This window comes from Streptomyces sp. NPDC003042 (genome assembly GCF_053591315.1).
The window spans coordinates 1-56410 of the sequence record NZ_JBSFTP010000012.1; the positions used below are offsets into that span (position 1 = coordinate 1).

General features: G+C 72.1%; 53 protein-coding genes, 1 tRNA gene and 1 pseudogene (1 of these 55 cut by a window edge). 11 read left to right on the forward strand and 44 right to left on the reverse strand.

Features of this window, described 5'->3' with window-relative positions:
- Nucleotides 1-47 precede the first annotated feature (47 nt).
- Nucleotides 48-410, reverse strand: coding sequence for a VOC family protein (locus ACWDYJ_RS09395; RefSeq protein ID WP_451564900.1), 363 nt, complete (start codon nucleotides 408-410; stop codon nucleotides 48-50).
- 2 nt (nucleotides 411-412) lie between these two features.
- The gene (locus tag ACWDYJ_RS09400; protein ID WP_451564901.1) at nucleotides 413-1279 is read right to left on the reverse strand and encodes a trans-aconitate 2-methyltransferase; all 867 of its coding nucleotides are present in this window, start codon (nucleotides 1277-1279) and stop codon (nucleotides 413-415) included.
- 146 nt (nucleotides 1280-1425) lie between these two features.
- On the opposite strand from ACWDYJ_RS09400, the gene ACWDYJ_RS09405 reads away from it, so the two are divergent.
- A complete protein-coding gene (locus ACWDYJ_RS09405; protein WP_451564902.1) occupies nucleotides 1426-1923 on the forward strand; it encodes a MarR family winged helix-turn-helix transcriptional regulator in 498 nt (165 codons plus the stop codon).
- Here the strand turns inward: ACWDYJ_RS09405 and ACWDYJ_RS09410 are convergent.
- From ACWDYJ_RS09410 to rsmI, 15 genes are all read right to left on the reverse strand, one after another.
- Nucleotides 1882-2646, reverse strand: a complete 765-nt coding sequence (locus ACWDYJ_RS09410; protein ID WP_451564903.1) for a LuxR C-terminal-related transcriptional regulator — start codon at nucleotides 2644-2646, stop codon at nucleotides 1882-1884. The two genes, ACWDYJ_RS09405 and ACWDYJ_RS09410, sit on opposite strands and share 42 nt — an antisense overlap.
- Nucleotides 2647-3116: 470 nt before the next feature.
- A complete protein-coding gene (gene galE / locus ACWDYJ_RS09415; RefSeq protein ID WP_451564904.1) occupies nucleotides 3117-4091 on the reverse strand; it encodes a UDP-glucose 4-epimerase GalE in 975 nt (324 codons plus the stop codon).
- A 96-nt stretch (nucleotides 4092-4187) separates the two neighbouring features.
- Nucleotides 4188-4862: a response regulator transcription factor gene (locus ACWDYJ_RS09420; RefSeq protein ID WP_451564905.1), complete on the reverse strand. Its 675-nt coding sequence runs from the start codon at nucleotides 4860-4862 to the stop codon at nucleotides 4188-4190.
- Nucleotides 4863-4995: 133 nt separating this feature from the next.
- The gene (locus ACWDYJ_RS09425) at nucleotides 4996-6675 is read right to left on the reverse strand and encodes an outer membrane protein assembly factor BamB family protein (RefSeq protein WP_451564906.1); all 1680 of its coding nucleotides are present in this window, start codon (nucleotides 6673-6675) and stop codon (nucleotides 4996-4998) included.
- Between the two features lie 59 nt (nucleotides 6676-6734).
- Nucleotides 6735-8378 carry an outer membrane protein assembly factor BamB family protein gene (locus ACWDYJ_RS09430; protein WP_451564907.1) on the reverse strand — a complete coding sequence of 548 codons (1644 nt, stop codon included), beginning with the start codon at nucleotides 8376-8378 and terminating at the stop codon, nucleotides 6735-6737.
- Nucleotides 8379-8544: 166 nt separating this feature from the next.
- A complete protein-coding gene (locus ACWDYJ_RS09435; RefSeq protein ID WP_451564908.1) occupies nucleotides 8545-10347 on the reverse strand; it encodes an ABC-F family ATP-binding cassette domain-containing protein in 1803 nt (600 codons plus the stop codon).
- A 27-nt stretch (nucleotides 10348-10374) separates the two neighbouring features.
- On the reverse strand, nucleotides 10375-11712 hold the full coding sequence (locus ACWDYJ_RS09440) for an acyltransferase family protein (RefSeq protein WP_451564909.1): 1338 nt from the start codon (nucleotides 11710-11712) through the stop codon (nucleotides 10375-10377).
- 130 nt (nucleotides 11713-11842) lie between these two features.
- Nucleotides 11843-12043, reverse strand: coding sequence for a hypothetical protein (locus ACWDYJ_RS09445; RefSeq protein ID WP_451564910.1), 201 nt, complete (start codon nucleotides 12041-12043; stop codon nucleotides 11843-11845).
- Nucleotides 12040-12390 (reverse strand): hypothetical protein, encoded by a 351-nt coding sequence (locus ACWDYJ_RS09450; protein WP_451564911.1) that lies wholly within the window; start codon nucleotides 12388-12390, stop codon nucleotides 12040-12042. The genes ACWDYJ_RS09445 and ACWDYJ_RS09450 overlap by 4 nt, the downstream gene beginning before the upstream one ends.
- A gap of 70 nt (nucleotides 12391-12460) precedes the next feature.
- Nucleotides 12461-13369 carry a 4-(cytidine 5'-diphospho)-2-C-methyl-D-erythritol kinase gene (locus ACWDYJ_RS09455; protein ID WP_451564912.1) on the reverse strand — a complete coding sequence of 303 codons (909 nt, stop codon included), beginning with the start codon at nucleotides 13367-13369 and terminating at the stop codon, nucleotides 12461-12463.
- A complete protein-coding gene (rsmA, locus tag ACWDYJ_RS09460; protein WP_451564913.1) occupies nucleotides 13366-14268 on the reverse strand; it encodes a 16S rRNA (adenine(1518)-N(6)/adenine(1519)-N(6))-dimethyltransferase RsmA in 903 nt (300 codons plus the stop codon). The genes ACWDYJ_RS09455 and rsmA overlap by 4 nt, the downstream gene beginning before the upstream one ends.
- Nucleotides 14265-15782, reverse strand: coding sequence for a ubiquitin-like domain-containing protein (locus ACWDYJ_RS09465; RefSeq protein WP_451565010.1), 1518 nt, complete (start codon nucleotides 15780-15782; stop codon nucleotides 14265-14267). The genes rsmA and ACWDYJ_RS09465 overlap by 4 nt, the downstream gene beginning before the upstream one ends.
- Nucleotides 15783-16066: 284 nt before the next feature.
- Nucleotides 16067-16957: a TatD family hydrolase gene (locus tag ACWDYJ_RS09470; RefSeq protein WP_451564914.1), complete on the reverse strand. Its 891-nt coding sequence runs from the start codon at nucleotides 16955-16957 to the stop codon at nucleotides 16067-16069.
- A 10-nt stretch (nucleotides 16958-16967) separates the two neighbouring features.
- Nucleotides 16968-17516: a hypothetical protein gene (locus ACWDYJ_RS09475; RefSeq protein ID WP_451564915.1), complete on the reverse strand. Its 549-nt coding sequence runs from the start codon at nucleotides 17514-17516 to the stop codon at nucleotides 16968-16970.
- 160 nt (nucleotides 17517-17676) lie between these two features.
- Nucleotides 17677-18585, reverse strand: a complete 909-nt coding sequence (gene rsmI / locus ACWDYJ_RS09480) for a 16S rRNA (cytidine(1402)-2'-O)-methyltransferase (RefSeq protein ID WP_451564916.1) — start codon at nucleotides 18583-18585, stop codon at nucleotides 17677-17679.
- Nucleotides 18586-18672: 87 nt separating this feature from the next.
- Between rsmI and ACWDYJ_RS09485 the strand changes: the two genes are divergently transcribed.
- Together ACWDYJ_RS09485 and ACWDYJ_RS09490 are read left to right on the forward strand one after the other, a co-directional pair.
- Nucleotides 18673-20451 (forward strand): dolichyl-phosphate-mannose--protein mannosyltransferase, encoded by a 1779-nt coding sequence (locus ACWDYJ_RS09485; protein ID WP_451564917.1) that lies wholly within the window; start codon nucleotides 18673-18675, stop codon nucleotides 20449-20451.
- 80 nt (nucleotides 20452-20531) lie between these two features.
- A complete protein-coding gene (locus ACWDYJ_RS09490; RefSeq protein WP_451564918.1) occupies nucleotides 20532-22169 on the forward strand; it encodes a penicillin-binding transpeptidase domain-containing protein in 1638 nt (545 codons plus the stop codon).
- A gap of 218 nt (nucleotides 22170-22387) precedes the next feature.
- On the opposite strand, the gene ACWDYJ_RS09495 is transcribed toward ACWDYJ_RS09490, so the two are convergent.
- From ACWDYJ_RS09495 to ACWDYJ_RS09535, 9 genes are all read right to left on the reverse strand, one after another.
- A complete protein-coding gene (locus ACWDYJ_RS09495) occupies nucleotides 22388-23587 on the reverse strand; it encodes an ATP-grasp peptide maturase system methyltransferase (RefSeq protein ID WP_451564919.1) in 1200 nt (399 codons plus the stop codon).
- Complete coding sequence (gene tgmB / locus ACWDYJ_RS09500) at nucleotides 23580-24524, reverse strand: ATP-grasp ribosomal peptide maturase (protein WP_451564920.1); 945 nt, start codon at nucleotides 24522-24524, stop codon at nucleotides 23580-23582. Before tgmB ends, ACWDYJ_RS09495 begins: the two co-directional genes overlap by 8 nt.
- 9 nt (nucleotides 24525-24533) lie before the next feature.
- Nucleotides 24534-24749, reverse strand: a complete 216-nt coding sequence (gene tgmA / locus ACWDYJ_RS09505; protein WP_451564921.1) for a putative ATP-grasp-modified RiPP — start codon at nucleotides 24747-24749, stop codon at nucleotides 24534-24536.
- Between the two features lie 202 nt (nucleotides 24750-24951).
- A complete protein-coding gene (locus ACWDYJ_RS09510; protein WP_451564922.1) occupies nucleotides 24952-25173 on the reverse strand; it encodes a hypothetical protein in 222 nt (73 codons plus the stop codon).
- Entirely contained in the window at nucleotides 25170-25589 is a 420-nt protein-coding gene (locus ACWDYJ_RS09515; RefSeq protein ID WP_451564923.1) for a hypothetical protein, read from the reverse strand. The genes ACWDYJ_RS09510 and ACWDYJ_RS09515 overlap by 4 nt, the downstream gene beginning before the upstream one ends.
- 58 nt (nucleotides 25590-25647) lie before the next feature.
- Nucleotides 25648-26883, reverse strand: a complete 1236-nt coding sequence (locus ACWDYJ_RS09520) for a helix-turn-helix domain-containing protein (RefSeq protein ID WP_451564924.1) — start codon at nucleotides 26881-26883, stop codon at nucleotides 25648-25650.
- Nucleotides 26884-27050: 167 nt separating this feature from the next.
- A complete protein-coding gene (locus ACWDYJ_RS09525) occupies nucleotides 27051-27668 on the reverse strand; it encodes a DUF4328 domain-containing protein (RefSeq protein WP_451564925.1) in 618 nt (205 codons plus the stop codon).
- Nucleotides 27669-27973: 305 nt separating this feature from the next.
- Nucleotides 27974-28432: a hypothetical protein gene (locus ACWDYJ_RS09530; protein ID WP_451564926.1), complete on the reverse strand. Its 459-nt coding sequence runs from the start codon at nucleotides 28430-28432 to the stop codon at nucleotides 27974-27976.
- Nucleotides 28433-28523: 91 nt separating this feature from the next.
- Nucleotides 28524-28736, reverse strand: coding sequence for a hypothetical protein (locus ACWDYJ_RS09535; RefSeq protein ID WP_451564927.1), 213 nt, complete (start codon nucleotides 28734-28736; stop codon nucleotides 28524-28526).
- Between the two features lie 340 nt (nucleotides 28737-29076).
- Here ACWDYJ_RS09535 and ACWDYJ_RS09540 point away from each other — a divergent pair.
- A pseudogene (locus ACWDYJ_RS09540) lies at nucleotides 29077-29232 on the forward strand (YbaK/EbsC family protein); the annotation flags it as partial.
- 296 nt (nucleotides 29233-29528) lie between these two features.
- On the opposite strand, the gene ACWDYJ_RS09545 reads toward ACWDYJ_RS09540, so the two are convergent.
- The 4 genes from ACWDYJ_RS09545 to ACWDYJ_RS09560 form a co-directional block, all read right to left on the reverse strand.
- Nucleotides 29529-30704: a serine hydrolase domain-containing protein gene (locus ACWDYJ_RS09545; protein ID WP_451565011.1), complete on the reverse strand. Its 1176-nt coding sequence runs from the start codon at nucleotides 30702-30704 to the stop codon at nucleotides 29529-29531.
- Nucleotides 30705-30914: 210 nt separating this feature from the next.
- Nucleotides 30915-31730: an energy-coupling factor ABC transporter ATP-binding protein gene (locus ACWDYJ_RS09550; protein ID WP_451564928.1), complete on the reverse strand. Its 816-nt coding sequence runs from the start codon at nucleotides 31728-31730 to the stop codon at nucleotides 30915-30917.
- The gene (cbiQ, locus tag ACWDYJ_RS09555; RefSeq protein ID WP_451564929.1) at nucleotides 31718-32479 is read right to left on the reverse strand and encodes a cobalt ECF transporter T component CbiQ; all 762 of its coding nucleotides are present in this window, start codon (nucleotides 32477-32479) and stop codon (nucleotides 31718-31720) included. Before cbiQ ends, ACWDYJ_RS09550 begins: the two co-directional genes overlap by 13 nt.
- Nucleotide 32480: 1 nt before the next feature.
- Nucleotides 32481-33548 (reverse strand): energy-coupling factor ABC transporter permease, encoded by a 1068-nt coding sequence (locus ACWDYJ_RS09560; protein WP_451564930.1) that lies wholly within the window; start codon nucleotides 33546-33548, stop codon nucleotides 32481-32483.
- Between the two features lie 168 nt (nucleotides 33549-33716).
- Between ACWDYJ_RS09560 and ACWDYJ_RS09565 the strand changes: the two genes are divergently transcribed.
- Entirely contained in the window at nucleotides 33717-34109 is a 393-nt protein-coding gene (locus ACWDYJ_RS09565; protein ID WP_451564931.1) for an SsgA family sporulation/cell division regulator, read from the forward strand.
- A gap of 95 nt (nucleotides 34110-34204) precedes the next feature.
- Here ACWDYJ_RS09565 and ACWDYJ_RS09570 read toward each other — a convergent pair whose 3' ends face one another.
- Together ACWDYJ_RS09570 and ACWDYJ_RS09575 are read right to left on the reverse strand one after the other, a co-directional pair.
- Entirely contained in the window at nucleotides 34205-36415 is a 2211-nt protein-coding gene (locus tag ACWDYJ_RS09570; protein WP_451564932.1) for an MMPL family transporter, read from the reverse strand.
- 115 nt (nucleotides 36416-36530) lie between these two features.
- Complete coding sequence (locus tag ACWDYJ_RS09575; protein ID WP_451564933.1) at nucleotides 36531-37121, reverse strand: TetR/AcrR family transcriptional regulator; 591 nt, start codon at nucleotides 37119-37121, stop codon at nucleotides 36531-36533.
- 209 nt (nucleotides 37122-37330) lie between these two features.
- On the opposite strand from ACWDYJ_RS09575, the gene ACWDYJ_RS09580 reads away from it, so the two are divergent.
- Complete coding sequence (locus tag ACWDYJ_RS09580) at nucleotides 37331-40663, forward strand: S41 family peptidase (RefSeq protein ID WP_451564934.1); 3333 nt, start codon at nucleotides 37331-37333, stop codon at nucleotides 40661-40663.
- Nucleotides 40664-40732: 69 nt separating this feature from the next.
- Here the strand turns inward: ACWDYJ_RS09580 and ACWDYJ_RS09585 are convergent, their stop codons facing one another.
- From ACWDYJ_RS09585 to ACWDYJ_RS09600, 4 genes are all read right to left on the reverse strand, one after another.
- Nucleotides 40733-40888 carry a hypothetical protein gene (locus ACWDYJ_RS09585; RefSeq protein ID WP_451564935.1) on the reverse strand — a complete coding sequence of 52 codons (156 nt, stop codon included), beginning with the start codon at nucleotides 40886-40888 and terminating at the stop codon, nucleotides 40733-40735.
- Nucleotides 40889-40963: 75 nt separating this feature from the next.
- The gene (locus ACWDYJ_RS09590; RefSeq protein ID WP_451564936.1) at nucleotides 40964-41848 is read right to left on the reverse strand and encodes an SDR family oxidoreductase; all 885 of its coding nucleotides are present in this window, start codon (nucleotides 41846-41848) and stop codon (nucleotides 40964-40966) included.
- Nucleotides 41845-42780, reverse strand: coding sequence for an alpha/beta fold hydrolase (locus ACWDYJ_RS09595; RefSeq protein ID WP_451564937.1), 936 nt, complete (start codon nucleotides 42778-42780; stop codon nucleotides 41845-41847). The genes ACWDYJ_RS09590 and ACWDYJ_RS09595 overlap by 4 nt, the downstream gene beginning before the upstream one ends.
- Nucleotides 42777-44363, reverse strand: a complete 1587-nt coding sequence (locus ACWDYJ_RS09600; RefSeq protein ID WP_451564938.1) for a flavin-containing monooxygenase — start codon at nucleotides 44361-44363, stop codon at nucleotides 42777-42779. The genes ACWDYJ_RS09595 and ACWDYJ_RS09600 overlap by 4 nt, the downstream gene beginning before the upstream one ends.
- 175 nt (nucleotides 44364-44538) lie before the next feature.
- Here ACWDYJ_RS09600 and ACWDYJ_RS09605 point away from each other — a divergent pair, with 175 nt between their 5' ends.
- The gene (locus tag ACWDYJ_RS09605; RefSeq protein ID WP_451564939.1) at nucleotides 44539-45252 is read left to right on the forward strand and encodes a MerR family transcriptional regulator; all 714 of its coding nucleotides are present in this window, start codon (nucleotides 44539-44541) and stop codon (nucleotides 45250-45252) included.
- Here ACWDYJ_RS09605 and ACWDYJ_RS09610 read toward each other — a convergent pair.
- Nucleotides 45234-46037, reverse strand: coding sequence for an exodeoxyribonuclease III (locus tag ACWDYJ_RS09610; protein ID WP_451564940.1), 804 nt, complete (start codon nucleotides 46035-46037; stop codon nucleotides 45234-45236). The genes ACWDYJ_RS09605 and ACWDYJ_RS09610 overlap by 19 nt on opposite strands.
- Nucleotides 46038-46075: 38 nt before the next feature.
- Here ACWDYJ_RS09610 and ACWDYJ_RS09615 point away from each other — a divergent pair, with 38 nt between their 5' ends.
- A complete protein-coding gene (locus ACWDYJ_RS09615; RefSeq protein WP_451564941.1) occupies nucleotides 46076-46567 on the forward strand; it encodes a GNAT family N-acetyltransferase in 492 nt (163 codons plus the stop codon).
- 439 nt (nucleotides 46568-47006) lie between these two features.
- Here the strand turns inward: ACWDYJ_RS09615 and ACWDYJ_RS09620 are convergent, their stop codons facing one another.
- On the reverse strand, nucleotides 47007-48350 hold the full coding sequence (locus ACWDYJ_RS09620) for a CoA transferase (protein WP_451564942.1): 1344 nt from the start codon (nucleotides 48348-48350) through the stop codon (nucleotides 47007-47009).
- A gap of 166 nt (nucleotides 48351-48516) precedes the next feature.
- Between ACWDYJ_RS09620 and ACWDYJ_RS09625 the strand changes: the two genes are divergently transcribed.
- From ACWDYJ_RS09625 to ACWDYJ_RS09635, 3 genes are all read left to right on the forward strand, one after another.
- Entirely contained in the window at nucleotides 48517-49917 is a 1401-nt protein-coding gene (locus ACWDYJ_RS09625) for a hypothetical protein (RefSeq protein WP_451564943.1), read from the forward strand.
- Nucleotides 49918-49983: 66 nt separating this feature from the next.
- A complete protein-coding gene (locus tag ACWDYJ_RS09630) occupies nucleotides 49984-51225 on the forward strand; it encodes an AAA family ATPase (RefSeq protein WP_451564944.1) in 1242 nt (413 codons plus the stop codon).
- Nucleotides 51222-52487, forward strand: coding sequence for a vWA domain-containing protein (locus ACWDYJ_RS09635; protein ID WP_451564945.1), 1266 nt, complete (start codon nucleotides 51222-51224; stop codon nucleotides 52485-52487). The genes ACWDYJ_RS09630 and ACWDYJ_RS09635 overlap by 4 nt, the downstream gene beginning before the upstream one ends.
- Before the next feature lie 86 nt (nucleotides 52488-52573).
- On the opposite strand, the gene ACWDYJ_RS09640 is transcribed toward ACWDYJ_RS09635, so the two are convergent.
- The 6 genes from ACWDYJ_RS09640 to glp all read right to left on the reverse strand — a co-directional run.
- Nucleotides 52574-52647: transfer RNA gene (locus ACWDYJ_RS09640), tRNA-Ala, on the reverse strand.
- 76 nt (nucleotides 52648-52723) lie between these two features.
- Nucleotides 52724-53737, reverse strand: coding sequence for a divisome protein SepX/GlpR (gene sepX / locus ACWDYJ_RS09645; protein ID WP_451564946.1), 1014 nt, complete (start codon nucleotides 53735-53737; stop codon nucleotides 52724-52726).
- A gap of 145 nt (nucleotides 53738-53882) precedes the next feature.
- Nucleotides 53883-54500, reverse strand: coding sequence for a GNAT family N-acetyltransferase (locus ACWDYJ_RS09650; RefSeq protein WP_451564947.1), 618 nt, complete (start codon nucleotides 54498-54500; stop codon nucleotides 53883-53885).
- Nucleotides 54501-54517: 17 nt separating this feature from the next.
- Complete coding sequence (locus ACWDYJ_RS09655; protein ID WP_451565012.1) at nucleotides 54518-55042, reverse strand: MogA/MoaB family molybdenum cofactor biosynthesis protein; 525 nt, start codon at nucleotides 55040-55042, stop codon at nucleotides 54518-54520.
- Between the two features lie 68 nt (nucleotides 55043-55110).
- On the reverse strand, nucleotides 55111-55590 hold the full coding sequence (gene moaC, locus ACWDYJ_RS09660) for a cyclic pyranopterin monophosphate synthase MoaC (RefSeq protein ID WP_451564948.1): 480 nt from the start codon (nucleotides 55588-55590) through the stop codon (nucleotides 55111-55113).
- A gap of 74 nt (nucleotides 55591-55664) precedes the next feature.
- Nucleotides 55665-56410, reverse strand: partial view of a molybdotransferase-like divisome protein Glp gene (glp, locus tag ACWDYJ_RS09665; RefSeq protein WP_451564949.1) — the 3' portion only. 607 nt of this gene lie beyond the right edge of the window; 746 of the gene's 1353 nt are visible here — the last part of the coding sequence; its start codon lies off the right edge, out of view; its stop codon occupies nucleotides 55665-55667.

Here is a 56410-nt window from a genome sequence, read left to right on the forward strand (position 1 = left end):
GTCACCGAAGGATTCGGTGACGCGGCGCCGTCGCGACGCTCCGCAGGTCAGACCGAAGGTTCCAGGAATTCCAGCCTGTTGCCGACGGGGTCCTCGGAGTAGAACCTCCGGTGGCCCGGCAGGTTGTCGTCCCGGACGACCCGCGCCCCCAGCTGTTGAAGTCTGCGCGCGTACGCCTCGATGCCGGTCACCCTCAGGCCCGGATGCGCCTTGCGGGCCGGGCGGAAGTCCTCCTCCACCCCCAGGTGCGGCTGGACCGGTCCGGCGGCGAACCAGCAGCCGCCGCGGGCAGCGAGGACGGGTGGTTTGGGGATCTCCGTCATGCCCAGGACGTCCCGGTAGTACGCGCGCAGCTTGTCCTCCGATTCCGGCGGCGCGGCGAGTTGGACGTGATCCACGGCGCTCAGCACTGTCAGGCCTCCTTGCGGGCGATGGCGAAGATGCGGCGGAAGGGGAAGACGGTGCCGCGCGGTCCGGTCGGGTAGGCCCCGCGCAGGGTCTCGCGGTATTCGGTGAGGAAGCGGTCGACGGCGTCCTGGTCGTCCCCCAGGGCGGTGAGCACGGGCCGCAGGGCGGTGCCCTTGACCCAGTCGAAAACGGGGTCGGGGCCTTGCAGCAGCTGGTGGTAGGTGGTCTCCCAGACGTCGACGGCGCAGCCCAGTTCGGTGAACCGGGTGTGGTATTCGCCGGCTTCGAGGTGGTGGACGTAGCGCGCGCCGTGTCCGGCGAGCCGGGCGCGCCAGCGCGGGGTGTCGCACTGTTCGGCGAGCAGCCGGTGGCTGGGGGCGGTGAAGTTGCCGGGGATCTGGAGGGCGAAGGTGCCGCCGGGCCGCAGTCCGTTGATCCAGGCGGCGAAGGAGCCGGGATGGCTCGGCACCCATTGCAGGGCCGCGTTGGAGACGATCAGGTCATAGGTCTCCTCGGGCAGCCAGTCCGCCAGGTCGGCGCGGCGGAAGTCGAGGTGGCCGCCGCCGGCGGTGGGTCCCGCGTATTCCGCGGCGGCGCGCTGGAGCATCTCGGGCGACAGGTCGTATCCGGTGATCCGGGCATCCGGCCAGCGGTCGGTGAGCCGCAGGGTGACATTGCCGGGGCCGCAGCCGAGGTCGGCGATCCGCGGGGGGCTGGTGGGGAGTTCGGGTATGCGGGTCAGCAGGTCGAGGAAGGGCCGCGTGCGGTGTCCCGCGTGCCGGAGGTACTGCTGGGGATCCCAGGTAGGTGCGGACGGGGCCGTGTCGTCCAGCGTCGGAGGGCGGACGGCGGGCGCGATATCGGAATGCATGTTCGAGCCTCCCTACTTGGTGGGGCGGTTGGAAGCGGAAGCCCTTCCGGCCACCTCCATGCCCCGTACTGCCCGGAATATATGTCGTAATCAAGATTCTCGATATCAAGAGACTTCATGTCGACAGACCCCTTACACTGATCCGCATGGAGGACGAGGTCGACCGACTGGTCGCGGCATGGCGGCGAGAGCGCCCTGACCTCGACGTGGAACCGCTCGAGGTGCTCAGCCGTGTCAGCAGGCTCGCGCGCCACCTCGACCGCGCCCGCAGGCTCGCCTTCTCCGAGCACGGCCTGGAGCCGTGGGAGTTCGACGTCCTGACGTCGCTGCGGCGTGCCGGGGCTCCTTACCAGCTGTCTCCCGGCCAATTGCTGACCCAGACGCTCGTCACCTCCGGCACCATGACCAACCGCATCGACCGGCTGGCCAAAAAAGGCCTCGTCGAGCGGCTGCCCGACCCCAGCGACCGGCGCGGGGTCCTGGTGCGGCTCACCCCTGAGGGGCGTGACCGGGCCGACCAGTCCCTGGCCGGACTGCTGGCCCAGGAACGGGCGATCCTGGCCCAGCTCTCCACGGCGCAGCGCGGCGATCTCGCCGGGCTGCTACGCCAGTTGACCGCTCCGTTCGACAACGTCCCCGGATAGCTCCGCGGGCCGTACGCCGGCCCGCCGGGCCAGTGCCACCGCCGCCAGCGTGGAGTGCACGCCGAGCTTGCCCAGCACGTTCTGCATGTGGGTGCGGACGGTGTGCGGGGACAGGAACAGCCGCGCCGCCACGTCCTTGCGGCCCAGCCCGGCCACCATGCAGCGGAGCACCTCGTGCTCGCGCGGGGTGAGGGATTCGACGAGCCGTTCGCTGTCCGTACGGTGCTTGCGGGCGGCGGTCAGTTCACGGAGCACCCCGGTCAGCAGCGCGGGCGGCAGATGGGTCTCCTCGCGCAGCACTCCCCGGATGACGGCCAGCAGCCGCGACAGGGAGCAGTCCTTCGCCACCCAGCCGGAAGCCCCCGCCTGCAGGGCGAGCGCCGCCCGGCGGGGATCGTCGCGCTCGGCGAGGACCACGGTGCGGAGCCCGGGATGGGCCACGCGCACCCCGGCGACGAGCGCGATGCCGTCCGGTCCGGACGGCGGCCCCGATCCCGGCTCGCGCTGGGCGGGCAGGGACCCGGCGGCGGCGCCGAGGTCGGCGTCGACGAGCAGGACGTCGAAACGGCGGCCTTCCGCCACCGCGCGTTCGAGGCAGCGGGACGCGGCGGGGCCGCTGCCGGCCGCGGACACGTCCACGTCCGGCTCGGCCGCGAGCGCGGCTGCGAGGGACTCGGCGAAGATGCGGTGGTCGTCGACCACCAGAACCCGGATACGAACCACAAAACCCCCAAGGGTCGGGGAACGGACAACTACGGGTGCGACGCCCGGACCAGGCGGCCCACAGGGCGTCGCGGCCGCCGCCGCGACATCTGTGCACTACCCCGGACCGGACGCCGCACCCGGCGTGTCTCGACCCCTGAATCAACACCGGCCCCCACCGGTGTCACGCATCAGCGTAGGGCCGCCCGGGTCCAGCGGTTGGCCGAATAGCAGAAGTTTTTCGAGCGATTTTCCGGGTGCACCGGACTCGAACGGCCTTTGCGGTGGCTTGTTTTCGGCTGTCCCGAAGGTCTGGGCGGCCGTTTGCGGTCCTGCGCGTGCCACGGGCAGTTGCACGGGGCCCATTTCACCCGGCGTACGCACGCCGGGCGCCCGCGCGGAGCGCCCGGCCACCGCGCGCACCGCACACACGCGCGCCCCCCGTACCGAGGGGCACGGGGGGCGCGAGGAACGTGCGGTGGCGCGAGGGGTCAGAGCTGCTGCCTGCGGGCGAAGTTCCAGGCGTCCGTCACGATGGTGGTGAGGTCCGAGCGGGTCGGGGTCCAACCGAGGCGCTCGTGCGCCGTGCGCGCTGAGGCGACCAGCACCGCCGGGTCGCCGGGGCGGCGCGGGGCGACGATCTCCGCAATCTCCCGGCCGGTGACCTTGCGGACGGCCTCGATGACCTCGCGGACCGAGAAGCCGCTGCCGTTGCCGAGGTTGCAGATCAGGTGCTCGCCCGGCGCCGCGACGTCCAGCGCGGACAGGTGGGCCCGCGCCAGGTCCGCGACGTGGACGTAGTCGCGTACGCAGGTGCCGTCCGGGGTCGGGTAGTCCTCGCCGAACACCGAGATCGACGCGCGCTGTCCCAGGGCGACCTGGAGGATCAGCGGGATCAGGTGCGTCTCGGGGTCGTGCCGCTCACCGAACTCGCGGTAGGCGCCCGCCACGTTGAAGTAGCGCAGCGAGACGGCCGCGAGGCCGTGCGCCGCGCACTCCCCCGCGATCATGTGGTCGACGGCCAGCTTGGAGGCGCCGTACGGGTTGGTCGGCGCGGTCGCCGAGGCCTCGGTCAGCGGGCCGTCGACGGGCTCCCCGTAGGTCGCGGCGGTGGAGGAGAAGATGAGCTTGCCCACTCCCGCCCCGCGCATCGCGCTCAGCAGGGCGAGGGTGCCGCCGACGTTGTTGTCCCAGTACTTGCCGGGATTGGCGACGGACTCGCCGACCTGCGAGGAGGCCGCGAAGTGCAGCACCGCGTCGTAGGAGGGGTCCAGGTGCTCGGCGGCGTCCTGGATCCGTCCGTCGATCAGGGTGGCGCCGGCGGGGACGCCCTCGCCGAAGCCGGTGGAGAAGTTGTCGAGGACGGTGACCTCGTGGCCGGCTTCCAGGAGATGCGCTGCCACGACGCCGCCCACATAGCCGGCGCCTCCGGTGACCAGGTATTTCTGAAACGACGCCTTACTCACTGCCACTCCTACTTCTCGCGGACGCACGCGGACACACGTGCTGATGACCGGCTTACCGGATTGCGCGGCTCCGGGGAAATCGTCAGGACGTGCGGCTCACCGCGCGGGCAGCGCCGCCCGGTCCAGCAGGCCCGTACGGGCGGCCAGCGCGGCCGCCTCCAGCCGTGAGCCCACGCCCAGCTTCATCAGTACCCGCTGCACGTGCGTACGGGCCGTGCTCGGCGCGATGGCCATGCCCGCGGCGATGAGCCGGGTGTCCTCGCCCTCGGCGACCCGGACCAGGACCTCCACCTCGCGCGGGGTGAGCAGCCGCAGCAGCCGGCTGCCCTCGTCGTCGGGCGTCGCGGCGGGGTTGAGCAGCTCCGCGAAGGCCCCCTGGAGCAGTTGCGGGGCGATGGCGACCTCCCCCGCCCGCGCCTTGGCCAGGGCCCGCTCGACCCCTTCTATGCGCTCGTCCTGGCGTACGTAGCCCGAGGCGCCGGCGGCGAAGGCCCCGGCGATCCCGCGCGGGCTCGGCACCGGGCCGAGGACCACGACGGCGATCTGCGGGCGCTCCCGCTTGATCCGGACGATGGGCTCGAAGACCCCGGGCTCGGCGGGGGTGGCGGTGCCGAACAGGCAGACCTCCGGGGCGCGGCTGATGACGAGTTCGGCGGCCCCGGCCGCCGGAGCGGCCGCCGCGAGCACCCGGTGCCCGCGCAGTTTCAGGGCCGAGGCGAGCGCCTCGGCCAGCAGCCGGTGCTCGTCGACCACCATGACCCGTACGCCCATTCAAGGCTCCCACCCCAGATCCTTCTGACCCGGCAAGCTACACGCTTGTTCGACGGTGCGCGGCGGATACCGCGCAGAAGCCCCCGATCGGTAGGGATCGTTCGGGGGCTTCGGGTGGCGCGGTGCGGGCCGGTCAGCTCGCGGTGAAGGAGACGAACAGGTACTCCGGGTCGGCCTTCTCCGAGTACGGCTTGCGGACCGTCGTACGGGCGATGAACAACTTGCCGTTGTGGTAGCGGAATTCCGAGTGGTCCATCGAGAAGCCGGTCTCGGCGCGCTGGCTCGCCTTGTCCGACGGGTTCTCCATGAGGACGGTCTGCTTCATCGTCGTGCTGTCGATGCTGACGATCTGGCCGCCCTTGTCGTACGGGGGGTTCTTGTACGCGATGATGTTCGACCCGTCCATGCGCAGCGGGTAGATGGTGTAGCGCTCACCGGCGTCGGCGCGGTCGGTGGTGGGCTTGCCGGTCGCCAGGTCGAAGGAGACGATCTCGTTGGTGCGGCCGCTGGAGGCCGAGCCCTGGTGCTCATAGGTGGGCAGGTAGACCTTGCCGTTGGCGACGACCATCTTCGAGCACTGCTCGACCTCGGTGGCCGGGCACTCGGGCGCGTAGTTGCCGGAGGAGAGCGAGATGCGGCTCTTGAGCTGGCCCGCGTCGTCGATGACGAAGAGGTCGCTGACGCCGGTGGCGTTCTTGGCGGTCCTGCCGACGTCGGCGGCGACGATCAGCGGCTTGGTGGAGATGATGCCGGCCCACTCGATGCCCGGGGACAGCTTGTACGAGGACTTCGGCGCGCCGGTGGCCGCGTCCAGGACCTGCGCGAACAGGGTCTGGTTCGGGTGGCGGCCGCACTTGCGGAGCGCGGCGAGGGCCTCGCCGCCCGCGTAGCCGAGGTCGTAGCAGCCTTCGCCGTCGACCTTGGGCGTCCACAGGGACTTGCCGTCGGCGAGGTTCCAGGCGGCGCCGCCGCCGAGACCGCCCGCGGCGACGGTCTGGCCGCTGATGGTCACCTCGGTGAAGGCGACGGGCTTGTCACCGCCGGTGGAGGACTTGGCGGTGGCGGACCACAGGAGCTTGCCGGCGTTCAGGTCGATGACGCCGACCTGGTTGCACTGGGGGTACTTCTTGGCGTCGCTCGGCATGGCCTCCTGGAAGAGGATCGCCGACTTGTTGTCGCTGACGTGCTTGGTGGCGCCGCAGACGTGGGCGGGGAGCGGCACTTCCCACTTCTTGCCGCCGTCGACCAGGTTGTAGCCGACGACCTTCGCCACGTCGGACTTGACGTAGGTGCTGTCGGTGAGCCAGGAGCCGTCGACGGAGACGACGTCGGCCGGCTGCGGGGCCTGGACGTTGACCAGCGTCTTCGACTTGGGGTTCGCCGGGGGCTTCTCACTGCCGCCCGGCGCGGCCGGGGGCTTGTCGCCGTCGGGCGAGCCGCTGGCACCGCCGTCGGCGGTGGGCTGGGTGCCGCCGTTGCCGTCACCGGAGACGTACCAGAAGCCTCCGCCGATGATGAGGACCATGGCCAGCAGCGCGGCGCCGACGATCATCAGCTGGGTGCGCTTGTCGCCGCCGCCCCCGCCGCCCGCGGGGGCGGCGTACGGCGGCTGCGCCGGGGCCTGGACCGTGCTCGGCTGCTGCGGGTAGCCGTAGCCGGGCTGCTGCTGCGGGTATCCGTAGCCCTGCTGGGGCTGCGGGACGGTCGGCGGCTGGGCGGGCGGCTGCGGAGGGCCCGGCGGGACGGGCGGGACCGGCGGCGGCGCGCCGAAGCCTCCGGACGGGGGCTGGCTGGGGGGCGGCGGGGTGCTCATGCTGTTGCTACTGCCTCTCGGTGGGCGGCTCGGTGGACTCGTTCACTGGCCGGACGCCTTCACTTGCCGAAGACCATCAGGAGCTTCTCGTCCTTGCCCTGGGCCGCGAGCCGGCTGACGGACATGAAGAAGCGGCCGTCCGCGTAGTCCATCTCGCCGGAGGACATGAAGGAGCCTTCGATCTTCGCGGCCGGGCCCGACGGATTGCGCAGGAGCACGGTGGGACTGCCGCCGGCGGCCGGGATCGAGATGATCTCGCCGGGCTGGTCCAGCTGGCCGGTGCGGTAGGCGATCAGCTGTCCGTTCGCGGCCCGGAGCGGGGTGATGATCCTCTTGTCACCCGCCGGGGTGCGCCACTTGGCCTTGCCGGTGGTGAGGTCGAAGGCGACGACCTCGTTGTTGTAGCCGCCCTCCTTCACCGTCATCAGGTAGAGGGTGTTGGCGTCGACGGCGGAGCTGCCGCAGCCCTGGAGCCCCTCGCCGGTGGAATTGCCGCAGTTGACCTGGAACTGGCCCTCGGCCGCCATGCTGGAGCGCTTCTTGCCGTCGGGTCCCAGGGTGATGACGGCGCGTTCCTTGGTGTCCCGGTTTCCGATGTCGAGGACGATCGGGTCGACGGAGTAGACGCTGGTGACCCGCCAGCCCTTGGGCAGCTTGTAGGACCAGGTCGTCTTGCCGGTGGCCGGGTCGGCGTCCTGGACCTCCTGGGTGAGGTCCGCGTCGTGGCAGGTGGCGACGGCGATCATCTTGCCGTTGCCGCCGACGTAGGTGCTCGGCTGGCATCCCTCGGGGCCGCTGCCGGAGAAGAGCTTGTCGCCGGTGCTGATCCGGTAGGCGGTGCTCTTGGTCATCCGGTTGATGGCGACGGTGTCCCCGGTGATCGACGGCGAGACGTCGATCGAGCTGTCGAAGAGGCCCTCCTTGGCCACCTCCTTCGTCCAGCCCGCCGTGCCCGCCTTGAGGTCGATCAGTTTCATCTGGTTGCACTCGGAGCCCGAGGCGTCCTGGACGACGATGACCGTCTTGCCGTCGGCGGTGGTCTGATGGGTGTGCCCGCAGAGCTCGGCGCCGAGGTCGAGCTTCCACTTCTCCTTGCCGTCGGTGACGGCATAGCCGACGAGGGTCTTGTCGATCGTCTTGACGACGGTGTCACCCACGACCCACTGGCCCTTGGTGACGATGCCCGCGCCGGGGCCCTCCATCTTGGCCGTCTTGAGCCAAAGGGCCTTGTCCTCGCCCTGCTTACGGCCGGCGTTGAGGTCGGTCTGCTCGGCGCCGCCGTTGCCGCTGCCGTCGCCCTTGTCCACGGACGGAGAGCTGTCGGGCTTGGGATCCGCGGGGGGCGTGGAGGCCTGCGCGACGGGCGGCTTCGGGTCGCCGCCGCCGTCGCCGAAGGCGAAGTACGCGCCGGCGCCGAGGACGAGCACGCCCGCCACCGAGGCGGCGACGGCGATGAGCGCCTTGCGCCGGCCCGGGGCGCCGGGGGCCCCGGGTGCGCCCGGCGGCGGGCCCGGGGGCATGCCGGGCGGCGGGAACCCGTAACCGTGCTGGGCCAACGGCTGGGGGACGGTCGGCGGCTGCTGGGCGTACGGGTTGGCGCCGCCCTGCGGCGGATATCCGTAACCCTGCTGCGGGGGTCCGGGCAGGTGGCCGTAACCGGAGGGGGTCGGCGGCTGGTTCGGCGGCTGGGGCGGCTCGGTCATCAGCGCATACCTTCGGCTTCAGGCGGTCAGGAGAACGACCCTTTCTATCACTCGTGGCCGACATGCGACGGGCCGGTCCTTCCCCTGTTCCCAAGGGAGGACCGGCCCGTGACGCGGCCGTTATCGCTCCAGTTGGCGCCCGGCGCCGCCTGTTACCCGCCCGAACTCATGCGTCCTCGGCCAGTTCCAGCCAGCGCATCTCCAATTCGTCCCGGTCGGAGATGAGTTCGCGCAGCTCCGTGTCGAGCCGGGCGACCTTGTCGTAGTCGGTGGAGTGCTCGGCGATCTGCGCGTGCAGGTTCGCCTCGCGGTCCGACATCTTGTTGAGCTGCCGCTCGATCTTCTGCAGTTCCTTCTTCGCGGCGCGGGCATCGCCGGAAGCGGTGGACCTCCCGGTGGTGGTGGCCGGGGCGGGCGCCGGGGAGGCCGCCTCGATCATCCGCCGCCGGCGCTCCAGGTACTCGTCGAGACCGCGCGGAAGCATCCGCAGGGTCGCGTCGCCCAGCAGCGCCATCACCGTGTCCGTGGTGCGCTCGATGAAGAACCGGTCGTGGGAGATCACGATCAGCGAGCCGGGCCAGCCGTCGAGCAGGTCCTCCAGCTGGGTCAGCGTCTCGATGTCGAGGTCGTTGGTGGGCTCGTCGAGGAAGAGGACGTTGGGCTCGTCCATCAGCAGGCGCAGGATCTGCAGGCGGCGGCGCTCACCGCCGGAGAGGTCGCCGACCGGCGTCCACTGCTTCTCCTTGGTGAAGCCGAACTGCTCGCACAGCTGCCCCGCCGTCATCTCGCGGCCCTTGCCGAGGTCGACGCGGTCGCGCACGCGCTGGACGGCCTCCAGGACGCGCAGCGACGGGTCGAGCTCGCCGACCTCCTGCGAGAGGTAGGCCAGCTTGACGGTCTTGCCCACGGTGACCTTGCCCTCGGCGGGCTGGACGTCGCCCTGGCTGCGGGCGGCCTCGGCGAGGGCGCGCAGCAGCGAGGTCTTGCCCGCGCCGTTGACGCCGACGAGACCGATGCGGTCGCCGGGGCCCAGGTGCCAGGTCAGGTGCTTGAGCAGGGTCTTCTGCCCGGCCTGGACGGTGACGTCCTCCAGCTCGAAGACCGTCTTGCCCAGGCGGGCGTTGGCGAACTTCATCAGTTCCGAGCGGTCGCGCGGCGGCGGCACGTCGGCGATCAGCTCGTTGGCGGCCTCGATGCGGTAGCGCGGCTTGGACGTCCGGGCGGGAGCGCCGCGGCGCAGCCAGGCCAGCTCCTTGCGCATCAGGTTCTGCCGCTTGGACTCCTCGGTGGCGGCGATGCGGTCGCGCTCGGCGCGGGCGAAGACGTAGTCGCTGTAGCCGCCCTCGTACTCGTGGACCTCGCCGCTCTGCACGTCCCACATGCGGGTGCAGACCTGGTCGAGGAACCAGCGGTCGTGGGTGACGCAGACGAGCGCGGAGCGGCGCTCCTGGAGGTGCTTGGCCAGCCAGGAGATGCCCTCGACGTCGAGGTGGTTGGTGGGCTCGTCGAGTACGAGGAGGTCCTGGTCGGCGATGAGCAGCTTGGCCAGGGCGATACGGCGGCGCTCACCACCGGAGAGCGGGCCGATGACCGTGTCCAGGCCCTGGCCGAAGCCGGGCAGGTCCAGGCCGCCGAAGAGTCCGGTGAGCACGTCGCGGATCTTGGCGTTGCCCGCCCACTCGTGGTCGGCCATGTCGCGGATGATCTCGTGCCGGACGGTGGCCGTGGGGTCGAGGGAGTCGTGCTGGGTGAGGACGCCCATGCGCAGACCGCTGTTCTGGGTGACCCGGCCGGCATCGGGTTCCTCCAGCTTGGCGAGCATCCGGATGAGGGTGGTCTTTCCGTCGCCGTTACGACCGACGACACCGATCCGGTCCCCCTCGGATACGCCGAGGGAGATGCCGTCGAGCAGGGTACGAGTGCCGTACACCTTGCTGACTGCCTCGACATTGACCAGATTGACGGCCATCAGACGCGCTCCAGGGAAGGGGTGGGCTCAGCCCCTCAGCCTAACCCTCCGGGCCGACACCGACCGTTCCACCAGGAGCCGGCCCACCACGGCCATGCCGATGGCGGCGGGGGCGGTCAGCGGGAGGGCGATCAGGGTGGCGCTGTGGCCCTCCAGGATTCCGCCGAGGCCGGTCATGGAGAGGCCGAGGATTCCCAGCAGGCACAGGGTGATGCCGACGGCGGCGCAGGGCCCGCCGGTGCCGGTGCCCGTCACCTCGGCGGGCCGGGCGGGGCGGGCGGGGGCCTCGAAGCGGCGGAACAGGGCGACGAACAGCCCCGTCAGCGCGGTCGCGGCCAGGATCCGCACCGGCACCTGCGCCCACCAGGCGGCGGTCGCCGGCTCGGGGAGCGCGAGGCCGATCGCGAGCTGGGCGGCGTACACGCCGAGCATGGCCGTGAGGTGCCAGAGGAAGGCCGTCATGGCGATGCCGTTGGCGGCGACGACACCGCGCCACACGCGGGGCCGGGCGAGCCAGGCCGTGGCGGGCCGGGCCAGGAGCTGGACGGCGCCCACGAGCCACAGGCCGTGGCACAGCAGGGCGAGGGTGGGCGGGGCCATGTTGGACACCTTCTCGCCGGGCATCCCGACCATGGACAGCGGGTACGGGCCGACCGTGACGAGGAACACGGCCCCGGCGAGCCCGGCTGCGGCGAGGACGGCGGGCCGGGTGATCCGCCCGTCGGCGCGCAGGAAGCCGAGCTGGTGCACGGCGAGCCAGACGAGGGCGAAGTTCAGGAACTCCACGTACGGGACGCCGAGCGCGAAGCGCAGTACGTCGACCAGCGCGGCCGCACCGGCCAGCGCGGCGAAGGCCGCCCAGCCGTGGCGCTCGTGCAGCCCCAGCAGGGGCGGGGTGAAGGCGACCATGGCGAGGTAGATCCCGATGAACCACAGCGGCTGCGTCACGAGCCGCAGCGCGGCCCCGGTCAGCCGCCCGTCGCCGGCCCCGGCGAGCTGGAGGACGAGCGCGGCGGCGGTCCAGACGAGGACGAAGACGAGGGTCGGCCGCAGCAGCCGCTGGAGGCGGGCCCGCAGGAAGTCGGCGTAGAGGGGCCCGTCGCTCGCGCGGCGCAGGGAGCGGTACGAGAGCGCGTGCGAGAACCCGCCGACGAAGAAGAACACCGGCATGATCTGGAGCCCCCAGGTGAGCACCTGGAGTGGGGGCACGAGGGCGAGCAGATTCCCTATGCCGTCACCGCTGACGGCGGCCATCAGCCAGTGCCCGAGCAGCACGGTACCGAGCGAGGCCACCCGCAGCAGATCGACGTACCGGTCCCGCGTGCCGGGTGTGGCTGCGGCCATTTCCTTGATGGTCTGTCCCATGGCCCCACGGTCGCGCGGCGCGCAGGGCTCGAACAGGGCGCGCGTACTCACCTGTGCCTGAGTACCTGTCAGCCGAACCGGACCACGCGGACGACGGAGATCTCCTGGAACCGCTCCGGTGCGAGGAACATCAGGAAGCCCGCCCTCCGAAGATGTCCAGCGTTCGCAGTCCCCCACCCTCCAGCGGCCCACGCCCCACCTCGCGGGCGTCACGGCCAAGGATGGCGAGCTGCTCGGCAAGGCGCTCCACCTCCGCCACGACCTCGGTGGGCAGACCGCCGATCACATGCTCGGCATCCGGGTTGTCATGCCACGCCCAGGCGTCGCTCACGCGGCGGCCTCGCGGCGCGCGGCTTCGAGAATGTCCTGGATCTCGGCTACCGCCGTATCGAGGGCTTCACGGTCATGGGCCGTCGCGGCCACGGCCTCCAGCTCTCGGAGGCGCGCAGCCAGGGCGGGGTGCCGCTGGACGGCGACGAACTCGCCCCACCACTGCAAGAACGCTCGCAGCGGCGCGATGGTGCTCTGCTCCGCACTCTGCTCCGCCACCCGGTCCAGGTGCTCGACGAAGGCGGGCAGATGGGCCGGAGCAAGCTGCGCCACAGCAACGCGCAAGGCCGCCGGAGTGAGCGGCGGCATCGGGATCAGCGTCGTTCCGGCCGCGGCCTGCTCGGTCATCGAAGCGCCTCCTGGTATCGCTCGTCGGTGGCTCCAGCCCAGCCGGGCCGGGTCCCCCAAGGCGTGGGCTTCACCGCTCCTGAACCGTGGCTCCCGGGGCCGGCGACGTCGCCACGCGCGTGGCGCGGCACGTGCCCGAGGCTTCGAGGGCCGCGGCCACCTTGGCGGCGGTTTCGGGGTCCGGAACCAGGAACGCCGTCGTGGGGCCCGAGCCGGAGACCAGCCCCGCCAGCGCCCCGGCCCCGGTGCCCGCGGCCAGCGTTTCGGCCAGGGCGGGGCGCAGCGAGAGGGCCGCCGGCTGGAGGTCGTTGACCAGGGCGCCGGCCAGCTCCTCCGGGTCGCCCGACGCCAGGGCGGCGAGCAGGGCCGGGGACGCTTCGGGCGACGGGACCGGCGTACCGGCCGTGAGGCGGTCGAACTCGCGGAAGACGGCGGGGGTCGACAGACCGCCGTCGGCGACCGCGAACACCCAGTGGAACGCGCCGGCGTCCACCGCCGTCAGCACCTCGCCCCGTCCCGTACCCAGCGCCGCGCCGCCCACCAGGCTGAACGGGACGTCGCTGCCCAGCTCGGCGCAGATGTCCAGCAGTTCCCCGCGCGGGGTGTCCAGCCCCCACAGCGTGTCGCAGGCCAGCAGCGCCGCCGCCCCGTCCGCGCTGCCGCCGGCCATCCCGCCCGCGACGGGGATGTTCTTCGCGATGTGCAGGTGGACCCGCGGTTCGATGCCCGCCCGGCCCGCCAGGATCTCGGCGGCGCGCGCCGCGAGGTTGGTGTGGTCGAGCGGGACCTGGTCGGAGTCCGGCCCCGTGCAGGTGACGCTCAGCGCGTCGGCCGTCGTCGCCGTCACCTCGTCGAACAGCGACACGGCCAGGAAGACGTTGGCCAGGTCGTGGAAGCCGTCGGCGCGCGCCGCGCCCACCGCGAGCTGGACGTTGACCTTCGCGGGGACCCGTACGGTCACGCTCGTACGGGCGCTCACAGCGCGGGCCTCGGCGGCGCCGGCTTGTGCTCGGCGATCGCCGCGAACTCCTCCACGGTCAGCGACTCACCGCGCGCCTGCGGCGAGACACCGGCGGCCACCAGCGCCGCCTCGGCGCCCGCCGCCGAGCCGGCCCAGCCGGCCAGCGCGGCGCGCAGCGTCTTGCGGCGCTGAGCGAAGGCGGCGTCGACGACCGCGAAGACCTCGGCCTTGGTCGCGGTGGTCTTGACGGGCTCCGTGCGCCGCACAAGCGAGACGAGGCCGGAGTCGACGTTCGGCGCGGGCCAGAAGACCTTGCGGCCGATGGACCCGGCCCGCTTGACGTGGGCGTACCAGTTGGCCTTGACGGAGGGGACCCCGTACACCTTGTTGCCCGGCTCGGCGGCGAGCCGGTCGGCGACCTCCGCCTGGACCATGACGAGGGTGCGCTCGATGCTCGGGAAGCGGTCGAGCATGGTCAGCAGCACGGGCACGGCCACGTTGTACGGCAGGTTCGCGACGAGCGCGGTCGGCGGCGGGCCGGGCAGTTCCTTCACGAGCATCGCGTCGGAGTGGACCAGCGCGAAGCGGTCCTTCTTGTGCGGCATCCGAGCCTCGATGGTGGCGGGCAGCGCGGCGGCCAGGATGTCGTCGATCTCGACGGCGATCACCCGGTCGGCGGCCTCCAGCAGCGCGAGCGTCAGCGAGCCGAGACCCGGACCGACCTCCACGACCACGTCGTCCGGCCGCACTTCGGCGGTGCGGACGATCCGGCGGACCGTGTTGGCGTCGATGACGAAGTTCTGGCCCTTCTGCTTCGTCGGGCGTACGCCGAGTACGGCGGCCAGTTCTCGGATGTCGGCCGGTCCGAGGAGGGCGTCAGACGGGGTCTCGGGGGGCTGCTGCTCTGCGGTGCTCACCGGTCAAGCCTACGGCCGCAGTGGGGCCACGGACTCGCCCCCCGCTGCACGTAGAGCTTCTTCGCCCGGTACGTCTGCTCGGCGCCCGACGCGTCCTGCGGGCGCCCGCTCCCGCCGAGGGCCTGCCAGGTATGTACGTCGAACTGGTAGAGGCCGCCGTAGGTGCCCGAGGGGTCGGTGGCGGAGACCCGGCCGCCGGACTCGCAGCGGGCGAGTGCCGCCCAGTCGAGGCCGTCGGTCCCGGAGACGGAGCTCGGCAGCGGTTTCGTACCGACCTTGACGATCTGGGTGACGGGCTCGCGGACGGTCTCCTCGGCGATCTTGCGCGGCTTCTGCCGGACCCCGTTGACGGTGCGCAGGCTGTACGTGACGCGGCGCGCCCCGGGCCGGCCGGACTGTTCGACGACTTCGGTGCCGGCGAAGAGGGTGGCGTCGTCCACCCTCTCGGTCGCGTACGGGATGCGCTCCTCGCGGACCTCGCGGGTGCCGGAGATGCGCAACACCGTGACGGTCTGGCCGTCGCGGGGGAACGCGTCCGGGGGGACGGAGGTGGTGTCCTGGCCGTGGAGGCTGATGCCCGCCTGGTCCAGGGCCTCCTGGACGGTGGCGGCGTTGGTGCGGATGGTGCGCTCGCGGCCGTCGACCATGAAGGTGATGCCGCGTTCCGTGCGGACGCCGAGGGTGAGGCCCTCGCGCGGGACGGGCGCCGTCCGGGGGGTGGAGAGGTAGGCGCCCTCGACACGGACGCCGAGCTGGCGCAGCGCGCCGTCGACGGTGCGGGCGGTGGTCCACACCTGGCGGCTCTGGCCGTCGAGGGTGAGCCGCAGGGGGCGGCCGTAGCGGACGACGATCTCCTCGCCGTCGTCGAGGGCGGATCCCCTGGCCGGGACGACGAGGTCGTGGGGGCCCACGCCGAGACCCTCGGCGGCGAGGAGGTCGTCGACGTTCCCGGCGAAGGTGTGCAGGGTGCGGGGTACGCCGTCCACGGTGAGCCGGACCGCCTTGTCGGCGGCGACGAAGGCGGTGGTCCCGCCGGCCAGGAACGCCACGACCAGCGCCTGCGGCACGATCCGCCGCCAGCTGTCGCGTGCGGATGCGGCCCGCCGGGTCGGGGCGGCGGTCTCGGGCCCCGCCTGCGCGGGCAGCGGCCCACCGGCCCCGTCCCGCCCCGCCTCTGCCGGACCCTTGGCCCGCCGCCTGCCGGTGGCGCGGCTCGCGTCCGGCCCCGCGGGAACCGCCTCCGGCCGACCGGCCGCCCGCCGCCTGCCGGTGGCGGGAGCGGCGTACGGGGCCTCCCCGTCCAGCACCCCGGAGTCCGGGCCCGCCGCCCGGCGCCGGCCGGTGGGCCGGTGGCGGGCGCCGGAGGCGTCGGCGGGAGCGGGGGCGGGAGCCGGCTCCGGTCGGCCGGCGGCGGCCCGGCGCCTGCCGGTGGCGGGGGGCCGGTGGGGGGCCTCCCCGTCCGGGATCCCGGTGGCCGCGTCCCCGTCGGGCGGAGGGCCCACGGGCGGCGGCATGGCGGGCGGCGGGGTGGCGGAGTCCGGGGTGGCGGAGTCCAGGGTGGCCTGGCCGGAGGCTCTGGGGGCGGGCACCGTCCCCTGATCACCCTCCGGCCAGGAGACACGGCGGTGACTGCCCTGTGTATCGCTCACGACGCTCGCTCCACTGGTCCGGCCCCGGCTGGTTCGGGCACGGCACCCTAGCGGGGGTCGTCGTCACGTATCAAAGCCGTTCGATTACTCAGCGTGTCGGCCGAACGGACGTACAGCACAGCGGAGCGAGGGGGTGGAGCGGCGGCGGATCAATAGGCGAAGGCGCGTGCCGTATTGGCGGCGAGGGCCGTCGCCATGACGTCCTCGTCGAGCCCGCGGACCGCCGCCATCGCCCGTACGGTCAGCGGAATGAGGTACGACGCGTTGGGCCGTCCGCGGTACGGCGCCGGAGTGAGGTACGGCGCGTCGGTCTCGACCAGCACCAGTTCCAGCGGGGCCACCGCGAGGGCTTCGCGCAGCGATCCGGCGTTCTTGAAGGTGACGGTCCCGGCGAAGGACATGTAGTAGCCGGCGGCCGCGCACTCCCGGGCCATGTCGGCGTCGCCGGAGTAGCAGTGGAAGACGGTCCGCTCGGGCGCGCCCTCCTCGCGCAGCACGCGCAGCACGTCCGCGTGGGCGTCGCGGTCGTGGATCACCAGCGCCTTGCCCTGCCGTTTGGCGATCTCGATGTGCGCGCGGAAGGAACGCTCCTGCGCGGCCATGCCCTCCGGCCCGGTGCGGAAGTAGTCCAGCCCGGTCTCACCGACCGCCTTGACGTGCGCCAAGGCGGCCAGCGCCTCGATCTCGGCCAGCGCGTCGTCCAGCGCCGCCTCGCCGCCGCCGGTCCGCGCGCCCTGACGCGACCAGCCATCCGGGTCTCCGTGCACGATCCGGGGGGCTTCGTTCGGATGCAGGGCCACGGCGGCGTGGACGTTCTCGTGGGCGGCGGCCGTCTCGGCGGCCCAGCGCGAGCCCTTCACGTCGCAGCCGACCTGCACGACGGTGGTCACGCCCACCGAGGCGGCCTTGGCGAGGCCCTCCTCGACCGTGCCGGACTGCATGTCGAGGTGGGTGTGGGAGTCCGCGACGGCCACCCTCAACGGCTCCGGCAGCGGCGGCGGCGCGTCCTTGGGCTGCGTCTTCTCAACGGATGAGCTCATGCGGCCGATCTTATGACCGGCGCAGGCGGCTCAGCAGACGGGCCAGCGGCCCGCCGCCCTCGCCTTCGTCCGTGACGTGCACCGGCCCGGGAGCCGTGTGCGGCACGTCCCCCGGCTCTCCCGGCGCACCGGCCGCGAGGCTGCCCGTGTGCCGCCCGCCCCTGTGGCGGCGTTCGTGCTCGTAGCCGGCTCCGGTGGCGGGCACCGGCCCGGCGATCCCGGGGGCGATCCCGGGGTGGTGGTAGAGCTGGTCGAGCATGCCGCGCACCGAGGAGACCTGGCCCTCGCGCATGATCCGCACCACGTGGCCGCCGCAGTTCAGGCAGGTCGGATTGGACAGCGGGGAGGGGACCCGCTCGCCGCCGACGGTGTAGATGATGAAGTCCCCGCCCCTGCCGTCGACGTGGTGCTCGATCTCGTACCCCTGCTCCCAGCCGTACCCGCACCTCATGCACGCGAAGGAGTACGCCTCGTGCACGGTCGGTACGGAGGGCCCGACGGGGGTCCGTGCGGGCGCGGGCGCCGGGACGGACGCCGGGGTGTCTGCGATCTCACTCATGCCAGCTCCTCTTGTTCCACTGGTGCCTCTGCCAGTGGACGCCTCTGCGGGCGGGAGCGCATCAGGCCCTGCCAAGTGTTGGACGGCCTTTGGGCGACTCGTGTCCAAGGCGCCCGGTGCGCGGTCCGAGCTTTGCTCTTCAGGTTAGCTCTTTACCGACTTATGGCACCTTTTGTGCCGCATTCTTTGCCGTGACGACCGCGTCGAACACCTCGCGCTTGGGTACCCCGGCCTCGGCCGCCACCGCCGCGATGGCCTCCTTGCGGCGCTCCCCCGCCTCCTCGCGCACCCGCACCCGCCGCACCAGCTCCTCGTCGTCCACATCGCCGGGCCCGGCCGCCGCGGCGCCCTCCACGACGATCGTGATCTCGCCGCGCACACCCTCCGCCGCCCAGAGCGCCAGCGCGCCGAGACCGCCGCGCTTGACCTCCTCGTAGGTCTTGGTCAGCTCGCGGCACACGGCGGCCCGCCGGTCCGCGCCGAAGACCTCGGCCATGGCCGCCAGGGTGTCGTCGAGCCGGTGCGGGGCCTCGAAGTAGACGAGCGTGCGCCGCTCGCCCGCCACCTCGCGCAGGCGTCCGAGGCGCTCGCCCGCCTTGCGCGGCAGGAACCCCTCGAAGCAGAACCGGTCCACCGGCAGCCCCGACAGCGCGAGCGCCGTGAGCACGGCGGACGGCCCGGGCACGGCCGTGACCTTGATGTCCTTCTCCACGGCGGCGGCGACCAGCCGGTAGCCGGGGTCGGAGACCGAGGGCATCCCGGCGTCGGTCACCAGCAGGACCCGCTTGCCCGCCTCCAGGGCCTGGACCAGCTCCGGGGTGCGGGCGGACTCGTTCCCCTCGAAGTACGACAGGACGCGCCCGGTGGTGTGCACTCCGAGCCCCTGGGTCAGCCGGCGCAGCCGCCGGGTGTCCTCGGCGGCGATCACATCGGCCCGTTCCAGCTCGGTCCCGAGCCGGGGCGGGGCGTCGGCGAGGTCGCCGATGGGCGTCCCGGCGAGGACCAGGATGCCGATCGGGTCGGAAGTGGAGGGAGAGGCTTCGGTACCGCGGGCCTGGTCAGCTGTCACCCGCCCATCCTCTCATTGGGGCCCCGCGAGGCCCCCGACGCGCCTGGCAACTGGGGCGCCCACAGACGCGTTCCCTACGATGACCCGGTGACCAGTACCGCGACGCCGCCGCCCAGCCCCGCGGGGGCCCCGCCCGCCCCGCCGGGCGGACGCGACTTTGAGCACGAGCAGCCCGTCTGGCTGCGCCGCCTGCGCGGGTTCGGCTACCGGCCGCCCGCCGCTGGACGGTGGACGCGCGCGGACGTCCGTACGCGGCTCGTACCTCCCTACGCCCGGCCGTCCGCCCAGCTGTGGACGGCCCTCGGCGTCCCCGCCTCGGCCACCGGCGCCTGGCAGCGCGTCATGGCGTGGGCGGGGCCGCTGCTGGTCACGCTCGTCGCGGGGGTGCTGCGGTTCGCGCACCTGGGCAGCCCCAAGGCGGTGATATTCGACGAGACGTACTACGCCAAGGACGCCTGGGCCACGGTCCGCCAGGGCTACGAGGCGAGCTGGCCCAAGGACATCGACAAATCGATCCTCGCCAACCCGGACGGGGTACCGCTGCCCCTGGACCCGGGCTACGTCGTGCACCCGCCCGTCGGCAAGTGGGTCATCGGGCTCGGCGAGTGGATGTTCGGCTTCGACCCCTTCGGCTGGCGGTTCATGACGGCGGTGCTCGGCACCCTGTCCGTGCTGATGCTGTGCCGGATCGGGCGCCGCCTCTTCCGCTCCACCTTCCTCGGCTGCCTCGCCGGCGCGCTGCTGGCGGTGGACGGGCTGCACCTGGTGATGAGCCGGACCGCGCTGCTCGACCTGGTGCTGATGTTCTTCGTCCTGGCCGCCTTCGGGGCGCTGCTCATCGACCGGGACAAGGCGCGGGCCCGGCTCGCCGCCGCGCTCCCGGTGGACGAGGAGGGCCGCGCCCGGCCCGACGTCGCGGTCGCCGAGAGGCTGGGGCTGGGCTGGCGCCCCTACCGGATCCTGGCCGGCGTCTGCCTGGGCCTGGCCTTCGGCACCAAGTGGAACGGCCTCGTGGTGCTGGCCTTCTTCGGCGTCCTCACCGTGCTGTGGGACGCCGCCGCACGCCGCACCGCGGGCGCGGGCAGCCCGTACGCGGCGATGCTGCGCCGCGACGCGCTGCCCGGCTTCCTGTCCACCGTCCCGGTGGCGATCGCCGTCTATCTGGCCTCCTGGACGGGCTGGATCCTGAGCCCGGACAACGGCAAGGGCGGCTACTTCCGCGACTGGGCCGCCAAGAACGACCAGGGCAGCTCGCTGTCCTTCCTGCCGGAGTGGCTGCGCAGCCTGTGGCACTACGAGACCGAGGTCTACAGGTTCCACGTGGGCCTGACCTCGGGCCACACCTACGAGTCCAACCCCTGGAGCTGGCTGGTCCTGGGCCGGCCCGTCTCCTTCTTCTACGAGTCCCCCGCGCCCGGCACCGACGGCTGCCCGGCGACCGAGGCGGGCAAGTGCGCCCGCGAGGTACTGGCCCTGGGCACCCCGCTCCTGTGGTGGGCGGGCTGCTTCGCGCTGCTGTACGTACTGTGGCGCTGGTTCTTCCGCCGCGACTGGCGGGCGGGCGCGATCGCGTGCGCGCTGGGCGCGGGCCTGCTGCCCTGGTTCAACTACCAGGAACGGACCATCTTCTACTTCTACGCGGTCGTCTTCGTCCCGTACCTGTGCCTGGCGGTGGCCATGATGATCGGCGCCCTCCTCGGCCCGGCGGGCTCCACGGAACGCCGCCGCGCGCTGGGGGCGGTCGGGGCGGGCGTGCTGGTGCTGCTGATCATCTGGAACTTCATCTATTTCTGGCCGATCTACACGGGCGAAACCCTGCCGATGGACTCCTGGCGTGGCCGGATGTGGTTGGACACCTGGATCTGAGGGGTTGCGGAGCGTAAGGTCTGCGCCACGGGTTCTTTGAACATGTTCAGAGAACGGGGGGCTCCTGGGGAGGGGACGCGGTGAACGGGGCGGCGAAAGGTGCCATCATCGGCGGGGTTTTCCTCGTGATGGTCGGCGGTGCGGGGTACGGGGCGTACACGCTCGTGGCGGACGAGAGCGGTGGTGGCGGGGGCGGGGTCGCGAACAAGGCGGCGGACGCGCCGAAGACCACCGGGCCCGTCACCGACAAGGAGGCCGCCGCGGCCGCGAAGGCTTTCCTGGCCGCGTGGGCGGCCGGCGAGGACCGCACGGCCGGCGACCTGACGAACAACGCCCAGGCCGCACAGACGGCGGTCGCCGACTACAAGGCCAAGGCATACGTGTCCAAGGCCGTGATCACGCCCGGCGCCCCGAACGGCACCACCGTGCCGTTCAAGGTGGAGGCCGAGGTCACTGTCGAGGGCACGACCAAGCCCCTCGTCTACGACTCCCAGCTCACCGTCGTACGCGGCGTCAGCACCGGTAAGGCACTCGTCGACTGGCGTCCCTCGGTCATCCACCCGCAGCTCCAGCAGGACGAGAAACTGCGCGCGGGCACCCCGGCCAGCCCGCCGGTCAAGGCGGTCGACCGCAACGGCAAGGAACTGACGGCCGAGCAGTACCCGTCCCTGCGACCGGTGCTGGACTCGCTGCGCAAGACCTACGGGGAGAAGACGGGCGGCACCCCGGGCGTCGAGCTGTGGATCGAGCCGGCCGGCCAGGACGCACCGAAGCGGACCCTGCTCACGCTGGTGGAGGGCAAGCCGGGCGAGATCCAGACCGTGCTGGACGCCGACGTGCAGGCCGCCGCCGAAAAGGCCGTGGCGGCGTACGCCGAGGCCTCGGTGGTCGCCGTCAAGCCGAGCACCGGCGACATCCTGGCCATCGCCAACCACCGCAAGGACGGCTTCAACGCGGCCCTCCAGGGCCGGCGCGCCCCCGGATCGACGATGAAGATCGTGACGGCGGCCATGCTGCTGGAGAAGGGCCTCGTCTCGGCGGACAAGGTCGCGGCATGCCCGCAGAGCGTCTCGTGGGACGGCAAGCCCTTCCGCAACCTGGGCAACTTCTCCCTGGAGGGGCAGCCCTTCTCCACGAGCTTCGCCAAGTCCTGCAACACCGCCTTCATCGGCCTGATCGACGAGGTCGGCGACAACAGGGCGCTGCCGCGCGAGGCCAAGGACGTCTTCGGCATCGGGCTGGACTGGAAGACGGGCGTCCCCACGCAGGACGGAGAGGTCCCGGAGACCTCCGGACCGGCGGCGGCCGCCGAGTACATCGGCCAGGGCCCCATCCTGATGAACCCGCTGAACGTGGCCTCCATCACGGCGACCGCCCGGACCGGGATCTTCCGCCAGCCGGTGATCGTCAAAGCCTCCCTCGACGGACGCACCCTGGCCACGGCCGCCCGCCCGCTGAAGCCGGGCGTCTCGGCGCAGCTGGTCCGGATGATGAAGCAGACGGCATCCGCGGGCGGCACCGCCGCCACGGCGATGTCGGCGGTGGGCGGCTCCGACAAGGGCGCGAAGACCGGCTCGGCGGAGGTCGACGGCGCGAAGAACCCGGACAGCTGGTTCACGGGCTTCAGCGGCGACGTGGCGGCGGCCGCGATGGTCGAAGCCGGCGGCCACGGCGGCGACTCGGCGGGCCGGATCGTAGCGGCGGTGCTGAACTCCTGACGCACCCCTCGCACCGCTCGGCCCTGGCGGGCCTCCCCGGCTTCGGCCCGCTGCGCCGGACTCCGTCCGGCGGTGGCCGGGCGGAGCCCCCACCCGATGCGGGCTGCATGTCCCATCACGCCAGGGGCTTGCGATGCCGACCGGGCGATACCTGTGCCAGTCAGCAGCGCCCCCCTTCTCCTGCACATGCAGGAGAGAACGCTGCTGTGTGCGGACTGTCAGGTGGCCGGGAGCGTTCCGACCTGGTTCGCGGGTTCGTCCAGCCACACGGTGTTCGCCTTCGACCTCACGGTGAGGCCGTAGCGGTCGAGCCCCGGACGGTCGTCTGCGAGCCACCGGGAGGCCGTCATTTCCAGTTCGGACCACAGCGTCCGAGGGCCTCCCTGGCAGGCTCTTGTGGTGCCGTTCTCGTGCGATTCCAGAACGGCCCATGATCCGTCAGGGTGGAGGAACCATTGCCCGGTGACTCCCTCTGCTCCGAGGCGCAGCCGGGTCGTGCCGGGTACGGCGAGCTGCGCGGCCCACAGGAACGCCGGGTCATCGAGTACCGCCGGGTGAATTGGTGTTTCGGTGCCGGCGGCGTCTGCGCGGTCCTGGAGGGCGGCACGCATGAGGGGACCGATCACGGGCCGTTGCGTTTCGCGGGAGAGCATGAACGAGACGGCGGAGTCGATGAACCGGCCTTCGGCCGTACGGTCATCGACCACGTGCAATTTCACATAGCCGTAGGCGTCGAGGCTGCCGACGAGAGAGACGAGGATGACGGCGCCGGGTGCGGCCTGCTCCAGCCATGCGGCCGGGACGTGGCTGGGCGAATAGGTGGCGGTGATGCGTGCGTACGGAGCCCCCTCGGGGCTCCCCTTGGCGCCGTCACCGACGACCAGGCGGGGGCGGTATCCGATGGCCGCGAGACGTTCACCGTCGGTGGCGGACAGTCCCGCGTCATGCTCCACGCTGGTGACGCACTGGTCGCCGAGCCGTTCGCACAGCAGGGCAGTGGAGTAGCCGGTGCCGGTTCCGACTTCGAGCACCTTCGCATCGTCGGGGACGTCGAGGTCTTCGAGCATGCGCACCACGACGCCGGGCAGCGTCGAGGAGCTGGTGGGCGTTCCGGTGGCGAGCGCGGCTCCCAGCGGTGGGGTTCCGCGGTCGAGCTGGGTCACCCACGTCTTGTTCTGGTAGGCCAGCGCCAGCCACTCGTCCGGGTTCGTCTTCCGGCTGATTCGTGCGTACTGCGTGATGCCGTCCACGCCGTTGGCGTCGGTGTAAAAGGCAGGGAGGAAGACGTGCCGGGGCACGGTCAGCACAGCGTCGCGCCACTGCGGGGAGCGGAGTGATCCATCCCGTTCCAGTTCTTCCACCAGCTTCCTGCGGAAGTCGCGGGCCTTCTCGTCGGTCTCGTCCAAGGTGTCAGTCATCGGTGCTGCCCTTCTCCAGTAGGTCCGCGATGGCGCGCGAGATCGGCACGCCCGTCTGCTGTTCGATCCATGACCACTGCCCGTTCGGGTTCACCTCCAGGAAACGCCATTCGCCGACCGGAGTCACGATGAAGTCGAAGGCGCCGAAGACGAGTCCGAACTGCCGCATGAAGGCGGTGACGCGCTCGCGGAAGGGGCCGGGGATGGTCGTGGGCTTGTAGGTGAGGTTCTTGTAGTCGGTGCGCCAGTCGATGCGTGCCGCATCCGATCCGGCGTGGATCTCCACCGGGAAGAAGCGGTTCCCAACGACGGTCAGCCGTACCTCGTGGGCCTTGTCGATCCACTCCTGGAACAAGTGGGCGCACAGCCGCACCGAGTCGTCGAGGTCGGCGGGGTCGATCACCACTGTGTCGACGGCGGAACCGAGGCTTTTGGTGATGATCGGGGCACCGAGGTCTGCGGCGAACTCACGGGCCGCCTGCGGGTCGTTCGTGATGATGGTGCGCGGAGGATTGAGTCCAAGTCGCTGGGCCACGGCGAGCTGCCACGGCTTGTGGTTGGCGTCCAGGTCCCGCGCGGGATGGTTGATCCACAGGCACGGCAGAGCCACGGCGACACCGACGAATCCGGCCCGGGACTGGGCGGCAGCGAACCGCCGCCCAGCCTCGGACAGACCGTCAGGCAGCCGGAATTCCTCGGGCCTGCGGAAGTACACCGACCGGACCCCGGAGAGGTCGAGCTGGCGGTGGCCGTTGTCGAGGACCCCACCCCACCCCGCTCCGAGCGTCGCGGAGAGCGTGAGTTCCACGGGGAACTCGGCGGTGTCGCACCGGAACACCGCGATGTTCCGGCGGTTGAGGTGTTCGACCACCAGGTCCGCAGTCGGGTCGAGCCGGCTCGTCAGAACCAGCACCGTCCCGCCGTCGAGTTCCGTCACCGGGTTCTCCTAGTAGAAGTCGGTTCCTTCGTCGTTCTTGCTGTCGGAGTTGGTGTTGCTGCTGGTTTCGCCGCTGGCCGTGTGGGCCCAGGGGTTGCCCTCGGACGTGACGGCGATCTGCACGTCCCTGTCGTACGTGACACCAGTGGAGTTCGGCGGTTCGCTGGTCTGTCGCGCGGCGTACCGCATCGCGAACGGCTGCGTCTCCGTGCTGATGATGCTCATGGTGTTCTCCTTTCGATCGCTTCGAGTGGTACGTGGTTGTGCACCCGCCCGTACCCGGCGCCTCCGAAGGACCGGAGCCGGGCGGGAGTCTGTGTGATTCATCGGCTGGTGGCGCAGGCCATCGCGAGTGCGACGACCAGAGCGCCGACGAGGGCGACGTAGACCAGCACGGCCATGCGCTGACCCCACCCCCGTGGGGGCTTCACCAGCTGACTTCGAGGTTCATGGGCGCCGTGGACAGTTCCAGGCCCCCACCGGCGGGACGGATGTACGCAAGGCGCACGGTCATCGGAACACCCTCAAAGTTGGGGATGTCCTCGGAGACGATGGCCATCAGCTCCCCCTCGGCGCCGCTGGCGATGTCCCGGACCTGCCTGCCGATGCGGGGGTCCGGCTCGTGGCCGAAGCAGTCCACCGGGCTCACCGGTCTCGGGCCCCGTCGTCCGGGTGGTCGTCGCCGACAGGGCGCCAGAACTTCTCCAGGCCTGTTGCGGCGCGGGCGCGGAGGCCCGGGCTGGGCTGGCCGAGGGCATCCCGGATGGGCGCTTCGGCGAGGTCGTCCAGCCGGATGGTGACGCCGGGGGTACGCTGTGGCAGCTCCGGACAAGGGTCCGCTTCCGCGGCGGGTAAGAGCGCGCTCAGGGGAGCGCCCCATGTGTCGCCACCGCCCTCGGGGCACAGGCGGTACACCGTGGTGCTCGTGTCATCGGGGATGTCGATGACTACGCCAATACGGTCGCGGGCGCTGTCGTGAACGAGGTCGCCGCGCTGAGGCCATCCGGTGGCATCAGTTGAGAGACGGCAACGCGGGGCCTGGTGCGGTTTTCGTCGTCCGGTCATGTAGCGGACCGTATGCAGCCCGCTACAGCTGAATATGAGTCCGGGGAATGTCCGCAGGTCAGTCCAGTGAAAATCGGTTGGTCATGCCCCGCAGGCGCTCTCTCGTGGCGGCCCGTTCGGCATGGACGATGCTCCGCAGGGTCGCGCGGCCGATCGGGTGGTTCCTGATCAACTGGGGGGCGAGGCGTTCGGCCGTTTCCAGTTCGGTGAGTGCCTTGTCGCGGTTGCCGTCCCACAGCCAGGCGCGGGCCAAGTCCATGTGGTGGTGGCCGCGACGGGAGTTGGGGAGGGCGGCGAGCCGTTCGGGGTCGATACGTCGGTTCAGGGCGAGCGCCATGCGCTGATCACCCAGTTCCAGGGCCACGCTGATGGAGTGGATGTGGACGTTGCCTGAGGAGAAGGTGAGGCTGTGCCGGTCGATGACCGGGGGGCCGGCGTAGGTGTCGACGCGGTCTGCGGCGGCCTTGGCCTGGCGGATGCGGTCCCGGGTTTCACCCCGGCGGTTCGCGCGGGACTGCGAGACGGCGGCTCGGAGTTGGAGCGCACCCCACAGTCGAAGGGCCGGCGGATCGCCCTGGTCGTATGCGTCCTGGATGGTTGCCAGGGCCTTGTCCGACAGGGACGTGGCGTCATCCCAGTCCGCGGTGGCCCACATGTCCCATACGCGCATCCAGTCCGCCACGGCGGGCATGAGCGGGTCCCCGGAGAGTTGTGCCGACCACGCGGCGCGCTCGCAGGACATGGCGATCAGTTCGGGATGTCCGAGGGCGTGTGCGGCGGTGTGGGCGAACTTGCACGCCACCGCGTAGATCGCGTACGCCTCTTCGCGTTCGTGTCCGGTGGAGACCTCTGCCAGGGCGCGGGACTCCCGGAACACGTCCGGGAGCTCTTTGATGATGCTGGTGTTGGCGGCGGCGTCGCGGAGCCGGTGAAGGCGTCGCATGTCCTGCCAGAGCGTGGCGGAGGCACGAGGGGTGCCGTCGAAGACGGGCGCGAGGTCGTACCGGCGCAACTCCCGGAGGATGGAAGCGGCGGCGGCCTGCCATGGGTTGTCGGCGACAACATCGGTGTAAGGACGGCCGATTAAAGCATTCGGGTGGCAGTGGAGCGCGGAGGCCAGCTGGTTGATCAACGCGGCCCGGTCGAGTTCGATCGCGCCCTTCTCCACCCGGGACACCCATCCCTGGGTCCGGCTGAGAGCCGCCGCGAGATCGGCCTGGGTCATTCCGAGCCGGAGTCGCTGCCGTCGGACGCGCTGCCCGATCTGCTCCTGCTCTTCAACGTACTTGACCACATCCACCACCCACCCCGGTCCGCAACCGCTTCTGATCAGACGGTACCGCCGGGATGCCGCAGGAGGCGGCCCTTGGCCAAGACATCTCCCAAACGGAGAAGCACCGTCGGCCCGGCGGTCTCAGGAGGCGGAGGCTTCGTGGTGTGCGGGATCCTCCCCGCATCCGCTCAGGCTTTGCCGTAGGGCCCTTCGGCCGCCTTCAGGCGCTGCATGGTTGTCAGGCGGATGACGAAGTGTGCCGCTGCCGCGGCCGCGGCGATGTTCAGCAGGTCGGCCAGCAGCACCTGGAACACGGCGTCCCGTACATCGCCGAGCGATTGGGCGTTGTTGTAGCGCCGTCCGGCGTACTGGTTGGACAAGGCCGTGAGGACGAACAGGCCCCACCACAGGTTCACAGGCCAGAACGAGACCTTGTACGGCTGGCCGTCGGCTGGTAGCCGGGTGCTGGCCCCCCACATGTCGATGGCGATCCGGTAGGGCAGCCAGAAGTTGACGAACGGGATGAACCAGGAACCGATGGCCCAGCCGGGCCCCCGGTGGAACCGGTCCGGCGACCCGAACACCCCGGCGTCGCGGCGCATCCAGTGGAACCAGACGATGAAGACGATCGCGCAGACGAAGAACGCCACGGGCTGGAAATGGCCCGCCGTCCGGTACAGCGCATCCGCACGGTCCAGCTCGTCCTGGGGGGCGAAGGCAAAGCCTCCGTCCCCCTCGATCACGGTGTAGATCCGGAAGCCGGCGTAGGCGGCGAAGAGATCGCTGACGGCGACGGCCGCCAGCAAGATCAGAACCCCGGCCGCCAGGCCTCGCGGTGTCCTTGGCACCCGTGCGGGCAGTGGCGCACGGGGGCGGAGATCGCTGGATGCGGACATGCCGGTGGCCCCTCACAGGCGGAAGCGGAATCGCCCGCGGGCGAGGGCGTGCGCAGGTTACGCCAGTCGTAGATGGCGCGTCCATGGCAAAACCGCAAGTCCGAACCCCGGCCCGGTACACGGACGGACCGATCACCCCCCACACACAACGACGGAGGGCGCAAACTGCTTGCGCGTGCCTCCGGGCCGCACTAAGAAGCCGCAGGCATGTAGGTTCAACCGGCCGAGGGCGTGGGAAGCGGGACTCCTGCGGTGCCGAATCGGTGGCCGTCGGCGTCGAACGCGCCGATCCGCACTGCCGTGGCAGGACGGTTAGGCCAGGCCTCGTAGACGGCGAACAGGTTGGCTGTCTGCTCCGGTGGCGTGCCGTTGGTATGGGGCAGGTCGGTATGGAGGTAGACATGCTGCGTGTCGCCCGACTCCACGATCTGTACTGCCCTGACTCGGGTGGCGGCCGTCTTCTGCCCGCTGTCGGCGTTGGAGGTTGCCCATCGCTTCAGCTCTTCGGCGCGGGCGGCATCCTCGGGCGCGTAGGGGCCGTGAGGGGCGGGAGCAGGCAGGGTCGCGGGGATACCGGCAGTGTTGACCGGCTCGCTGGTCAAGGAACACCCGCTGAGAAGCAGGGCGCAGAGGGCGGCGAGGACGGTGGCGCGGTGGCGGTGCTGTACAGGCATGGGCGTGCCTTCCGGTACGAGGGAGACAAAGCTGCGCCCCCTGCACAATATGGCAGCAGGGGCGCAGAGGAAGCTGGCGTGGCGCCAAAGATCACATGACTAGCTCGTCGGCCTTGTCGCCCCAGTTCCCTCCGGTGGGGTAGCCGTGGTTGTGGAGGTTGTCGAGGCGGCCATCGGACCACTGGTACTTACGACCGTAGTAGTTCGCGTCCATCCACAGACACGTCCACCCCCAGTTGCACGTGGGCGTACCGTTGCCGTCGACGAGAATCGTGGCATCGCCGGGCGCGAGGGGAAAGCGCACCGCGGCCCTTCGGAGCGGTGGGCAGAGCGTCCTTGGCTCCCGCCTTGTGCCGCTCGTTGTACGCACCGGGACGCAGGCTGGTGATGTTGATCTTCGACACGAACGTACACGGGCCGTTGACCACGTGGAGGCCCGTACGAGTCGGCCGCCCGCTGCTTCACACTCGAAAGCGGCTGTCCGACGGGTGGTCAGGCAAGCGAAAAGTGCCTCTGACCGCCGGTCACGGGCACGGAACACGAGCTGCACGTTCGCCGAACGCCGAGGGGGATGAGCGTGCCGTCTACGACCCACAGGTCCGAGCGGGAGCCGCCGGGCGCCTGCTTCTTCGAGAGCCCGTAGCCGCACCCGGCCGCGCGTACTGGCGGGCCGGTCCCTGCTGCACCACGACGTGGTCTGGGCGGCGGCCGGCACCCCGCACACGGTGTTCCCGATGCCTCCGAAGGAACTCATCCAACAGGCGGGGGCGGCACTGGCCGACGTACGCGAGCCCGCCTGACCGAGCCCCCGGCCCCGCCGCCCGCTGCGCGGGGCTGCTCCCCGACCCGGCCTTCCTCCGCTGCACCGCATGTGCGGCTCCGGCGCGTGGCCGGGCTCTGCCCGGACCCGCGCCTCAACCCCCCCCAGACTCCGTCCGGGGATACCCCCTGGCGAGGCTGGATGGTGCCGCAGGCAGCGGACCGCAGGCCGAGGACCATCCGACGGACGGAGTCCGGCGCAGCGACGCGCTGCGACATGAGCTGCTCCGCAGCGTGGCGCGGAGGCCCACCAGGGCCGGGCCGTGCGAGCGGCGCGTCAAGAAGGAGCAGGCAGGCAGCCCCGCACCGCGCGGACCAGGGCCTGGGCGCGGGGGTCGGCCGTGACCGACTTGGCCAGGGCGTTCGTGACGTAGCCGAAGCCGATGCCCGCCTCCGGGTCCGCGAAGGCCAGTGAGCCGCCGCGGCCCGGGTGGCCGAAGGAGGCTGGGGACAGCAGCGGTGAGGCCGGGCCGTGCAGCATGTAGCCGGGGCCGAAGCGGGTGTTGACGACGAGGACCCGGTCCGGACCCGACGAGAGCTCGGTGGCGGCGAGGGCGGCGGTCGAGGCCGTGAAGAGGCGGGCGCCGTCCTGCGTGTCGCCGAGCAGCGCCGCGTAGAAGCCGGCCAGGGCGCGCGCCGTGCCGATGCCGGCGGAGGCCGGCAGTTCCGCCGCCCGGTACGCGGGGGCGTTCTCGTCGGGCAGGGGGTCGATCGCGGCGAAGGCGCGGCGGGTGAGGGAGGCGGGGTCGGCGTAGGCCTCGGAGACGTTCCTGCGCGGGCGGGTCTTCAGGGAGCCCGCGTGCTCCGGCGGGTCCACCGGGGCGACCCGGCCCACCCGCCCGGTCTCCGCGTCCGGCAGGCCGATCCAGAAGTCCAGTCCCAGCGGCCCGGTGACGTGCTCGGCGAGCCAGGTCCCGAGCGACACGCCGGTCACTTGCAGCACCAGCTCGGACAGGAGCCAGCTGTAGGTCTGGGCGTGGTAGCCGTGCGCCGTGCCCGGCTCCCACAGGGGGCGCTGTGCGGCGACCGCGCGGGGTCCCGATATGCCGTCCACCGCCTGGGCCGGGGTCAGCCCGCGGTCCAGCGCGGGTACGCCGGCCCGGTGGGCCAGGAGGTCCCGGACCCGGACCTGCTCCTTGCCGCCCGCCTTGAACTCGGGCCAGTACGTCCCGACCGGCGCGTCGAGGTCCAGCAGCCCGCGCTGGTGCAGCAGCAGCGGTACCGCCGCGGCGACACCCTTGGTGGCGGAGCGGACGACCTGGGCCGTGTCCGCCTCCCAGGGGCCGGAGCCGCCGCCCTCCGCGTCCTTCGTACCGGCCCACAGGTCCACGACCCGTCGGCCGTCCCGGTACACGGCGACGGCCGCGCCCCGGTCCCCGAGCACCTCGAAATTGCGTACGAACGCGTCCCTGACGGGCTCGAAGCCCTCCGCCACCGTCCCCTGGACATCCACGTCCGACTCCTCGCCCGCTGCCACTGCCACGGCACCTCGACTGTGCCGCTCGACAGGATGCAACGCCGGCCGGGCGGTCCTGCTTCCCGGGGTCCCCGAAGCGCGTCACGCCGCTGGGCGTCGACGGACGGAGTCCGGCGCAGCGGCTCGAAGCCTGAGAGGCGCTCCGGCGCCGATCAGTGCGAGAGCCGCGTCAAGAGGAGAGCCGCGTCAAGAGGGGAGCCGCGTCAAAACGGGCGTACGGGGGTCGAAGCCGAACGGCAGCTCCAGGCGGTGCGCGCCCATCAGTTTGTCGTCGCACAGCAGGTCGCGCGTGCGGCCGTCCGCCGCGATGACGCCCTCGCTCAGGATCACCGCGCGCGGACACAGTTCCAGCGCGTACGGCATGTCGTGCGTCACCATCAGCACGGTCACGTCCAGCGAGCGCAGGATGTCCGCCAGTTCGCGCCGCGAGGCGGGGTCCAGGTTGGAGGACGGCTCGTCCAGTACGAGGATCTCCGGCCGCATCGCCAGTACGGTCGCCACCGCCACCCGGCGGCGCTGGCCGAAGGACAGGTGGTGCGGCGGCCGCTCGGCGAAGGCGGTCATGCCGACCTGGTCCAGGGCGTCGCGGACGCGCGCCTCCAGCTCCGCGCCCCGCATTCCGGCCGCCGCCGGGCCGAAGGCCACGTCCTCGCGCACGGTCGGCATGAAGAGCTGGTCGTCGGGGTCCTGGAAGACGATCCCGACCCGGCGGCGGATCTCGGCGAGGTTCCGCTTCTCCACCGGCAGCCCGGCCACGGTCACGGAGCCGACGCCGCCGCCCAGGATGCCGTTGAGGTGCAGGACGAGGGTGGTTTTGCCCGCGCCGTTGGGGCCGAGCAGGGCCACCCGCTCGCCCTGCCCGACGGTCAGGTCGACCCCGAAGAGGGCCTGGTGGCCGTCGGGGTAGGCGTAGGCGACGCCGGACACCTCCAGGGAGGGAGTACCGACGGCAGAGGACGAAGCGGGAGAAAGGGAGGAAGGGGAAGCGGTCACAGCGTCCATCCGATCAGGCAGACGGCCAGCGCCGTCACCGGGAGTACGGCCGCGTACGCCCACTGGGCACGCGTGGCGGCGACTTCGTCGATCACCGGCATGGAGCCGGTGTAGCCGCGGCTGACCATCGCGAGGTAGACCCGCTCGCCGCGCTCGTAGGACCGGATGAAGAGCGCCCCGGCCGTCTTGGCCAGTACCCCCCAGTGCCGGATGCCGCGCGCCTCGAACCCGCGCGAGCGGCGGGCGATCGACATCCGCCGCAGCTCGCCGGTGATCACGTCGCCGTACCGGATCATGAACGAGGCGATCTGCACCAGCAGCGGCGGGAGCTTCAGCCGCTGGAGGCCCAGCAGCAGCGCCCGCAGTTCGGTCGTCGAGGCGAGCAGGACGGAGGCGGCCACCCCGAGGGTGCCCTTGGCCAGCACGTTCCAGGCGCCCCAGAGGCCCGAGACGCTCAGGGACATCCCGAATACGTCCACCCGCTCGCCCTCGGCGACGAAGGGCATGAGCACGGCGAAGGCCACGAACGGCACCTCGATCAGCAGCCGCCGCAGCAGGAAGCCCGCCGGGATCCGGGCCACCGCCGCGACGGCGGCGATCAGGACGGCGTAGAGGCCGAAGGCCCACATCGCCTCGCGCGGCGTGGAGACGACGACGACCACGAAGGCGAAGACCGCGGCGATCTTGCAGTGCGGCGGCAGCGCGTGGACCGGCGAGTGGCCGTGCCGGTAGAGCTTGTGCGCGTGGCCCGCTCCCATGTCAGTGCGCCGAAGCCTTGGGGGCGGCCGTCGAGGTGGCCGTCAGCTCCTCGGCGCGCCGACGGCGCACGGTCCAGAAGATGCCGGTGCCGACGACGACGGTGACGCCGACGCCGATGACCCCGGCGAGACCGCCGGACAGGCGGGTGTCGGAGACGTCCTTGACGCTGTAGTCGGCGAGCGGGGAGCCGGCGGCGCCGTGCTCCCGAGCCTTCTCGTCGATGCCCTGGTCGGCGGCGACCTTCTCCAGGCCGTCGGGGCTGGCGGAGGCGTAGAAGGAGACGAACCCGGCGAGGACGACAGCGGTGATCAGGCCGGTCGCCCACACCTTCTTCGTGGAGCGGGCGCCCGAGGGTGCGGGCGCGGGGGTGGCGGCCGGCGCGTCCACCAGCTCGCCGCCGACGCGCAGCTTCAGCCGCGCGGTCAGCCCGTGCGCCCCGTGCACCAGGTCGGGCCGTACGGCGATCACGGCGCCCACGGTCGCCGCGGTGATGGCGGCTTCGCCGATGCCGATGAGCACGTGCACGCCGACCATGGCGGTGAGGACCTTGCCCAGCGCAACGTCGGCCGTCCCCCCGATGGCGTAGATCGCGGTGAAGGCGGCGGCCGCGGCCGGCACCGAGAGCAGCGCCCCGACGAAGGCGGCGACGGTGACCGACCGGCGGGTGCGCGGCAGCACCTTGAGCAGCCCGCGGAAGAGCGCGTAGGCGACGACGACGGTGACGACGCCCATGACGGTGATGTTGACGCCGAGGGCGGTCAGGCCGCCGTCGGCGAAGAGGATGCCCTGCATCAGCAGCACGACGGAGACGCAGAGCACTCCGGTGTACGGGCCGACGAGTATGGCGGCGAGCGCCCCGCCGAGGAGGTGGCCGCTGGTGCCGGCGGCGACCGGGAAGTTCAGCATCTGCACGGCGAAGATGAAGGCGGCGACGAGCCCGGCCAGCGGCGCCGTCCGCTCGTCGAGCTCACGCCGGGCGCCGCGCAGGCTGACCGTGACCGCGGCGACGGCCGCCACTCCGGCGGCCACCGAGACGGGTGCGTTGATGAATCCGTCGGGCACGTGCATGGAGGGCTCCGCTTCTCACACAGTCTTTAACCGCTTAAGGATAGTGCCCTGTTGCGAACGATTGGCAAGAGCGTCCGCGTCACAAAAAGAGGCGAGCGATTTCGTGGGAATGTGCGAGGCTGGACAGGGTAAACGGACGCATATGTTCCGATCCTGAGGAGTCTTGTCGTGTCAGCCACCGCCGAGAATCCCGCAGCGACCACGACCGGCCTCGAGGAGCGCGTACACGCCCGCGTGATCACCGACGACCCTCTCTACCGGACCATCCCCGTCGCCCTGCGCTTCACCCCCGCCGAGCCGCTGGCCGTCCGGATCGTCTTCCCGGCGGACCTGTCCCCCGAAGGCACGGACAACGAGTGGGTCTTCCCCCGCGCCCTCCTGGAGGCCGGCCTCCTGGCTCCGACCGGGAGCGGCGACGTACGCGTCTGGCCCTGCGGCCGCGTGCAGGCGATCGTCGAGTTGCACTCCCCCGAGGGTGTGGCGATGGTCCAGTTCGACATCGCCGCACTCCGCCGATTCCTGCGCCGTACGCACTCCCCCGCCGCCTCCGCCACCCGTTAGGCGCAACGGACCCGGCCCCGTACCCCCTGAGGACCAGGGGGTACGGGGCCGGGCCGTCGGTCGTACGGTGCAGGGTCACCCCGTACGGTGCAACGTCAGGCGTTGGCCAGCTCGCGGTCCTTGTCCGGGCCCTCCGAAGACCCGGCGGCGGAAGCCGAGAGGTGCTTGCGCAGGCTCTCGCCCTCCACGTCCACGTTCGGCAGCAGCCGGTCCAGCCACTTCGGCAGCCACCAGGCCTTGTGCCCGAGCAGCGCCAGCACCGCCGGGACGATGGCCATGCGAACCACGAAGGCGTCGAAGAAGACGGCGACGGCCAGGCCGAAGCCGATCATCTTGACCATCTGCTCGCTGGCCCCGATGAAGCCCGCGAACACCGCGATCATGATGACGGCGGCGGCCACGACCACCCGCGCGCTGTACTGGAAGCCCGTCGCGACCGCCTGGCCCGGACGTTCACCGTGGACGTACGCCTCCCGCATGCGGGTGACCAGGAAGACCTCGTAGTCCATGGCCAGGCCGAAGACGACGCCCACCATGAAGATCGGCATCATCGACATGATCGGGCCGGTCTGCTCCACCCCGAAGAGCGAGCCGAGCCAGCCCCACTGGAAGACCGCGACGACCGCGCCGAGGGCGGCGACGACCGACAGCAGGAACCCGAGCGCCGCCTTGAGCGGGACCAGGATCGAGCGGAAGACCAGCATCAGCAGCAGGAAGGCCAGGCCGACCACGAGCGCGAGGTAGGGCAGCAGCGCGTCGTTCATCTTCTGCGAGAAGTCGATGTTCAGCGCGGTCGCGCCGGTGACGAAGACGTCGTTCCCGCTGCCCTCGCGGATCGAGTGGACCAGGTCCTCGGTCGCGGCGGAGGACGGACGGTCCTTCGGGATGACGCTGATGATCGCGGCGTCCTTGGCCTCGTTCTGGCTCGGGGGCGTCACCGCCACCACACCCTCCAGGCCCTTGATCCGCTCGCCGGTCCGGTCGGCGAGCGCCTTGTCGCCGTCGACGACGACCAGCAGCGGGCCGTTGAAGCCGGGGCCGAAGCCGTCGGACAGCAGGTCGTACGCCTTGCGCTGCGTGGTGGACACCGGCTGGGCGCCGTCGTCCGGCAGGCCCATCTCGAGCTTGCTCGCCGGGATCGCGATGATGCCGAGGCCGATCACACCGGCCAGCAGGACCATGACGGGGCGGCGCAGGACGAAGCGGGCCCAGCGGGTCCCGCCGTTGGCCTTCTTCTCGACACCGGCGGCGACGGGCTTGCCCTTGCCGAACAGCTTGCTCTTCTCGCCGGCCGGCAGGACCTTCTTGCCCGCGAAGCCCAGGATGGCCGGGACCAGCGTCAGGGCGACGAGCACCGCGATGACCACCGTTCCGGCAGCCGCGACACCCATCTTCGTCAGCATCGGGATGTTGACGACGGCCAGGCCCACCAGGGCGATGACCACGGTCAGACCGGCGAACACGACGGCGGAACCGGCAGTTCCGGCGGCTCGGCCCGCCGCCTCCTCCCGCTCACGGCCCTCGGCGAGCTCCGCGCGGTAGCGGGAGACGATGAAGAGCGCGTAGTCGATGCCGACCGCGAGGCCGATCATCATCGCGAGGGTGGAGGTGGTGTTGCCGAGGTCCAGCACGTTGGCGAGCGCGGTGATGGAGGAGACGCCGATGCCCACGCCGATCAGGGCGGTCAGCAGCGGCAGTCCGGCGGCGATCAGCGAGCCGAAGGTGATGACGAGGACGATCGCGGCGACCAGGATGCCGATGATCTCGCCGGATCCGGTCTCGGGGGCCGCCATCAGGGCGTCGCCGCCGATCTCGACGGTCAGCCCCTGCTTCTGGGCGGCCGAGCCGGAGTCCGTGAGCGCTTCACGGGTCTCGTCCTTCAGCTCCATGCCGCTGACCTTGTACTTGACGCTCACGAAGGCGGTGGAGCCGTCCTGGCTCACGGCCTTCGTCAGGTACGGGTCGTCGACCGTGGCGATCTGCGCGGCGCCGGGGCCGCTCTTCAGGTCGGAGATGATCTTCTCGACCTCGGTCTTGGCGCCCTGGTCGGTGACCTTGGCGCCCGCCGGGGCCTTGATGACGATACGGGCGGTGGCGCCGTCGGCGGCCATGCCCGGGAAGCGCTGGTCCAGCAGGTCGAAGGCCTTCTGGGCCTCCGTGCCGGGTATCGAGAAGGAGCCGGAGGTGGGCGCGGAGGCCGTCGCGGCGCCGAAGCCCGCGGCGAACAGCAGCGCCACCCAGACGAGGGCGACGAAGCGGCGGCGCCGGAAGGCGCCGCGGCCGAGCCGGTAGAGGAAGGTGGCCACGTGGGTGGTTCTCCCGTTCAGGTCGTGGGATGGAAGGGCAGGAAAAGCCGGCCCGACGACGAGAGCGGCGTGTCAGGAACAGCGAGAAACCGGTGGGTAACGGGCTTCCGGGGAGTCAGACGCCGAGGGCGGGGAAGACCACGGCGTCGATGAAGGCACCGAGGAACGCCCGGTCGACGGACCGGTCCTCGATGAGGGGAAGCGCGATGAACGCGCCGATGAGCATGTGCGGGACGAAAGCCAGCGCCGGACAGTCCGGGCGGATCTCACCCCGGTCCACAGCGCGTTGGAGCAGGTGCTGGAGACCGTTGAGCTCCGGGTCGACCAGCAGCTCCCTCAGCGCCTTGTGCAGCTCCGGGCTCTCGTGGACGGCATGGGCCAGACCCCGCATCAGTGCGGTGTCCTTGGCCATCTGGGCGTCGTCGGAGTGGGCGACCATGAGCGCGAGGTCCCCGCGCAGGCTGCCCGTGTCGATCTCCCGGAGGGAGACCGGCTGGGTGCATCGAAGGGCCTTGGCGACCAGCTCCGGCTTGCTCCCCCACTGGCGGTAGAGGGTGGCCTTGCTGGACTTCGTACGGGCGGCGACCGCGTCCATGGTCAGTGCCTCGTAGCCGACCTCGCGCAGCAGGTCCAGGACCGCGCCGTGGAGTTCGGCTTCCCGCTCGGGGGTGATCCGGCTGCGCCGGGCCGCCATGGGCTCCGTCATCTCCGCACCTCCCTTTTCCGAACGAAACCGTTTCGTACTCCAGCGAGACTACCCCTCGCCGTAACGAAACGAAACCGTTCCGTTTCGTTTCTGCCAGTGGCGTCGGTCACCTTCTCCCACCTGGCCTCTACCCCCAGCCGCGCCCGCTCCTCACACCTGGATCACCTGTACGAGTTGCCGGGCTCCCCCGGCGCGGAAAGCATTGGGGGGTGAGTCACGACGTCGCGTACCTCCGCTTCCCGCACCTCCACGACGACCTGCTGTGCTTCGCCACGGAGGACGACCTCTGGGTCGCCCCCCTCGTCCCCGACGGCCAGACCCCCGGCCGGGCCTGGCGGATCACCGTCGACCGCACCCGGGTGGGCCACCCGCGCTTCTCCCCCGACGGACGGCACATCGCCTACACCACCTGGCGCAGCCTCGACCCCGAGATCCATCTCGCCCCCGTGGACGGCGGCACGGCCCGCCGGCTCAGCTACTGGGGCTCCACCGACACCCGCGTGTGCGGCTGGACCCCGCCCGACGAGCACGGCCACAGCGACATCCTGGCCGTGTCCTCGCACGGCCAGCCCTTCTCCCACTTCGCCTGGGCCTACAAGCTGCCCACGGATGGCGGCCCCGGCGGCCGGCTCCCCTGGGGGCCCTGCTCCGACATCCAGGTCGCCGACCGCGACGGCGAGCACCGCACCCTGCTGCTGACCGGCAAACCCGCGCACGAGCCCGCCGCCTGGAAGCGGTACCGGGGCGGCGCCACCGGCCGGCTGTGGCTGCACGGCGAGCGGCTGCTGGAGGACATCGAGGGCCACCTCGACGCCCCGATGTTCGTGGGCGGGCGGATCGCCTTCCTCTCCGACCACGAGGGCATCGGCAACCTGTACTCCTGCCTGCCCGACGGCAGCGACCTGCGGCGGCACACCGACCACGAGGAGTTCTACGCCCGGCACGCCTCCAGCGACGGCTCCCGGATCGTCTACCAGTGCGCGGGAGAGATCTGGCTCGTGGACTCGCTCGACGCCGACGCGGTTCCCCGCAGGCTTCCGGTCCGCCTCGGCGGCCCGCGCGCGGGGCGCCGTACGTACCAGGTGCCGGCCGCCAGCAACGTCGACTCGCTCTCGGTCGACGCCACCGGGCGGGCCAGCGCGGTCGTCGTGCGCGGCAGCCTGTACTGGCTGACCCACCGCGACGGCCCGGCGCGCACCATCACCGACACCGCGGGCGTACGGGTGCGGCTGCCGGAGATGCTCGGCAGCAGCGGACAGGTCGCCTACGTCACCGACGCCGAGGGCGAGGACGCGATCGAGATCGCCTACCTCCCCCGCGCCTCCGGGGGCCGGGAGCCGCGTCGGCTGGCCTCGGGCCGGCTGGGACGCGTGCTGGAGCTGCTGTCCGATCCGGACGGGGAGCGGCTCGCCATCGCCTCCAACGACGGCCGGCTGCTGCTGATCACCGTGTCCGACGAGGAGGCCGGCGCCGCCGGGAGCGAGGAACCGCAGGAGACCGCCGCGCCGCGGTCCGCGGAAGGAGAGGTCACCGAGCTGGTCCGGTCCATCAACGGGCCCGTCACCGATCTGGCCTTCTCCCCCGACGGCTGCTGGCTGACCTGGTCGCATCCGGGGATCGGGCGCTCGCTGCGGCAGATCAAGATGGCGCGGATCGCCGGACCGGGCCCGCGCACGATCGTGGACGTCACCAACGGCCGCTTCGAGGACGAGAGTCCGGTCTTCACCCGGGACGGGCGCTACCTGGCCTTCCTCTCCTGGCGCGGCTTCGACCCGGTCTACGACGTGCACACCGGCGACCTGTCCTTCCCGCTGGGCTGCCGCCCGTACCTGGTCCCGCTCTCCTCCGCGACCCCCTCCCCCTTCGCCTTCACACCGGACGGGCGCCCGGCGGCGGGCGGACTCGACCCGGTCGAGGGGGAGTCCGAATCCGGCGACGGCGCGGTGACCGTGGAGGTGGAGGGGCTGGAGAACCGGGTCACCCCCTTCCCGGTCGCCGCGTCGAAGTACTCGGGCCTGCACCCGGTGCACGGCGGCGGGCTGGTGTGGCTGCGCTGGCCCATCTCGGGCGCGCTCGGCGAGACCTTCGCCAACCCGGCCGACACCACCGGCAAGCCGACGCTGGAATACTTCGACATGGTCAAGGCCCGCAAGACCGAACTGGCGTCGGGGCTGGACTGGTTCGCGGTCAGCGGCGACGGCACCCGGCTCGTGGTCAACGAGGACGGCGAGCTGCGGGCGGTCCCGGCGACCGAGTCCGGCGACAGCGACTCGACCGTCTACCTGGACCTGCGGCGCATCATGCACCAGGTGGACCCGGCGGCCGAATGGCGCCAGGCCTTCGAGGAGGCCGGGCGGCTCATCCGCGCGTACTTCTGGGACCCGAAGATGAGCGGCATCGACTGGGACGGGGTGCTGTCCCAGTACCGCCCCCTGGTCGAACGGGTCGCCTCCCCCGACGAGTTCGCGGACCTGCTGCGCGAGGTCCTCGGCGAGCTCGGCACCTCGCACGCGTACGTCTCCCCCGCGCGCCGCAACGAAGGCCCGCCCCACTACCAGCGGCCGATCGGCCTGCTCGGCGCCAACCTCGTGCCCCGCGACGGGGCGTGGGCGGTCTCGCGGATCCTGCCCGGCGAGTCCTCGGACTCCAAGGCCCGCTCCCCGCTGGCGGGCACCGGCATCCGGGAGGGCACCGTCCTCACCCACGTGGACGGCCGTCCGGTGGACCCGGTGACGGGCCCCTACCCGCTGCTCGCGGCGGCCGGCGGCACCACGGTGGAGCTGACCTTCCGGCCCGCGGGCAGCGAAGGCCACGCCCGGCGGGTCGCGGTCATGCCGCTGATCGACGAGCGGCCGCTGCGCTACCAGGACTGGGTGTCCAAGCGGCGCACGGTGGTCCGGGACATCAGTGGTGGCCGCTGCGGCTACCTGCACATCCCGGACATGGGCGGCTCGGGCTGGGCGCAGTTCAACCGCGACCTGCGGATGGAGATGTCCCGGCCCGCCCTGATCGTGGACGTACGCGGCAACGCGGGCGGGCACATCAGCGAGCTGGTGGTGGAGAAGCTCACCCGCTCCATCCTCGGCTGGGACCTGACCCGGGACGCCCAGCCGGTCTCCTACGCCTCCAACGCGCCCCGCGGCCCGATCGTGGCGCTGGCCGACGAGGCGACCGCCTCCGACGGGGACATGATCACCGCTGCCATCAAGCTGCTGGGCCTGGGTCCGGTGGTCGGTCAGCGCACCTGGGGCGGTGTGGTCGGGATGACCGGACGGCACAGGCTGGGCGACGGCACGGTGATCACGGTGCCGATGAACGCGGCGTGGTTCCCGGAGTACGGCTGGTCGGTGGAGAACCACGGCGTGGAGCCGGACCTCGCGATCCTGCGTACGCCGCTCGACTGGGCGGAGGGACGCCACGCGCAGCTCGCCGACGCGGTGCACCTGGCGCTGGAACTGCTGGAACAGGACCCGGCCCTGCAGCCGCCCGGCTACACGGACGTCCCGGACCGGCGCCGCCCGAAGCTGCCGCCCCGGGCGTAGGCCAGGCACGCGGAAGGGGCGCGACCCGTCACGCTGTACGGGTCGCGCCCCTCGGCTACCGGTCGTGCGCTACTGGTCGAGGTGGTCGTCGAAGGTCTCACGGGCCTTGTCGGCCTGGGGCCGCGCGTCCCGCGAGCGCTCCGAGGCCTCGTCCGCGGTCTCCTGCGCCCTGGCCTGCTCTGCGAGCCGCTTCGCCTTGTCGTGGAACTGGTCCTTGAGACCCATGCTGTTCCCTCCTGAAAGGGTGTCGGGGCTTGGCACCGACCAGCCTGGCACGGGTGGACATTCCTCGCATTCCGACTAGGTCCGCAGCTGGCGCTCCTGCTCGTCCGCCGCCCCGCCGGCCCCCACAAGCCCCGTGGAAACACTGGCCAGTCGCGGTTCGAACCGCTTCATCTCACGCTGCCCGACGGACGAGATGATCCCGGGCAGGTATCCCCGTACGCCCTGCATCCCGCGCAGCCACCACTGCGCGTACACGTGCGGCGAGCGCCGCTCGATGCCGGCCACGATCCGGTCGACGGCGGGCCCCAGCGGGTACGTACGGTTCGACGGCCACGGCAGCCGCTGACGCAGCTCCCGCATGACCTCGTCCTGGTCGGCGCCGCGCACCATGTCGGTGTCGGTCCAGGAGAGGTAGCCGACGCCCACCTTGACGCCCTTGTAGCCGACCTCGGCGCGCAGGCAGTGGGCGAAGGCCTCGACGCCCGACTTGGAGGCGCAGTACGCCGTCATCATCGGCGCGGGGGTGAGGGCGGCGAGCGAGGCGATCTGGAGGAAGTAGCCGCGGCTCTCCATCAGGACGGGCAGGAAGGCGCGGGCGGTGACGGCGCCGCCGATGAGGTTGACCTCGATCACCCGGCGCCAGGCCACGGGGTCGGACGCCTCGAAGGGCCCGCCGGCGGCGACGCCCGCGTTGGCCACGACGATGTCCACCTTGCCGAAGCGCTGCTTGACCTCCTGCGCGACCCGGGCCATCGCCTCGTGGTCGGTGACGTCGGCGTACCAGTGCCCGCTCTCGGTGTGCAGCCGCTCGGAGACCTCCTTGAGCGCCTCCGGCTCCAGGCCCACCAGGGCGACCGTCGCTCCGCGCGCGGACAGCTTGCGGGCGAGCAGCTCGCCGACCCCGCGCGCCGCTCCGGTGACGACGGCGACCTGGCCTTCCAGACTCCTGCGAGCGCTCACGGCGTCTTCTCCTTCTCGTCCTTCGGGGCGGCGGGGAGGTACAGGGCGGTCAGTTCCCGCACGGCCTCGGTGACGGCCTCGGGGGCCTCGACCGGGGTCATGTGCCCCGTTCCGGTCAGTTCGGTGAGCCCGGCACACCGGGGCAGCGCGGCGGCCAGCGCCCGGGCGTGCGCGACCGGGGTCAGCCGGTCGTCCTTGCCGCCGATCACGGCGGTGGGCACGGTCAGCCGCGCCAGCTCGGCGTCCAGGTCCAGCCCGGCCAGCACCCGGGACCAGGCGTGGCGCACTCCGGCGGGGCAGGCGTGCACGATCCGGGCGCAGACCTCGACCCGCTCGGGCGCCGAACCGGGGCCCATGGTGGCGTACTTCAGCACCGCTCGGGCGACGGGGTTGACGGGCCCGAGCGGGGCCCGGGAGCTGAGCACCGCACGTGTCATACGGGTCCTCGCGCGCCCGGCGCGCAGCGGCAGCACCGTGGCCTGCGCGACCAATCGCGAGCTGCCGGTGCTGCACAGCAGGGCGGCCGCGGCGTGCTCGGTGAACTCGGGACGGCCGGCGGCGGCCATGACGGTCATGCCGCCCATGGAGTGCCCGGCGACGACCGCCCGCTCGCCGGGGGCGAGGGTGGCTTTCAGCACGGCGACGAGGTCGTCGGCGAGGGCGGTGGTGCTGTAGGCGCGGGCGGCCGGGCTGCGGCCGTGGCCGCGCTGGTCGTAGGCGACGACGCGGTGGTCCTTCGCCAGGTCCCGTATCTGCGCGGCCCAGAAGGCGGTGGAGCAGGTCCAGCCGTGGGCCAGCACCACGGCGGGGGCCCCTTCGTCACCGTGCACCTCGACGTGCAGCCGGGCCCCGTCGGCGGAGGCGGCGACCAGCTCCCGGCCGGCGGCGGGCGGCGCGTACGGGCCGGTGGTGACGTGCGTCAGCCGGGTCACGCCGCACTCCCCTCGACCGGGGCGGCCTTCTTCGCGGTCTCGTTCGCCGGTTCCTTCGCCGGTACCTTCATCGGTTCCTTCATCCGTTCCTTCATCCGGACGACCTCGTACTCGGCCAGGTCGACGGTGCGCGTCGCGCGCCGGAACTCCCCGGTCGTACCGGGCCAGACGGTGGTGTTGCGCCCCTGGGAGTCCAGGTACCAGCTGGTGCAGCCGCCGGTGTTCCACACCGTCCGCTCCATCCGCGCCTGCACGTGCCGGTTCCACTGGTTGACGGCGGAGGGTCGGGCCGCCAGCGCGGTCCGGCCGCCCAAACGGCTTCCATCAAGGAGGGTCAGCTGGCGCAGGTAGTCGGCCATGTAGTTCAGCTGCGACTCGATCATGAGGATCATCGAGCTGTTCCCGAGGCCCGTGTTGGGCCCGATGATCGTCATCCAGTTGGGGAAGCCGGCCGCCGTCGCGCCGCGCAGCGCCCGCATCCCGTCCTTCCAGGCGTCCGCCAGGGTCTGCCCGTCCGCCCCCACCACCCGGTCGGCGATGGGCATGTCCGTGACGTGGAAGCCGGTGCCGAAGATGATCGCGTCGGCCTCGGTCTCGGTCCCGTCGGCGGCGACCAGCACCGAGCCCCGGATCTCCTTCAGCCCGGAGGCCACCAGGTCCACGTCGGGCCGGGCCAGGGCCGAGTAGTACTCGCTGGAGAGCAGGATCCGCTTGCAGCCGATCCGGTAGGACGGCGTCAGCTCGGCCCGAAGTGCCGGGTCCTTGATCGAGCGCGCCATGTTGGCCTTGGCCAGCGACTCGATCAGTCCGAGCTGGTTCGGCCGCTTGGTGAAGGCGCTGACCTGGAGTTCCCTGATCCCCCACAGCAGCCCGCGCCGCGCGGCCCCGGTGAAGGGCAACTGGCGGTGCAGCCAGCGCTCGACGGCGCTGATGGCCCGGTCGGTGCGCGGCATGACCCACGGCGGGGTGCGCTGGAAGAGGGTGAGCCGCTCCACCTGGGGGGCGATGGCGGGCACGATCTGGATCGCGGAGGCACCCGTACCGATCATGGCCACGCGCTTGCCGCGCAGGTCGTAGTCGTGGTCCCAGCGGGCGGAGTGGAATACCTTCCCCGGGAATCGGGCCAGCCCGGGGATCTCGGGCATCTTCGGGTCGGACAGCGGCCCGGTCGCGGACACCACCACGTCGGCGGTGAGCTCGCCGGCGGAGGTCTCGATCTCCCAGCGCAGCTCGTCGGCGTCCCAGCGCATCATCAGGACTTCGGAGTTCAGCCGGATGTGGCGGCGCAGCCCGAAGGTGTCGGCGACGTGCTCCAGGTACGCGCGGATGTGCGCCTGCCCGGAGAAGGTCCGGGGCCAGTCGGGATTGGGCGCGAACGAGAACGAGTACAGGTGCGAGGGAACGTCGCACGCGCACCCGGGATAGCTGTTGTCGCGCCAGGTGCCGCCGACGGAGTCGGCCCGTTCCAGGACGACGAAGTCCGTGATCCCCTCGCGCCGCAGCCGTACGGCGGCCCCGAGCCCGCCGAACCCGGACCCGATCACCGCCACGCGTACGTGCTCGCGCCCGTCCTTACCCCTCATCCCACCCATGCCGCCCATGCCCGCCGCCTTCCGCTTCCGCAGTCCCAGCCACCACACCGCAACACCGCAACGCTGCCAGCAATCACTGGCACAATCGGGAGAGTAGAGCAGCCCGGTACTCATGGGTAGGGGTCGCGCCCGGAAAGTTACCGGCGGTACGCCCTAGGCTGCCCATGTGGCCCGAGAAGAGACAGCAGCGACCAGGGAAACGGAGCCGGAAGTGGCGCGCGAGTACCGGACGGAGGAACTGGCCGAGGCGGCCGGCATCCCGGTGCGCACCCTGCGCTTCTACCGCGAGCGCAAGCTCCTTCCCCCACCCCGCCGCGAGGGCCGCATCGCCTGGTACGACGACCACCACCTCGCCCGGCTGCGCACCATCGCCGCACTGCTGGAGCGCGGCCACACCCTCGGCGGCATCGCCGAGCTGACCACCGCGTTCGAGAGCGGCCGCGACGTCAGCCAGCTCGGTGAACTGCTCGGCATGGGCTGGTCGCAGGAGACCCCGGTACGGCTGACCCCCGAGGCCCTGGCCGACTACTTCGAGGGCGAGGTCACCCCGGAGAACCTGGCGGCCTCCCTCGACCTCGGCTATCTCGCCACCGACGGCGAGGAGATCGTTCACGTCAGCCGCCGCCTGCTCGACGTCTCCTCGGCCCTGGTCCGCGAGGGCGTACCGCTCGCGGCGGTGCTGGAGACGGGCCGCCGCGTCCGCGAACACGCCGACGCGATGGCGGCCCTCTTCACGGAGCTGATCTCCACCCACCTGCCCGAGGACGCCCTGCCCCGACTGCGCCCGCTCGCCAAGAGCGTCGTCGAGGCGGAGCTCACCATGGCGATGGACCGCCTGCTCGCCGCGAATCAGGAACCGACTCAGGAACCGAGTTCGTAGACCACCGTGACCGGCGCGTGGTCGGACCACCGCTCCGGGTGGGTCTCGGCGCGCTCCACCCAGGCCTTCACCGCCCTGCCGGCCAGCCCCGGGGTCGCCACGTGGAGGTCGATCCGCCAGCCGGCGTCGTTGTCGAAGGCCCGCCCCCGGTAGGACCACCACGAGTACGGCCCCTCGGTCTCGGGGTGCAGCGCCCGCACGACGTCGACGTAGCCGGCGCTGCCGTAGACCTGCCCGAGCCACTCCCGCTCCTCGGGCAGGAACCCCGCGCTCTTCCTGTTGGTCTTCCAGTTCTTGAGGTCGGCTTCCTGGTGGCAGATGTTCCAGTCACCGCAGACCACGACCTCCCGCCCGTCGGCGGCGGCGCGGATCTTCAGCGCCTGGAGGTAGGTCAGGAACTCCCCCATGAACCGGTACTTCTCGTCCTGCTTCACGGTCCCCGCCTCACCGGAGGGCAGGTACAGACTCGCCACGGTCACACCGGGCAGATCGATCTCCAGATATCTACCGGAGGCATCGAACTCATCGCTCCCGAAGCCGATCTGCACCCGCTCGGGCGCCCTGCGCGTGTACAGCGCGACCCCGGCCCGCCCCTTGGCGGCGGCCGGCGCGAACACGGTGTGCCAGCCCGCGGGCTCCCGCACCTCGTCCGGAATCTGGACCGCTTCGGCCCGTACCTCCTGAAGGCACACGACGTCGGCATCGGATCCCTCGAGCCACGCGCCGAACCCCTTCTTGGCGGCGGCGCGGATCCCATTCACATTCACGGAGGTCACGGTGAGCATCCCAGCACCATAGCGGGACGGTTCCGTACGATATTCGAATGTCTCACGGTATAAACCTCCGCGCCCTGTCGTACGACCACCCCGACGCGGTGAAACTCAGCGACCAGGTGCAGATCGAGTACCAGACGCGCTACGACGGTGAGGGCGACGTCACATTCCTCGACCCGGCGATGTTCACCCCGCCGAACGGCCTCTACCTGCTCGCCTACGACGCCTCGGACACCCCGGTCGCCAGCGGCGCCTGGCGCAGCCAGGACCAGAACGACGAGGGCTACGCGGACGGCGACGCCGAGATCAAGCGCATGTACGTCATCCCGGAGGCCCGCGGCCTCGGCCTGGCCCGCCGCATCCTGGCAACGCTCGAAGCCGACGCCCGCGCCGCCGGCCGCCGCCGCATGGTCCTCGAAACGGGCGACCAGCAGCCGGAGGCGATAGCCCTCTACCTCTCCTCGGGCTACACGTTCTCGACGAAGTTCGGCCACTACCGCTTCTACGACTCCAGCCGCTGCATGACGAAGCCGCTGAGCTGATCCTCTTGACGCGCCCCTCGCACCGTTCGGCGCCGGAGCGCCTCACGGGCTTCGGGCCGCTGCGCCGGACTCCGTCCGGCGGGGGCCGGCCAGGAGCCCGCCCCTGGTGCCCGCCGCACAACCCAGCCTCGCCGCCGCCCAGCCCCGCCGCACCCGCCAGCCCCGCCAGGGGGTATCCCCGGACGAAGTCTGGGGGGTTTGAGGCGCGGGGTCTGGGCGAAGCCCCAGGATCTTTCAGCCGCCCCGCACAACCCAACCCCTCCGCCCCAACCCAGCCTCGCCAGGGGGTATCCCCGGACGGAGTCTGGGGGGTTTGAGGCGCGGGTCCGGGCGGAGCCCGGCTGGGGCCCCCCGGACGAAGTCTGGGGGATGGAGGAAGGGCGGGGCGGGGAGAGGCTCCGCGCAGCGGCCCCCCACCCCCGCCCGGCCAGGGCAGGGGCTAGGCCGGCAGCCAGGCCGCCCGGTCCGTCCCCCACCGCGACGGCCCCCACCCCCACTCCCCGAAGGGAACCGGCGGGGCGGCGTACCGCAGCACCCCGTACCCCGACTCCACGGTCCGCAGCCACGCCCCGACGTCATACCCCGGCCCCGCCGACGCCGTCACCCCGGCCGGCCCGGCCCCCGGCAGGCCCCGTACCAGCCACGACGCCGTCCCCGCCAGCGAAAACCTCAACCGGCACCCACCCCCACCCGCCAACGCCCTCAGCACGCCGCCGGCGATCAGGTACCCCGTCCCGTGGTCCAGCGCCTGCGCCGGCAGCACCCCCGGCACACCGTCCGCTCCGGCGTACCTCGCGGCGATCCCGTACCCCGCCTGCACCAGCGAGTCGAAGCCCCGCCGCCCCGCCCACGACCCGTCCCACCCCCACGCGCACAGCTCCGCCACCACCAGCCCGGGCCGCCGCTCCAGCAGTTCCTCCGCGCCGAGCCCGAACCGCTCCAGCGCTCCCGGCCGGTAGCCCGTCACGACGACGTCCGCCTCGTCCAGCAACCGCTCCAGCACCGCCCGGTCCGCCGCCTCCGCGAGGTCCAGCCGCGCGGACCGCTTCCCGAATCCGGTGTCCGCGTACGCGTCGTCCGCCTCCGGGAGCCCCGGCGCGTCGATCCGCAGCACGTCCGCCCCGAGCAGCCCGAGCGTCCGGGTCGCGACCGGTCCGGCGATGACCCGGGTCAGGTCCAGCACCCGCACCCCAGCGGCAGGCAGGAGCCCCTCCCCCAGCACGCGCCCGCGCCCCGGGCCCCGTACGACCTCGACCAGCGGCCGCGCCTCCCCGTACTCCCCCGCCACCGCGACCGCGAGTCCGCCCTCCGCGTAGACCAGCTCCTGCACCTCCACCGCGGGCCGTCCCGCGATCGCCTCGCGTACCGCCTCCGGCGTCCCGGGCCCGCCCAGCGCCCGCACCAACGCCTCCTCGTGATGCGGATAGTTGGCATGGGTCCGCACCCACCCGTCGGCGGCCCGCCAGAACCCCGACAGCGGCGCGAAGTTCACCGGCGCCCGGCCCTCGATCCGCAGATGCCGCTCGCTGACGAACGCGGTGGCCACGGCCCCTTCGTCCACCACCACCGGCGCCACACCCTCGGCCCCTCGCCCGGCCCGCACCGCGGCGAGCTCGGCCGCCGCGAGCGAACACACCCCCACCGTGGCCCGCGCCAACTGCCGCACGGGCAGCGGCCCCTCCACCAGCCCGCTCACCCCCCGGTACCGCACCCGCCCCACCAACTCGTCCGCCCCACCCAACGCCGCCCACGCCTGCGCCGTCCCACCGTCGTAGCTCGTCATGAGCCCATTTTCGACGCCCTGATCCGGAACCGACCCTTACGTTTGTCCGGACCACCGCCTCCCCGAAATGGCGCTGCCACATCGGCTGGTGGAGCGGTACGATCGCCGCGATGATCAATCAATCCGCTCACAGATCGGGGGTCCCGTCCGCGCAAGGTGAGTGCTGATGCTCACTCAGACCGCGAACAGGGATTTCCGCCTTTCCTTCTGGCTGCGCGTGCGTGAGTACGCCGTGCCGCCGTCCATGATCGAGACTGCGACCGCCCGCCGTCATACCGGGGACTGGGCGGGGGCGTGCGCCGCCGCAGGCATCGATGTCGATCTCCGGCTCCGTTCCGTGGCGCGTACGCACGGCCGGGAACTCGCAGCCCGAATCCGGGCCGACCTCCGTCATCTGGCCCCCGACCTGTTGCGCTGGCACATGCCGCGTATCGCTCCCAACGGGCTGCTGCGCCCCGGTCTGACCATCGCTCTGGCACGGTACGACGCCGCCGGGCGTGACGGCGCGAGCCCGGTGCACCTCGTGGCCCGGACCCCGCCGGCGTGGGCGGATGCCGGCCAGCGGATCAGCCTCGCGCTGTGGGACGGATCCCACTCCGCGGCCGCCGCCTCCCGTCATCCGCACGCCCGTCCCGACCAGCGGTTCCGTCTCGACCTGCACCGTCACCTGTGGGACGCGCGCAGGAGCGGTGAGCTGCGGATCCGGTCCGGGGCCGATCGTCCCGCGCCTGCCCCGGAGCTGCTGGAGACAGTCCCGCAGGGGCACCGCTGCGCCGTCGACCGGTGGGCGGCAGAGGCGGGGATTCTGCTCCGCGCCGAAGGGCGGCCCGCCGGTGCGGGTTCCGTCACCGTCCGGCTCGGGGCCCGGCATCGGCTGGTCCTGGACCTGGGCGCGGACAGGGACGGCGTCACGGCGCGGCCGTCCGCGGACGGCGGCGCCCGCGCGCTGCCCGTCCTGCCCGACGCGGCGACCTGGGTGCTGCCCGACCTGGACCTGCTCCGCACCGGTTCGATCGAGGCCGATCGGCTGCACCCGCTGGTCGCCTCGGCCCTGGTACCGGACTACGCGCCGACCGGCCCGTCCCGGCTGGACCTCGGGGAGGCGGCGGACCGGGCAGGAGAACCACGCCTCGTGGAGTGCCGGGGAGCTCAGCACCGGATCGGCCTGGTCGACGGGGTACTGACCCCACTGGACCACGATCCCGCCGAAGTCCGGCGGGAGGAACTGCTCGCCGCGCTGACCGGCACTCCGCTGCCCTGCCTGCGAGCGATCGACGAGGCGCACCGTCATCCGGACTGCCTCACCGGCGTACGCGAACGCCTGGACCACGGCGACACCGCCGGGGCGCTGGCCGTCGTCGAGGGCTTGCTGGGCCCCGCCGCGCTGCTGCGCGCCGGCGCTCTGCGGGACGAGCTGGAGACGGCCGCGCAGCGGCGGATCACCTACGGGCTGTACCGGTCGGATCTGACCGGACGCGGTCTCGGACTCGGACCTGACCACTTCCACCCGGACCGCCGCCGTTCCCGCGACCACGGCTCCCACCGCCGCCGCGCGACCTTCCGCTGAACCGGGGGACTCCGTCCCCCGCATCCACCCGGCTCACCACGAACCCGAACCCCTAGGTGATCACATATGCCCGCATGCACCCCGTTCGCCGCTCACGCCTCCCAGCTCGACGTCGCCGGCGAGTTGCTGACCCTGCTGCGCGACACGACCACGGAACCGCGCCCCGACGCCCAACTGGAGGCCCTCACCCTGGCCGTGGCCGCCGACCTGCCCGTGCTGCTGTGGGGTGAGCCGGGGATCGGCAAGACCGCAGCCCTGACGCAGCTCGCCGCGGCCCTGGACCTTCCGCTGACCACGGTGATCGCCAGCGTGCACGAGCCGTCCGACTTCTCGGGCCTGCCCGTCGTCGGGGACGATCCCGCGGAGCAGGGCGTCCCCATGGCCCCGCCGGACTGGGCCGTGCGCCTCGTACGGGCCGGCCGCGGGTTGCTGTTCCTGGACGAACTGTCCACCGCGCCGCCTGCCGTTCAGGCCGCCCTCCTCCGCCTCGTGCTCGAACGGCGGATCGGCTCCCTGCAACTGCCGCCCGCGGTCCGGATCGTGGCCGCCGCCAATCCGCGGTCGTCGGCCGCCGACGGCTGGGAGCTGAGCCCGCCCCTGGCCAACCGCTTCGTTCATCTCCAGTGGACCCACGACCACGAGGTCGTCGTACGCGGCCTCGGTGGGACGTGGCCCCGGGCGACCCTGCCCCGGCTCGACCCGCAGAAGCTGTCGCCGGCCGTGCACTTCGCCCGCCGCGCGGTGTGCGGGCTCCTCTCCGCCCGCCCCACGCTCGTGCACCGACTGCCCAGCGGTGAAACCCGCCGGGGCGGCCCCTGGCCGTCACCCCGGACCTGGGAGATGACCCTGTGCCTGATCGCCTTCGCGACGGCGGCCGGCTCCTCCCGCGACGTACTGTCCCAGCTGGTCAGGGGCACCGTGGGAGACGGCCCCGGTCTTGAGCTGCTGGCGAGCCTGGACCGGATGGACCTCCCGGACCCCGAGGTGCTTCTCGCCGACCCCGCGGGCGCCGCCCTGCCCGAGCGGGGCGATCTGCGCCAGGCCGTGCTCGACGGCGTGGTGGAGGCGGTCCGGGGGCGCCCGGAGAAGTCACGCTGGGACGCGGCCTGGGCGCTCCTGGTCCGGGCGCTGGAAACCGGAGCCCCGGACCTGGTGGTGGTCCCCGCGACCACCCTCGCCACACTGCGCCAGGAGGACTGGGACGTTCCGGCGTCGATCGACAAGCTCGCCGGAGCGGTATCCCTGTCCCGGCGCGCGGACCAGGCGGCCGCCCGTGCCGCCGCACTCGCCGCGAAGGCCGGCCGGTGACCCCGGACGACGCGGGCCCGCCGAGCCTCGACCTCGACAAGCTCTTCGCCGCCCGACTGCACGCCGCCCGGGTCCGGCCCTACTTGGCGACGGCCCTGTTCGCCCTGCACACCGTCGAGTCGCGGCGGGTCCCGACGATGGCCGTCGACCGGTACTGGCGGTGCTACGTCTCGCCGACGTTCGTGGACCGGACGCCGGTGGAGGAACTGGCGGGGGTCTGGGTCCACGAGGTGTCCCACCTCCTGCGTGACCACCACGGGCGCGGTGACCGGGTCGCGCGGGAGCGCGGTCTGACCGGCCCGGGGGAACGGCTGCGGATGAACATCGCCGCGGACTGCGAGATCAACGACGACGTGTTCGGCGACGGGCTGGTCAAACCCGAAGGCGCCGTCGATCCCGCGTCCTTGGGGCTGCCCACGGGGGAGCTCATGGAGGACTACCTCCGCCAGTTCCAGCTCGGGCCGCGTACGCGGAGCGCGGCCTGGCTGGACTGCGGCAGCGGCGCCGACGGACTGGACCGGGAGTGGGAACTGGGACCGAACGGCGCGCACGGCCTCAGCGATCAGGAACGGGACGCGGTCCGCTTCCGGGTGGCACAGGGCATCACCGCCCGTCCGGGGACCGCCGCGAAGGGGTGGCAGCGCTGGGCCGAGGAGGCGTTCCACCCGCCGCAGCCATGGCGGGAGTTGCTGGGCGCGGCCGTCCGCTCGGCGACCTCCGGCTCCGGCGCGGGCGAGGACTACACCTACGGCCGTCCGTCGCGGCGCTCGGGCGCGATGCCCGGCGTCGTCCTGCCGAGCCTGCGGCGCAAGCCGCCCCGGGTCTGCGTGGTCATCGACACGTCCGGCTCGGTCAGTGACACCGAACTGGGCAGCGCGCTCCTCGAGGTTGCCGCGATCTCCCGCGCCGTGGGAGGCCGCCGCGACCTGATCACCGTACTGCCGTGCGACGCGGCTGCCCGCGTCGTGCACCCGCTGTGCCGTGGCGAGGGAATCCCGCTGATGGGCGGCGGAGGTACGGACCTGCGTACGGGCATCGCCAAGGCCCTCCGAGCGCAGCACCGCCCCGACGTCATCGTGGTCCTGACCGACGGCCAGACCCCCTGGCCGACCACGCGCCCACCGTGCCGGACGGTGGTGGGTCTGTTCCCTCGGCGACGTTCAGCCGCCTCATGGGACGAGAACGACCCCGACTACGTCCCGGACTCACCGCCCCCGTGGGCCCGGGTGGTCGAGATCGGCTCCACTCCGACTGCCCGGTAACCCCGGAAACGCCGAAATCCCGCCCGGTCTTTCGACCGGACGGGATCTCGTGACGTTCCCGAGAGCTACTCGTGAACTGTCGTCTGTGGACCTGTGGGGATTTGAACCCCAGACCCCCTCGATGCGAACGAGGTGCGCTACCAGACTGCGCCACAGGCCCTTGCGACGTGTGAAACATTAGCATCCCCGCGCGGGTGCTCCAAAACGGGTTACCGGGAGCGTCCGTGCAGGTCACCTCACTCGTTGGCCGCGCGGGGGCGGTCCTCGCTCTCGTACTGGTCGAAGAGCGGGGTGCGGCCGCGGCCCTGGCCGCGGGGGCGGGGGGTGGTCGTCTGGGGCTTGGGGTCCGGCTTCGGCGGGGAGGGCTGGGCGCGCAGGCGGGGTTCCGTCGGCTCGGCGGTGCTGGAGCGGGTCGCGCTCCAGGCGTCCGGGGTCGCGGGGCCGGTGGCGCGGGGGGCGACCGGGGCCGTCACGTACGTCGGCAGCGGGACCGGGACCGGTTCCCAGCTGTCGCCGCGCGCGGGCCCGCGCTCGCGTTCGCGCTGCTGGTCGACCCACTCGGCGTGGTCGGTCTGCTCGACGAGCGCACGCCGGCCGGCCTCCTGCGGGGAGACCGGTGGGGCGGGGTCCGGTTCGGATCCGGCGGGGGCCTCTGGCTCGCGGCGGCGGGGGCGGTTCTCGCGCAGGCTGCGGGCTGCGGCTTCGGCGCGGCGGCGGTCCATCGTGAACTCGTAGCGCCGTCGCTCCTGGACCCGCAGGTGCACGATGTACGTGCTCAGCAGGAGGGCCGGCAGGGCCGGCGCCCAGAGGTAGCCCAGTCCGCCGACGGCGGCGACGACCGCGCCGACGGTGAAGACCAGGAAGAGCAGCGCGGTGGTGCGGCGGCGGCGCGCGAGCACCTGGAGGCGCTGCTGGCGGCGGACCCGCTCGGCCTCGCTGGCTCTCGGCTCGGTCCTGGTCGGGGGTACGCCGAGGGCCCGGGCGTCGGCGTCCACGGAATTCACCGTTTCCGTCGTCGCGTCCGGGTCCGCGTGGGGCTGGGGCTCCGCCTCTTCGTCACCGCGCTCACGCAGCCCCTTGGCGTAACGGCGCTCCATTCCCGCCCGGCCGGAAAGCAGCCGGATGGCGGTGGAGAAGCGTTCCGTCGGACGGGCTTCGTTCAGCTCGTCCTGCCTCCGGAGCCACATGGGCACCAAGTAGGCGGCCCAGGCCCCGACAATGACTGCGTAGATGAGGCCGCTGCTGCTCACACCCCACACCGTAGAGGGGCGCGGCCGAGGGGATCAGCCAATTGAGTCGGTGTGTCGCGCGATCCGGCTGATATCACGGACTTTTTTTCTGATTCTTCGGATCAGGTTATGGGCGAACCGGCCGTGAATTCGAACGCGTTATCGATTACGCGCTTTTCGGAGGCGGACTTTCCTGCGTGCGCGCCCGGTGCCAGCGGCGCAGCAGGCCCTCCGGGACCTCCTCCACCGTGAGCGCGTAGACGAGGTGGTCCCGCCACGCTCCGTCGATGTGCAGGTAGCGGGGCCGCAGCCCCTCCTCGCGGAATCCGAGCTTCTCCACGACCCGGCGGCTCGGGATGTTCTCCGGCCGGATGCACACCTCCATCCGGTGCAGCCCGACCTTGCCGAAGCAGTGGTCGACGGCGAGCGCGACCGCCGTCGGCATGACGCCGCGGCCCGCCACGTCCCGGTCCACCCAGTAGCCCACATGGGCGGCGCACATCGAGCCCCAGGTGATCCCGGCGACCGTCAGCTGGCCGACCAGCCGCCCCTGGTACTCGATCACGAAGGGCAGCATCCGGCCGGCGTTCGCCTCCGCCCGCAGGTGGCGGACCATCTGCCGGTACGTCGGCCGGTGTATCACCGGCCCCCAGGGCGCTGGCGGCGGGATCGTGGCCTCCCACGGCCGCAGCCAGTCGCGGTTGCGCCGGTTGACCTCGCGCCAGGCGCGCTGGTCGCGCAGCTTTATGGGCCGGAGCGTGACATCGCCGTCGGTCAGGACCACCGGCCAGGAGGGGCCGTTCAGCTCGGGCTCCCGGAAGCCGCCGCGGGTCTGGGGTGGTCGCCGCCGCGGAGCTGGTCGACGGCGTGCGGCAGGAGCCGCGAGAGGACGGCCAGGCCGTCCTTCACCCCGCCCGTCGAGCCGGGCAGGTTCACGATCAGGGTGTGGCCGGCGACGCCCGCCAGGCCCCGGGACAGGGCCGCCGTCGGTACCTTGGCCAGGCCTTCGGCGCGGATGGCCTGCGGGATGCCCGGGATCTCGTAGTCCAGCACCCGGGCGGTGGCGTCGGGCGTGCGGTCGGTCGGCGAGATGCCGGTGCCGCCGGTGGTGAGGATGACGTCGTACCCGGCGGCCACGCCCTCGCGCAGCGCCCGCTCGACGGGGTCGCCGTCGGGGACGACGCGGGGGCCGTCCACCGTGAAGCCGAGCCGCTCCAGGGCCTCGGCCAGCAGCGGGCCGCCCTTGTCGGCGTAGACGCCCTGCGAGGCCCGGTTGGAGGCCGTGACCACGAGGGCGCGCGCCGCGGGCGGAGCCGGCGGGGTGATGCCCGGCGCCGGGGCCGGGGACTCGGCAGGGTGGCTGTGGCTGTGGACCTCGCCGCCGCGCGGGGCGTTCACGAGCGCGTCCAGTCGCCGGACTTGCCGCCGGTCTTCTCCTCCACCCGGACATCGGTGATGACCGCACCCTTGTCGACGGCCTTCACCATGTCGATCACGGTGAGTCCGGCGACCGCGACGGCGGTCAGCGCCTCCATCTCGACGCCCGTACGGTCGGTCGTCTTCACGGTGGCGAGGATCTCGACCGCGTCGTCGGCGACCGCCAGGTCCACCGTCACCCCGGACACCGCCAGAGGGTGGCAGAGCGGGATCAGGTCGGGGGTCTTCTTGGCCCCCATGATCCCGGCGATCCGCGCGGTGGCGAGGGCGTCGCCCTTGGGCACGCCCTCGCCGCGCAGCAGCTCGATGACCCGGGGCGAGACGAGGACACGTCCGCTGGCGCGGGCCGTCCGGGTGGTGACGTCCTTCTCCGAGACGTCGACCATGCGGGCCGCGCCGGCCTCGTCGATGTGCGTCAGCCTGCTGTGCGTACTCATATCTCCGTGCCGCTCCCGCTCCGGGCCCGCAAGGGGCCTGTGTGGTGCAACACGCTACCCGCACCGGCCGGTCCTCAGCCGAGCAGGACCACTTCCAGCTCCGTCCCGGGCTCCACCGAGGTGACGTCCTCCGGTACGACCATCAGCGAGTCGGCGTGCGCCAGTGCGGCGATCAGGTGGGAGCCGGATCCGCCGACCGGGCTGACCGTGCCGCTCCCGGCGTCGTACTTCCCGCGCAGGAACTGGCGTCGGCCGGCCGGGGAGCCGAGCGCCTTGTCGGCCTTGAGGACGGCGCGCACGCTGGGCCGGCCGGTCTCGGAGGCCGGCAGGCCCATGAGGGCGCGGATCGCGGGGCGCACGAACAGTTCGAAGGAGACGTAGGAGGACACCGGGTTGCCGGGCAGGGCCAGCAGCGGGGTGTGGTCGGGCCCGACGGTGCCGAAGCCCTGGGGCTTGCCGGGCTGCATCGCGAGCTTGCGGAAGTCGACGCTGCCGGCGTCCGCGGCGTCGTCGCCGGCCGCGACGGAGGTCAGCGCCTCCTTCACCACGTCGTACGCGCCCACGCTGACGCCGCCGGTGGTGACCAGCAGGTCGGCCCGGATCAGCTGGTCCTCGATGGTGGAGCGCAGGGTGTCGGCGTCGTCGGCGACCGCGCCGACCCGGTAGGCGATGGCTCCGGCGTCCCGGGCGGCGGCCGCGAGCGCGAAGCTGTTGGAGTCGTAGATCGCCCCGGCGGTCAGTGCCTCACCCGGCTGGACCAGCTCACTGCCGGTGGACAGGACGACCACCCGGGGCCGCGGCCGGACCCGGACGGTGCCGC

Excerpts from the sequence above, each read along its gene's own strand:
- ACWDYJ_RS09550 (WP_451564928.1), bottom strand. The coding sequence starts at position 31,730 with ATGGACGCTGTGACCGCTTCCCCTTCCTCCCTTTCTCCCGCTTCGTCC.
- ACWDYJ_RS09465 (WP_451565010.1), bottom strand. The coding sequence starts at position 15,782 with ATGCCGCCGCCCGTGGGCCCTCCGCCCGACGGGGACGCGGCCACCGGG.
- ACWDYJ_RS09450 (WP_451564911.1), bottom strand. The coding sequence starts at position 12,390 with ATGACCGAGCAGGCCGCGGCCGGAACGACGCTGATCCCGATGCCGCCG.
- ACWDYJ_RS09585 (WP_451564935.1), bottom strand. The coding sequence starts at position 40,888 with ATGGGTCTCAAGGACCAGTTCCACGACAAGGCGAAGCGGCTCGCAGAG.
- tgmA (WP_451564921.1), bottom strand. The coding sequence starts at position 24,749 with ATGAGCATCATCAGCACGGAGACGCAGCCGTTCGCGATGCGGTACGCC.
- ACWDYJ_RS09625 (WP_451564943.1), top strand. The coding sequence starts at position 48,517 with ATGCTCACTCAGACCGCGAACAGGGATTTCCGCCTTTCCTTCTGGCTG.
- ACWDYJ_RS09405 (WP_451564902.1), top strand. The coding sequence starts at position 1,426 with ATGGAGGACGAGGTCGACCGACTGGTCGCGGCATGGCGGCGAGAGCGC.
- ACWDYJ_RS09600 (WP_451564938.1), bottom strand. The coding sequence starts at position 44,363 with ATGAGGGGTAAGGACGGGCGCGAGCACGTACGCGTGGCGGTGATCGGG.
- moaC (WP_451564948.1), bottom strand. The coding sequence starts at position 55,590 with ATGAGTACGCACAGCAGGCTGACGCACATCGACGAGGCCGGCGCGGCC.
- ACWDYJ_RS09530 (WP_451564926.1), bottom strand. The coding sequence starts at position 28,432 with ATGCCTGTACAGCACCGCCACCGCGCCACCGTCCTCGCCGCCCTCTGC.
- ACWDYJ_RS09400 (WP_451564901.1), bottom strand. The coding sequence starts at position 1,279 with ATGCATTCCGATATCGCGCCCGCCGTCCGCCCTCCGACGCTGGACGAC.
- ACWDYJ_RS09615 (WP_451564941.1), top strand. The coding sequence starts at position 46,076 with ATGTCTCACGGTATAAACCTCCGCGCCCTGTCGTACGACCACCCCGAC.
- ACWDYJ_RS09440 (WP_451564909.1), bottom strand. The coding sequence starts at position 11,712 with ATGGGACAGACCATCAAGGAAATGGCCGCAGCCACACCCGGCACGCGG.
- ACWDYJ_RS09630 (WP_451564944.1), top strand. The coding sequence starts at position 49,984 with ATGCCCGCATGCACCCCGTTCGCCGCTCACGCCTCCCAGCTCGACGTC.
- ACWDYJ_RS09470 (WP_451564914.1), bottom strand. The coding sequence starts at position 16,957 with ATGAGCTCATCCGTTGAGAAGACGCAGCCCAAGGACGCGCCGCCGCCG.
- ACWDYJ_RS09425 (WP_451564906.1), bottom strand. The coding sequence starts at position 6,675 with ATGAGCACCCCGCCGCCCCCCAGCCAGCCCCCGTCCGGAGGCTTCGGC.
- ACWDYJ_RS09610 (WP_451564940.1), bottom strand. The coding sequence starts at position 46,037 with ATGCTCACCGTGACCTCCGTGAATGTGAATGGGATCCGCGCCGCCGCC.
- ACWDYJ_RS09515 (WP_451564923.1), bottom strand. The coding sequence starts at position 25,589 with ATGACCGGACGACGAAAACCGCACCAGGCCCCGCGTTGCCGTCTCTCA.
- ACWDYJ_RS09475 (WP_451564915.1), bottom strand. The coding sequence starts at position 17,516 with ATGAGTGAGATCGCAGACACCCCGGCGTCCGTCCCGGCGCCCGCGCCC.
- ACWDYJ_RS09620 (WP_451564942.1), bottom strand. The coding sequence starts at position 48,350 with ATGACGAGCTACGACGGTGGGACGGCGCAGGCGTGGGCGGCGTTGGGT.
- ACWDYJ_RS09575 (WP_451564933.1), bottom strand. The coding sequence starts at position 37,121 with ATGACGGAGCCCATGGCGGCCCGGCGCAGCCGGATCACCCCCGAGCGG.
- ACWDYJ_RS09560 (WP_451564930.1), bottom strand. The coding sequence starts at position 33,548 with ATGCACGTGCCCGACGGATTCATCAACGCACCCGTCTCGGTGGCCGCC.
- ACWDYJ_RS09420 (WP_451564905.1), bottom strand. The coding sequence starts at position 4,862 with ATGGGCGTACGGGTCATGGTGGTCGACGAGCACCGGCTGCTGGCCGAG.
- ACWDYJ_RS09430 (WP_451564907.1), bottom strand. The coding sequence starts at position 8,378 with ATGACCGAGCCGCCCCAGCCGCCGAACCAGCCGCCGACCCCCTCCGGT.
- ACWDYJ_RS09435 (WP_451564908.1), bottom strand. The coding sequence starts at position 10,347 with ATGGCCGTCAATCTGGTCAATGTCGAGGCAGTCAGCAAGGTGTACGGC.
- cbiQ (WP_451564929.1), bottom strand. The coding sequence starts at position 32,479 with ATGGGAGCGGGCCACGCGCACAAGCTCTACCGGCACGGCCACTCGCCG.
- ACWDYJ_RS09495 (WP_451564919.1), bottom strand. The coding sequence starts at position 23,587 with ATGACTGACACCTTGGACGAGACCGACGAGAAGGCCCGCGACTTCCGC.